The organism is Flavobacterium geliluteum (assembly GCF_017948595.1).
In the GTDB taxonomy this organism is placed as follows: Bacteria; Bacteroidota; Bacteroidia; order Flavobacteriales; family Flavobacteriaceae; genus Flavobacterium; species Flavobacterium flavipigmentatum.
Genome location: NZ_JAGFBV010000005.1, coordinates 1 through 57,671 on the forward strand (window position 1 = coordinate 1; position 57,671 = coordinate 57,671).

54 protein-coding genes (1 of these 54 running past the window's edge) are annotated in these 57,671 nt (G+C 33.0%); 44 read left to right on the forward strand and 10 right to left on the reverse strand.

Going from position 1 to position 57,671, the window contains the following annotated elements; translation table 11 throughout:
• Positions 1 to 179 precede the first annotated feature (179 nt).
• A complete protein-coding gene (locus J3495_RS04090; RefSeq protein ID WP_210665303.1) occupies positions 180 to 1,574 on the reverse strand; it encodes a glycosyl hydrolase family 8 in 1,395 nt (464 codons plus the stop codon).
• Between the two features lie 100 nt (positions 1,575 to 1,674).
• On the reverse strand, positions 1,675 to 1,854 hold the full coding sequence (locus tag J3495_RS04095; RefSeq protein WP_210665304.1) for a Sec-independent protein translocase subunit TatA/TatB: 180 nt from the start codon (positions 1,852 to 1,854) through the stop codon (positions 1,675 to 1,677).
• Between the two features lie 208 nt (positions 1,855 to 2,062).
• Here J3495_RS04095 and J3495_RS04100 point away from each other — a divergent pair, with 208 nt between their 5' ends.
• The 8 genes from J3495_RS04100 (at position 2,063) to J3495_RS04135 (ending at position 11,427) form a co-directional block, all read left to right on the forward strand.
• Complete coding sequence (locus J3495_RS04100) at positions 2,063 to 2,563, forward strand: peptidase (protein ID WP_210665305.1); 501 nt, start codon at positions 2,063 to 2,065, stop codon at positions 2,561 to 2,563.
• Positions 2,564 to 2,574: 11 nt separating this feature from the next.
• Positions 2,575 to 4,059, forward strand: a complete 1,485-nt coding sequence (locus tag J3495_RS04105) for a GH3 family domain-containing protein (protein ID WP_210665306.1) — start codon at positions 2,575 to 2,577, stop codon at positions 4,057 to 4,059.
• 220 nt (positions 4,060 to 4,279) lie between these two features.
• Complete coding sequence (locus tag J3495_RS04110; protein ID WP_210665307.1) at positions 4,280 to 5,959, forward strand: DUF6909 family protein; 1,680 nt, start codon at positions 4,280 to 4,282, stop codon at positions 5,957 to 5,959.
• 8 nt (positions 5,960 to 5,967) lie between these two features.
• Positions 5,968 to 6,957 (forward strand): hypothetical protein, encoded by a 990-nt coding sequence (locus J3495_RS04115; RefSeq protein ID WP_210665308.1) that lies wholly within the window; start codon positions 5,968 to 5,970, stop codon positions 6,955 to 6,957.
• Positions 6,958 to 7,061: 104 nt separating this feature from the next.
• Entirely contained in the window at positions 7,062 to 7,610 is a 549-nt protein-coding gene (locus J3495_RS04120; protein ID WP_210665309.1) for a hypothetical protein, read from the forward strand.
• 160 nt (positions 7,611 to 7,770) lie between these two features.
• Positions 7,771 to 9,039 (forward strand): oligosaccharide flippase family protein, encoded by a 1,269-nt coding sequence (locus tag J3495_RS04125; protein ID WP_210665310.1) that lies wholly within the window; start codon positions 7,771 to 7,773, stop codon positions 9,037 to 9,039.
• A complete protein-coding gene (locus J3495_RS04130) occupies positions 9,039 to 10,304 on the forward strand; it encodes a hypothetical protein (RefSeq protein ID WP_210665311.1) in 1,266 nt (421 codons plus the stop codon). The genes J3495_RS04125 and J3495_RS04130 overlap by 1 nt, the downstream gene beginning before the upstream one ends.
• Positions 10,294 to 11,427 (forward strand): glycosyltransferase family 4 protein, encoded by a 1,134-nt coding sequence (locus J3495_RS04135; RefSeq protein ID WP_210665312.1) that lies wholly within the window; start codon positions 10,294 to 10,296, stop codon positions 11,425 to 11,427. Before J3495_RS04130 ends, J3495_RS04135 begins: the two co-directional genes overlap by 11 nt.
• On the opposite strand, the gene J3495_RS04140 is transcribed toward J3495_RS04135, so the two are convergent.
• Positions 11,421 to 12,197, reverse strand: coding sequence for a 2OG-Fe(II) oxygenase (locus J3495_RS04140; protein WP_210665313.1), 777 nt, complete (start codon positions 12,195 to 12,197; stop codon positions 11,421 to 11,423). The genes J3495_RS04135 and J3495_RS04140 overlap by 7 nt on opposite strands.
• Before the next feature lie 153 nt (positions 12,198 to 12,350).
• Between J3495_RS04140 and J3495_RS04145 the strand changes: the two genes are divergently transcribed.
• From J3495_RS04145 to J3495_RS04160, 4 genes are read left to right on the forward strand one after another with little or no spacing between them, the layout of a single operon-like run.
• Positions 12,351 to 13,439: a DUF1972 domain-containing protein gene (locus J3495_RS04145; RefSeq protein ID WP_210665314.1), complete on the forward strand. Its 1,089-nt coding sequence runs from the start codon at positions 12,351 to 12,353 to the stop codon at positions 13,437 to 13,439.
• A complete protein-coding gene (locus J3495_RS04150; RefSeq protein ID WP_210665315.1) occupies positions 13,399 to 14,721 on the forward strand; it encodes an O-antigen ligase family protein in 1,323 nt (440 codons plus the stop codon). Before J3495_RS04145 ends, J3495_RS04150 begins: the two co-directional genes overlap by 41 nt.
• Positions 14,718 to 15,701 carry a UDP-glucuronic acid decarboxylase family protein gene (locus tag J3495_RS04155; protein WP_210665316.1) on the forward strand — a complete coding sequence of 328 codons (984 nt, stop codon included), beginning with the start codon at positions 14,718 to 14,720 and terminating at the stop codon, positions 15,699 to 15,701. The genes J3495_RS04150 and J3495_RS04155 overlap by 4 nt, the downstream gene beginning before the upstream one ends.
• Positions 15,701 to 17,053: an exopolysaccharide biosynthesis polyprenyl glycosylphosphotransferase gene (locus J3495_RS04160; protein ID WP_210665317.1), complete on the forward strand. Its 1,353-nt coding sequence runs from the start codon at positions 15,701 to 15,703 to the stop codon at positions 17,051 to 17,053. Before J3495_RS04155 ends, J3495_RS04160 begins: the two co-directional genes overlap by 1 nt.
• Here J3495_RS04160 and J3495_RS04165 read toward each other — a convergent pair.
• The 3 genes from J3495_RS04165 to J3495_RS04175 form a co-directional block, all read right to left on the reverse strand.
• Positions 17,050 to 18,237: a glycosyltransferase family 4 protein gene (locus J3495_RS04165; protein ID WP_210665318.1), complete on the reverse strand. Its 1,188-nt coding sequence runs from the start codon at positions 18,235 to 18,237 to the stop codon at positions 17,050 to 17,052. The genes J3495_RS04160 and J3495_RS04165 overlap by 4 nt on opposite strands.
• Entirely contained in the window at positions 18,237 to 19,325 is a 1,089-nt protein-coding gene (gene wecB, locus J3495_RS04170) for a non-hydrolyzing UDP-N-acetylglucosamine 2-epimerase (RefSeq protein ID WP_210665319.1), read from the reverse strand. Before wecB ends, J3495_RS04165 begins: the two co-directional genes overlap by 1 nt.
• Positions 19,326 to 19,483: 158 nt before the next feature.
• Complete coding sequence (locus tag J3495_RS04175) at positions 19,484 to 20,017, reverse strand: ORF6N domain-containing protein (protein WP_210665320.1); 534 nt, start codon at positions 20,015 to 20,017, stop codon at positions 19,484 to 19,486.
• A gap of 155 nt (positions 20,018 to 20,172) precedes the next feature.
• Here J3495_RS04175 and J3495_RS04180 point away from each other — a divergent pair, with 155 nt between their 5' ends.
• The gene (locus tag J3495_RS04180; protein ID WP_210665321.1) at positions 20,173 to 21,438 is read left to right on the forward strand and encodes a C10 family peptidase; all 1,266 of its coding nucleotides are present in this window, start codon (positions 20,173 to 20,175) and stop codon (positions 21,436 to 21,438) included.
• A gap of 52 nt (positions 21,439 to 21,490) precedes the next feature.
• On the opposite strand, the gene J3495_RS04185 is transcribed toward J3495_RS04180, so the two are convergent.
• Complete coding sequence (locus J3495_RS04185; protein ID WP_210665474.1) at positions 21,491 to 22,801, reverse strand: phenylacetate--CoA ligase family protein; 1,311 nt, start codon at positions 22,799 to 22,801, stop codon at positions 21,491 to 21,493.
• Between the two features lie 132 nt (positions 22,802 to 22,933).
• Between J3495_RS04185 and purD the strand changes: the two genes are divergently transcribed.
• Complete coding sequence (gene purD, locus J3495_RS04190) at positions 22,934 to 24,208, forward strand: phosphoribosylamine--glycine ligase (RefSeq protein ID WP_210665322.1); 1,275 nt, start codon at positions 22,934 to 22,936, stop codon at positions 24,206 to 24,208.
• Between the two features lie 29 nt (positions 24,209 to 24,237).
• On the opposite strand, the gene J3495_RS04195 is transcribed toward purD, so the two are convergent.
• Positions 24,238 to 24,468, reverse strand: a complete 231-nt coding sequence (locus tag J3495_RS04195; RefSeq protein ID WP_127338089.1) for a DUF6341 family protein — start codon at positions 24,466 to 24,468, stop codon at positions 24,238 to 24,240.
• 140 nt (positions 24,469 to 24,608) lie between these two features.
• Here J3495_RS04195 and J3495_RS04200 point away from each other — a divergent pair, with 140 nt between their 5' ends.
• Complete coding sequence (locus J3495_RS04200) at positions 24,609 to 25,538, forward strand: DUF6427 family protein (RefSeq protein WP_210665323.1); 930 nt, start codon at positions 24,609 to 24,611, stop codon at positions 25,536 to 25,538.
• Here the strand turns inward: J3495_RS04200 and upp are convergent.
• On the reverse strand, positions 25,533 to 26,186 hold the full coding sequence (gene upp / locus J3495_RS04205) for a uracil phosphoribosyltransferase (protein ID WP_210665324.1): 654 nt from the start codon (positions 26,184 to 26,186) through the stop codon (positions 25,533 to 25,535). The two genes, J3495_RS04200 and upp, sit on opposite strands and share 6 nt — an antisense overlap.
• A gap of 111 nt (positions 26,187 to 26,297) precedes the next feature.
• Between upp and J3495_RS04210 the strand changes: the two genes are divergently transcribed.
• Both J3495_RS04210 and J3495_RS04215 read left to right on the forward strand, forming a co-directional pair.
• Entirely contained in the window at positions 26,298 to 26,903 is a 606-nt protein-coding gene (locus tag J3495_RS04210; RefSeq protein WP_210665325.1) for a DUF4254 domain-containing protein, read from the forward strand.
• A 333-nt stretch (positions 26,904 to 27,236) separates the two neighbouring features.
• A complete protein-coding gene (locus tag J3495_RS04215) occupies positions 27,237 to 28,247 on the forward strand; it encodes a glycosyltransferase family 9 protein (RefSeq protein ID WP_210665475.1) in 1,011 nt (336 codons plus the stop codon).
• Positions 28,248 to 28,322: 75 nt separating this feature from the next.
• Here J3495_RS04215 and J3495_RS04220 read toward each other — a convergent pair whose 3' ends face one another.
• A complete protein-coding gene (locus J3495_RS04220) occupies positions 28,323 to 29,375 on the reverse strand; it encodes a ferredoxin--NADP reductase (RefSeq protein ID WP_210665326.1) in 1,053 nt (350 codons plus the stop codon).
• Positions 29,376 to 29,501: 126 nt separating this feature from the next.
• On the opposite strand from J3495_RS04220, the gene J3495_RS04225 reads away from it, so the two are divergent.
• From J3495_RS04225 to J3495_RS04355, 27 genes are all read left to right on the forward strand, one after another.
• Positions 29,502 to 30,962: a DUF5687 family protein gene (locus tag J3495_RS04225; protein WP_210665327.1), complete on the forward strand. Its 1,461-nt coding sequence runs from the start codon at positions 29,502 to 29,504 to the stop codon at positions 30,960 to 30,962.
• Positions 30,963 to 31,045: 83 nt separating this feature from the next.
• Complete coding sequence (locus J3495_RS04230) at positions 31,046 to 31,741, forward strand: ABC transporter ATP-binding protein (RefSeq protein WP_210665328.1); 696 nt, start codon at positions 31,046 to 31,048, stop codon at positions 31,739 to 31,741.
• An 88-nt stretch (positions 31,742 to 31,829) separates the two neighbouring features.
• A complete protein-coding gene (gene porW / locus J3495_RS04235) occupies positions 31,830 to 34,448 on the forward strand; it encodes a type IX secretion system periplasmic lipoprotein PorW/SprE (protein ID WP_210665329.1) in 2,619 nt (872 codons plus the stop codon).
• Positions 34,449 to 34,450: 2 nt separating this feature from the next.
• Positions 34,451 to 34,864, forward strand: a complete 414-nt coding sequence (locus J3495_RS04240; protein WP_210665330.1) for a bactofilin family protein — start codon at positions 34,451 to 34,453, stop codon at positions 34,862 to 34,864.
• A complete protein-coding gene (locus J3495_RS04245; protein ID WP_210665331.1) occupies positions 34,830 to 35,057 on the forward strand; it encodes an AtpZ/AtpI family protein in 228 nt (75 codons plus the stop codon). The genes J3495_RS04240 and J3495_RS04245 overlap by 35 nt, the downstream gene beginning before the upstream one ends.
• Before the next feature lie 56 nt (positions 35,058 to 35,113).
• Entirely contained in the window at positions 35,114 to 35,506 is a 393-nt protein-coding gene (locus J3495_RS04250) for a hypothetical protein (RefSeq protein ID WP_210665332.1), read from the forward strand.
• Positions 35,507 to 35,625: 119 nt separating this feature from the next.
• Positions 35,626 to 36,801: a F0F1 ATP synthase subunit A gene (gene atpB, locus J3495_RS04255; protein ID WP_210665333.1), complete on the forward strand. Its 1,176-nt coding sequence runs from the start codon at positions 35,626 to 35,628 to the stop codon at positions 36,799 to 36,801.
• 33 nt (positions 36,802 to 36,834) lie between these two features.
• Positions 36,835 to 37,032: an ATP synthase F0 subunit C gene (gene atpE, locus J3495_RS04260; RefSeq protein ID WP_008465835.1), complete on the forward strand. Its 198-nt coding sequence runs from the start codon at positions 36,835 to 36,837 to the stop codon at positions 37,030 to 37,032.
• Between the two features lie 90 nt (positions 37,033 to 37,122).
• On the forward strand, positions 37,123 to 37,623 hold the full coding sequence (locus J3495_RS04265) for a F0F1 ATP synthase subunit B (RefSeq protein ID WP_210665334.1): 501 nt from the start codon (positions 37,123 to 37,125) through the stop codon (positions 37,621 to 37,623).
• 4 nt (positions 37,624 to 37,627) lie between these two features.
• On the forward strand, positions 37,628 to 38,161 hold the full coding sequence (gene atpH, locus J3495_RS04270; protein ID WP_210665335.1) for an ATP synthase F1 subunit delta: 534 nt from the start codon (positions 37,628 to 37,630) through the stop codon (positions 38,159 to 38,161).
• Between the two features lie 38 nt (positions 38,162 to 38,199).
• Positions 38,200 to 39,777 carry a F0F1 ATP synthase subunit alpha gene (atpA, locus tag J3495_RS04275; RefSeq protein WP_053472983.1) on the forward strand — a complete coding sequence of 526 codons (1,578 nt, stop codon included), beginning with the start codon at positions 38,200 to 38,202 and terminating at the stop codon, positions 39,775 to 39,777.
• Positions 39,778 to 39,861: 84 nt separating this feature from the next.
• Positions 39,862 to 40,722 (forward strand): ATP synthase F1 subunit gamma, encoded by an 861-nt coding sequence (atpG, locus tag J3495_RS04280; protein WP_210665336.1) that lies wholly within the window; start codon positions 39,862 to 39,864, stop codon positions 40,720 to 40,722.
• 1,254 nt (positions 40,723 to 41,976) lie between these two features.
• On the forward strand, positions 41,977 to 42,414 hold the full coding sequence (locus J3495_RS04285) for a GNAT family N-acetyltransferase (RefSeq protein ID WP_236025391.1): 438 nt from the start codon (positions 41,977 to 41,979) through the stop codon (positions 42,412 to 42,414).
• Positions 42,415 to 42,546: 132 nt separating this feature from the next.
• A complete protein-coding gene (locus J3495_RS04290) occupies positions 42,547 to 43,218 on the forward strand; it encodes a hypothetical protein (RefSeq protein ID WP_210665337.1) in 672 nt (223 codons plus the stop codon).
• Between the two features lie 2 nt (positions 43,219 to 43,220).
• The gene (locus J3495_RS04295) at positions 43,221 to 44,342 is read left to right on the forward strand and encodes a hypothetical protein (RefSeq protein ID WP_210665338.1); all 1,122 of its coding nucleotides are present in this window, start codon (positions 43,221 to 43,223) and stop codon (positions 44,340 to 44,342) included.
• Between the two features lie 27 nt (positions 44,343 to 44,369).
• Positions 44,370 to 46,184: a phosphate ABC transporter substrate-binding/OmpA family protein gene (locus J3495_RS04300; protein WP_210665339.1), complete on the forward strand. Its 1,815-nt coding sequence runs from the start codon at positions 44,370 to 44,372 to the stop codon at positions 46,182 to 46,184.
• Between the two features lie 50 nt (positions 46,185 to 46,234).
• Positions 46,235 to 47,005 (forward strand): ABC transporter permease, encoded by a 771-nt coding sequence (locus J3495_RS04305; protein ID WP_210665340.1) that lies wholly within the window; start codon positions 46,235 to 46,237, stop codon positions 47,003 to 47,005.
• Between the two features lie 2 nt (positions 47,006 to 47,007).
• Positions 47,008 to 47,838 (forward strand): ATP-binding cassette domain-containing protein, encoded by an 831-nt coding sequence (locus J3495_RS04310; protein WP_210665341.1) that lies wholly within the window; start codon positions 47,008 to 47,010, stop codon positions 47,836 to 47,838.
• Between the two features lie 8 nt (positions 47,839 to 47,846).
• Positions 47,847 to 49,388, forward strand: coding sequence for an AAA family ATPase (locus J3495_RS04315; protein WP_210665342.1), 1,542 nt, complete (start codon positions 47,847 to 47,849; stop codon positions 49,386 to 49,388).
• Positions 49,389 to 49,842: 454 nt separating this feature from the next.
• Positions 49,843 to 51,303 (forward strand): lipopolysaccharide biosynthesis protein, encoded by a 1,461-nt coding sequence (locus J3495_RS04320; protein ID WP_210665343.1) that lies wholly within the window; start codon positions 49,843 to 49,845, stop codon positions 51,301 to 51,303.
• A gap of 52 nt (positions 51,304 to 51,355) precedes the next feature.
• The gene (dut, locus tag J3495_RS04325) at positions 51,356 to 51,790 is read left to right on the forward strand and encodes a dUTP diphosphatase (protein WP_210665344.1); all 435 of its coding nucleotides are present in this window, start codon (positions 51,356 to 51,358) and stop codon (positions 51,788 to 51,790) included.
• A gap of 85 nt (positions 51,791 to 51,875) precedes the next feature.
• Positions 51,876 to 52,892 carry a sugar phosphate nucleotidyltransferase gene (locus J3495_RS04330; protein ID WP_210665345.1) on the forward strand — a complete coding sequence of 339 codons (1,017 nt, stop codon included), beginning with the start codon at positions 51,876 to 51,878 and terminating at the stop codon, positions 52,890 to 52,892.
• A gap of 39 nt (positions 52,893 to 52,931) precedes the next feature.
• On the forward strand, positions 52,932 to 54,284 hold the full coding sequence (locus J3495_RS04335; RefSeq protein ID WP_210665346.1) for a tetratricopeptide repeat protein: 1,353 nt from the start codon (positions 52,932 to 52,934) through the stop codon (positions 54,282 to 54,284).
• 15 nt (positions 54,285 to 54,299) lie between these two features.
• Positions 54,300 to 55,076: a DUF4292 domain-containing protein gene (locus tag J3495_RS04340; RefSeq protein WP_210665347.1), complete on the forward strand. Its 777-nt coding sequence runs from the start codon at positions 54,300 to 54,302 to the stop codon at positions 55,074 to 55,076.
• Positions 55,077 to 55,099: 23 nt separating this feature from the next.
• On the forward strand, positions 55,100 to 56,356 hold the full coding sequence (locus tag J3495_RS04345) for a murein hydrolase activator EnvC family protein (RefSeq protein WP_210665348.1): 1,257 nt from the start codon (positions 55,100 to 55,102) through the stop codon (positions 56,354 to 56,356).
• A 304-nt stretch (positions 56,357 to 56,660) separates the two neighbouring features.
• A complete protein-coding gene (gene rbfA, locus J3495_RS04350; protein ID WP_041519807.1) occupies positions 56,661 to 57,053 on the forward strand; it encodes a 30S ribosome-binding factor RbfA in 393 nt (130 codons plus the stop codon).
• 1 nt (position 57,054) lies between these two features.
• On the forward strand, positions 57,055 to 57,671 hold the 5' portion of the coding sequence (locus J3495_RS04355) for an ABC transporter permease (protein WP_210665349.1). Its footprint extends 583 nt past the window's final position; only the first 617 of its 1,200 coding nucleotides appear in the window; the start codon lies at positions 57,055 to 57,057; its stop codon lies off the right edge, out of view.

Here is a 57,671-nt window from a genome sequence, read left to right on the forward strand (position 1 = left end):
TAAGCCTTACAAGCATCATCATTTGGGAATTCTTTTACCAGATTGAGTATATTTTGACCTTTAAATTCTTCCATAAGTACTGTTTTACAACTACTAAGATACAGAATCTAAATTAATAACTCAATAAAAAAAACTCCCAAGTTCCGATCGTAATTTGGGAGTTTTTAGTTTTTAAAAATTTACTTCAAAATAACCTTTTTGGTAATGCTTTTATTATCATGGGATATTTTTATAAAATACACTCCGGCTGACTGATTGGCCAAATTGATTGTGGTCCTTTCGGAAGTTGCTTTTTGTTGTAAAACAAGGCTTCCCTGAGATGAAATCACCGAAATCATCGATTCTTGCGGAGCAGAAACAGTAAATTCAGTAGTACTCGGATTTGGATATAAAGTTACCGCAGATTTTTCTAATTCGAAATCACCTGTAGATAAAGTGGCATTTTGAGGCAAGTAAAAATTACCCGTTAATAAAAAAAGGTATAATGTTTTTAGCGTTTGATTAAAATAACTGGTCGGTTCTCCTAAACTATTCAAATCATTATATGAAGTAGTAAGGTGTGTTTGGTTTTCGCCACCCATAGCCGCGCAGGCAAAAGCACCAACAAAAGTAGCATTATGATATTGGCCGCTAAGGGATCCGTCTTGATTGTAACCGTCCTTGATATTGGCAGAACCACCCAAATTAACACGTACAAAATCCGATGATTTTTTAGAATAGGTTTTTGCATCGGCATTTCCGTACCAAACATAATCTACTGCGATACGCCACGGAGTTCTGGCCGCATCATAGCTGTAGCTTTTTCCGGCTTTGTTGTACCCACTAGCTTGCGAAGAATAGGCCCCAGACTCCATACACCAGTCAGAAACCAAACCGCCAATAGCACTATTTTGAGCTAAATTATTGTTGATAACGGTATATGATTTGGCAGCAACGGCATTCCAAAAAGTACTATCATTTGTAAAATTTCCAAAAGTTCTGCAATAAGCCGGCGAAAAATAAGAGGGATTGGTAATTTGGCTTCCGCCGAATTGATCTCCGGGCTTTAGTACGTAAGTGTTGGCTTCTACTTCATGGGCTTTTATAGCTGCAATCAACGATTTAGCATCATTTTTATAATTGATGGTACCAGCACTAGCCCATTGAAAATCGGCGACAATAAGTGCAAAAGCAGCATCCAGTTCAGCATCTGTTGCACCATTTTGACCAATAGTTCCAGAGCAGCCATTGATTTTCCAGTTCATCACCGCATTAGAATTGACATTGTCTTTATAATACAACCAAAGACCATCAAAAAGCGTTTTGTCGGCTGCATAAACGCTCAGAAGCATTCCGTAACCAATTCCTTCAGAAACGGTTTGGTTGGGGTCATCAAATTTTATTCTGTATCGGCCATTTGAGCACGATTCTACAAAATTGGTTTTCCAGATCGTATAATTGTTTACGGCATCCTGACTGTTTTTAGACGAAGCCATTATACCATTCTGAAAGGTGATATTTGCAGGAAACGGCTGTGTCTGCGAATAACTTTGGAGACAAAGAAGCATTGTCCCAATGAGTAATAGGTTTTTCATGTTTATATAAATTTAGGGACTCTAAAAGTAAGATTTTTTATATAAACAAAAAAATCCCAAACAAAAAACTTTGTTTGGGATTTTAATAAGTGGTAGTTTCTTATTTAGATTCTTGGTCTTCTTTTTTAGCAACAGGCTGACCATCGTCTTTTGCAGCGTTTTTAAATTCTTTAATACCGCTACCAAGTCCTTTCATTAATTCTGGAATTTTTTTACCTCCAAAAAGTAATAAAACAACACCTACTATTATGAGGATTTCTGTAAGACCTATTCTTCCCATGATTGTATAATTAATGCCGAAGCGATTTTGTATAAATGTAGCGCAAAGGTATATAGAATTAATTAACGAGAAATGATTTTAAGTCAAAATATTTGGTTTTTTCAACGTTAAATATTCTTTAAAATATTAATTTAAGTCTATTCCTGCAAATCTGTTAAGCATCAACAAGGCGATTAATTATTATATTTGCCGTGTATAAACAAGTAAAATGAGAGAAAAGAAATCTAATTTTAAGAAAAAATTATTCACAAAAAAACGATTGGTTATTTTGAATGAAGAGACTTTTGAAGAGACTTTTTCTTTCAAACTTAATTTGATGAATGTTTTTGTGGTTTTCTCTTTAGGAGGAATATTTTTGATTTTAATCACTACTTATATCATCGCTTTTACACCTTTACGTGAATTGATACCGGGTTATTCTTCGACAGAATTGAAGAAAAATGCAACCCAACTGGCCATAAAATCTGACTCGTTGGCCAATGCTCTGAAAAAAAATGAAGCATACATCAAAGGAATTCAGAAAGTTTTGAGAGGCGAGCTGGAATATGCAAAATTTAATAAAGATTCTATTTTATCAGAATCTGATGAACCTTCGGATCTTGACATGAGTGCTTCTGAAGAAGAAATTAAATTGAGAGAAGAAGTCAATGAAATCGATAAAAATTCGAAAGAAAAAGTTAAAAACAAGAAGAAAAGTGACAAAAAATAATTCTACAAAAAATGTCTATTAAAGCAGTAGCGGCAAAATTATTTGCACGTAAAATATATCATCAAACCAAGGCTTGGGCCAATAAGCCTGTTACCACTCAGCTGGCCGTTTTTAAGAGCCTGATCCAAAATGCAAAAGACACAGAATTTGGTGTTGATCATCATTTTGATACCATAAAAACAATCGATGATTTTGTAAAAAATGTTCCTGTTCGTGATTATGAGGGTCTAAAAGTTTATATTGATAAAGTGAGAATGGGGGAGCAGAACATCCTTTGGAAAGGCAAACCGTTGTATTTTGCCAAGACTTCTGGAACGACTTCTGGCGCAAAATATATTCCGCTTACCAAAGAATCGATGCCGTATCATATAGAAGCTTCCCGAAATGCGATTTTGCATTATATTTACGAAACGGGCAACGCTGATTTTGTAGATGGAAAGATGATTTTCTTGCAAGGAAGCCCTATTTTAACAGAGAAATACGGAATTAAATTTGGCAGATTATCCGGCATTGCTGCGCATTTTGTGCCCAAATATTTGCAAAAAAACAGAATGCCGTCTTTAGAAACCAATTGCATAGAAGATTGGGAAACCAAAGTCAATGCAATTGTTGAGGAGACGATTGATCAGGACATGACGATTATTTCCGGAATTCCGAGTTGGGTACAAATGTATTTTGAGCGTTTGCAGGAAAAAAGCGGTGGCAAAAAGATTGGCGAGATTTTCAAAAACTTTAATTTGTTTATTTACGGAGGCGTAAATTATGAGCCTTACAGAGCAAAATTTGAGAATATGATTGGTCGAAAAGTAGATAGCATCGAGTTGTTTCCGGCATCTGAAGGATTTTTTGCTTATCAGGATACACAAAAAGAAAAAGGAATGTTGCTGCTGCTCAATTCAGGTATATTTTATGAATTTATAAAAGCAGACGAATTTTTTAACGAAAAGCCAAGACGTTATACGATTGGTGAGGTAGAAATTGGCGTTAATTATGCCTTAATTATTTCGACCAATGCAGGACTTTGGGGTTATAATATTGGTGATACAGTTCAGTTTACTTCTTTGGTTCCGCACAGGGTGATAGTTTCAGGCCGAATCAAACATTTTATTTCGGCTTTTGGCGAACACGTGATTGCCAACGAAGTCGAAAACGCCATGAAACAAGCTACAGAAGGAACAAAAATTGTGATAAACGAATTTACAGTTGCGCCGCAAATTAATCCGTCAAGCGGATTACCGTATCACGAATGGCTGGTAGAATTTGAAAAAGAACCACAAGATATCGAAGTTTTCGCGGAAGCGATAGACAACGCCATGAGAGAACAAAATATTTATTATGACGATTTGATAACCGGAAATGTGTTGCGAAAAGTGGTTGTGACTAAAGTTGCTAAAAATGGATTTCAGGAATACATGAAATCACAAGGAAAATTGGGCGGACAAAATAAAATTCCGAGATTGTCGAACAATCGGGATATTGCAGATAATTTGAAATAAAAAGGAAAAACATGTAATTCTGCAGCTTAAGCCAATCATAAATTATGTTGAAGTGACGGGCAAAAATGAAGCGCTCAAACGCTTTAAAATTCTAAGAAGGAATTTGAAATAATTACAAGCAGTTAATATGATTTCAGAGGAATTAACATTTTTAATTCCTAATTTCGTTTAAAAAATACTAAAATAATCTTCCGTAACAGAAGATTTTTAAAATAAAAGCATGAAAGAAACCAAAAATATATCAAGATCAAGAGCGCAGGAATCGTCTGCTGCGATAGAAAAAATGTACATTACAATGCGCCATTTGTTCAACCGTGGTTTTTATAAACCAATGGGAGTTTCTGGCGATAGTTTACGCGAATCATTATTGGCGTTGCGACCTGAAATTTACGGAAATATTGCCGATGAAAAAGTAGAACTTAACGGACTTTTGTACGTTATAGAACGTCTTCCGATAGGAATTGAAGAGTGTCGATTTATTAATTTAACTTCTGATGAAGGCTACTCTAAATCGCATTTTCAAGCCATTGTGCCTCCAAAACGAAAAAGAAATTGTTATCGAATTGATGAGGAGCAAATGAATGTTGAAATTACACGTGGTCGTTCAGATATTTACGACATTTTGACCCATTTGACCTTTATTTTTATCGAATCTCATAAAATTAGAAACAGAGTTTTGTTGGATGACGCAGGCGAAGTTTCGCGTGATTGGATGAAACTGGAGCAGGCTGTGATGCAGACTAAAAAGCTGCCTCAGATCGAAAAAGAAAAGGCCATCTCGCACGTAGCCAATATTTTGGGGCGAACTTTTGAAGAGATTTTGGATATTTATGATGCTTTTGGTTCAGAAAATGCACCAGATCGCTTTTTGCACATTATTTATTGGTTAGGAAAATTAGCCATTGAAGAAGTAATCGAAAACAACAAACGCACTATAACTTTTAGTCCAGTTTTAAGGGAACGTCTCGGACATCACATTCACGGAGAAATCTGGGCAACCAACATTAAGGAAGTTTTGAAGGCAAACGATCTTCTAAACCGACCAATTCACGTGATAAGCGCCAACATGCACAGTGTGATGAACTCTATTTTTGCAACACCGTTGTTGAAAACTAAATTTAAAGATAAGTCTGATTTCTTTATTTATGAAGAATTAAGTAAATCTGCGGCTAAAGAAACCCGAAACATCGTAGAAGAATTGGCGTTGAAAAACGGAATGATTTCGCTGCCGGATAGCTCTGGAACCAATATTGATGTTCAGATTTTTGATACGGCCAAAATAGATTGGTCAAAAACCGCTTTCGCGAAAGCAAAACTGGAAGACGAAAAACCAGTCCTTATCGTAATGGATTATGCATTTGGCGAGCAGGCATATGAAACCATAGACGAACTTTTGAAGCCTTATAAAAAAGACACGTTACTCAAAGTAAAATCGGTCTCAATTATGGGTAAAGCCGGAATTCTGGAGGGCGGAAAAGGCGACATCATGATTCCGACAGCACATATCAACGAAGGAACGGCAGATAATTATTTTTTCGAAAATGAATTAACAGGTGATATGTTTAAAGGAAATGATATTGCGGTTTTTGAGGGCGCTATGGTTACCGTTTTGGGAACATCGCTTCAAAATCGTGATTTATTAAAATTCTTTCACGAATCGACTTGGGGTGTAATCGGTCTTGAGATGGAAGGATCTTATTACCAAAAAGCCATTCAATCGGCATCGAAAATCAGAAAAAGTGTGCCAAATGATGTCAAAGTGCGTTATGCGTATTATGCATCAGATAACCCTTTAGAAACAGGAAGTACGCTGGCTTCGGGAGGTTTAGGAACAACAGGTGTAAAACCGACATATTTGATTACTATTAAAATTTTAGAACAAATTTTCAACGTAAAATAAAACAATCAATGAGTACAAAAGTACCTCAAAATAATGAAGATCAGGAGATTGATATTTTTGATATTTCAAAAGGGATTCAAATTTTTTTCGATAAAATTAATACGTTGATTTTTAAATCAATACATTTTTTTGTTCGAAATTGGATCATTGTTTTAACGATTGTTATCCTTGGTTTTGGTTTTGGTTTGTTTTTGGATAACACTCAAAAAAGTTATGATAATCAAATTATTGTTCAGCCCAATTTTGGGAGCGTTGATTATTTGTATTCAAAAGTAGATTTGATTGATGCAAAAATTACTTCTGGAGATACTGTTTTTCTAAAAAATGTTGTTGGAATCTCGCATCCTAAAAAAATAAAAAAGATAGAGATAAAACCGGTTGTAGATGTATATAACTTTATCAAAAACAAACCAGAAAATTTTGAACTGATTAAATTAATGGCAGATAATAGCGATATAAAAAAAATTATCGAGGATAATCTTACAAGCAAAAACTATACCTATCATACGATTTCTTTTGTTACAGATGATGTAGTCAAGGACAAAGGAATGGCAGAAGCTCTTCTGAGTTTTTTTAATAATACAAAATATTATAAAAAAATTCAGGAGGAGAGCCTGAAAAATATTGAGGCGAAAATGATACAAAATGATACGATCATTTCTCAAATTAACAATGTATTAGGTGCATTTTCTGCTAAGGAAGCTCATTCTCAAAAAAGTGACAAGCTGGTTTATTACAATGAAAACACCCAGCTCAATGATGTCATCAAAACGAAAGATGAATTGGTCATAGAACAGGGAATCCATAGAATTGAATTGATAGCCAGTGATAAGATTATAAAAGATGTCAGCACAACAACAAACATTGAAAAAACGGGTTTCTTTTATGGTAAAAAGAAGATAGTATTGCCTTTAATATTTATTTTTATGTACGTTTTGATATCTATTTTTATTGCTTTTTATAGAAAGCAATCTTTAATTTTACAGAAAAATAATTAATTTTTTTATTCAGAAAACAATTAAAACAGAACTTTAAAATTTCTAGTTTGAGAGACGGCAATTTTTAAAGTTTAAAAAACTAAATTAGCCCAAAATTGTAAAAAATGAGAAAAAAAATAATTTTCGCATGCTTGATTTTATTAGTAGGATTTATTTCATGTAAAAAGGAAGACAATAAAAATCTAACTCAACCGGCTGAAGTAGAAACGAATAAAAATAATTTTCAGGTCACTTTGACTGCAACAGTTAAAGCAGATGATAATTTTCAGATGTATTACAGTCAAGACGATTATGAAGTCCCTTATAAGGAGGAAAATTCGGTTTGGGTAGCTGTAAAAGCAAGTGACAAGCCACAGGATATTGTTTTTGATCTGCCACAAGATGTAATTCCTAATTATATTCGAATTGATTTTGGAACCAACCAGCAGCAAAAAGAGATCACGATCAGCAATTTTAAAATGAAATATTACAGTAAAAGCTTTGAAGCAAAAGATTCATTATTTTTCAACTATTTCATTCCAAATGATTGTGTAAAAATTCTTGACAAAAATAATTCTGTTGTACAAAATATTCAACCTCAGGACGGAAGATATGACCCTCTGTTTTATTCAGAGAAAGCACTTTATGATCAAATACAATTATTGGTAAAATAACATAATTTCAAAACATTGCTGAGTCACAATTTGTGGCTCTTTTTTTTGGATGTAGACAAGCCGTGTTCATTATGAAATGACTGAGTGGGTTTTGTATACCAACTTGAATTATTTTAGAACAGACTTGAAAACATTATATTTGTAAACAAATCACATCACCTTGTTTAAATCACATTATCTGAATTTATCACAGCATAATAGAATTAAAAATTTTATTATTTATGGAGTTGGTCAAGTTGTTAATCTGGTTAGTCCGCTTTTGGTGATGCCATATTTGGTAGCTATTTGCGAAAAAGAAGGACTAGGAAAGATTGGCGTTGGTTTTTCTTTTGCTTTAATACTTAATGTTTGGGTTGATTATGGCTCTTATATCAACGGAACCAAAGAAATAGCGATCAATAGAAACAATCCTGAAATCATTAGAAGAAAAATAGTTTCAATATATGTAATGAAATTGTTTTTGCTTGTCATTTTACTTTTTATTTCCTTTTTACTGATTCATTTTGTGCCTTTTTTTAATAAAGAACAAGCAGTTTTCTTCTTTAGTTTATCTTATGTATTGGGTCAATTAATCAATCCGACATGGGTTTTTCAGGGTTTAGAAAACTACAAATGGATTTCTTTTATTAATATTATTTCTAAAATAATCTATGTAATTGGTGTTTTTGTTTTTATCACTAAAAAGGAAGATTATATTTTTGCCAATGCTTTCCTAGGTTTTGGATTGATAATTTCGAGTGTAATAGGGTTAATTTTTTTGATAAAAAAATACGATTTGCGGCTCTATCAGAATGTTTCGCAAGATGCTTTAATTTTATTAAAACAGGATTTTTACTTAACATTTTCTCAATTTTTTCTTTCGTTTTATCAATATCTTCCGATTATGATCATTAGTTATGTAGGAGGAAATAATATGGCCGGACAATACAGAATCATAGATCAGATTGTTATGATTTTTAGAACCTATTTGCAAATGTTTTTTAATTTTATGTACGCAGATGTCTGTTTGCAGATACACAAGAATTTAAAAAATGGAATTTCGCATTGGTTGAGGTATTATGGTCTCAATTACGGAGTGGTTTTATTGTTATTGGTTGTTGCGTTTGTTTTTACCGAGCAGATTTTATTATATTTCAATATTCGTTTAAATGAACTAGATTTGATGACATTGTTTTTTAGAATAGGTTTGATTATCCCAATATTTATGTCCATTTCTATCGCTTTAAAACAATTGCTTTTTGCTTTAGACAGAAATAAAGAATATATAAATATCACCATCGGATCATCTATTTTTAGTTTACTTGTTTTTTTTCTTTTAATAAAAAATATAGGACTTCAAGGTGCTTTTATAGCAACAATTATCATCGAAATTATGGTGATAATTTTATATTGTATCGTATTAAAACCAATAATTAGATTGAAGAAATAATGATGAATTTTGCAATTTATAAAAGTTTCCCGTATCAAATCTTATTTTTACTTTGCATCGGAGTTTCTTTGTTTGCAAATTATGAACTTACTTTTTCCATTTGGTTTTTAACTTTATTGGTAACCATCAAAAGAAAATATTCTGTTACAATACTAAGATACATAGCTGTTTTTCTGGCAATACTTCTGGTTGCTATCTTTTCTACTTTATTCAGTAAAACGACGGCATTTTTATTCATAAGAGATTTTACATATTTAGTAAAACCCATTTTAGGATTATTAGTGGGATATCAACTCTGTCGGTTTAGCAGTAAATTAGCTTTAAAAGTTTTAGTTTATACCGGGCTTGTAATTTCTTTATTGCATTTGGTAATGCTGTTTTTTACCATTATCGAATTTAGAACCATAAGTGTTAATCTGCTGAGGCAACATGGAGGCTATTTTAGCGATTATGAAATTTATGTATTAATTATTCTTATTTTTTATAAAAATTTGAATGTTGAAATTTCACATAAGCAAAGAACTATATTAATACTTGTAATAGGCTTGTCAAGCTTTTTATATTTAGCCCGAACAAACCTGATTCAATTTATCATTTTATATGTTGGCTTAAAAGGATATTTGATTTACAGCCAGAAATCCTTAAAAGTAATTTTATCGGTACTATTTTTTATTATCCTAGGTTATACGGCGATTGTTTATTTAAAACCAAAAAGAGAAGGCAAAGGGATACAGGCTTTTTTGTATAAAATAAAAATTGCTCCAGAAGAAGCTTTTAAAACACGAATAAACAAAGAAGATTGGAAAGATTTTAACGATAATTACAGATCGTTTGAAAATATAATTGCTGTAAAACAAGTTTCAAGCAAAGGCACAAGAGCTGTTCTTTTTGGAGAAGGTTTAGGTTCGACGCTAAACTTGGGCAGAAAAGTTTGGACAAACGACAACGAATACGTGCAATATATTCCCATTGTACACAACGGATATATGACCCTATTTTTAAAATCAGGACTATTAGGCGTTTTATTGCTTCTTGTTTTTCTGGTGATTTTGTACAGACAAAAAAAATCTAATATTGAGGCTGTACAAGCTATTAATTATTTATTAATTGGCTCAAGTGTTTTCTTGATAGTATCCAATTGGGTCTTTTTGGGTCTTTATTTAAAATTAGACAACAAATCAATCATAATAGGATTTCTGATCGCCATTAGAGAAGTCATGATAAGAGAGCACAATAGTCAAAAAAGTATAGCAAATGAGTATTAAAAACAGAACCAGCATTTTTGTTGACTGCCATGTTTTTGATAGCGGTTTTCAAGGTACAAGAACGTATATACAAGGTTTATATACAGAGTTAATTAAGTATCAGGATCTTAATTTTTTTTTAGGTTCAAATGACCCGGATAACTTAGCAGCTATTTTTGGTAAACATTCAAATGTTACGTACCTAAAATATCGGTACCACAACAAATATTTGAGGTTGCTTATTGATATTCCTAAAATTATTAAAAAAAATAAAATTGACTTTGCACATTTTCAATATATAGTTTCACCCCTAAAAAGATGCAAATATATTGTTACAACTCATGACGTGCTGTTTATTGATTTTCGATTATATTTTTCTTTTTTCAGCAAAATTATCAATACCATTCTGTACAAACAAAGTGGCAAACGGGCAGATATAAGACTCACAGTTTCAGAATATTCAAAGCATAAGATTGAGCAGCATTTGGGGTTATCTCATTACGTGATAACGCCAAATGCTGTTGATTTTGCTTTTTTTGAAGAGTACGACAAAGAACAGGTTAAAGCTAAAGTTGCAGAAGAATTCTTTTTGAAAGACTATATTATTTATGTGAGTAGGTGGGAGCCGAGAAAAAATCAGCAAATACTTTTAAAAGCTTTTGTTGATTTAGAATTATATAAAAAACACCAACTGCTCTTTTTAGGAAACGAAAGTATTTTCAATCACGAATATCATAACGCTTTTGAGCAATTGAATCCTGAGATAAAAAAGAAAATAATTACAATCAAAAACACTGATTTTCAGACTATGTTGTTATTGCTCAGAGGAGCAAAAGTATCGGTCTATCCGTCGTTTGCAGAAGGTTTTGGAATTCCGCCATTGGAGTCAGTGGCCGCAAAAATTCCAACCATTTGCTCGAACAAAACGGCTATGTCAGATTTTAGTTTTTTTAATAAATTTTATTTTGATCCGAACAATCAAGCAGAATTTAATCAAAAGTTAAAGCAAATTCTTGAAGAAGATTTAAGTTCAGAATTCGAAAAAATGGCACACACAATTAAAGAAAATTACAACTGGAAAAAATCGGCAGTAATTTTATATCAACTTTTAAAACAGAAAACAAATCAGTCAACTATTTATTGATTTTTTGCGGTGCCGCTTCCAAATAATTTATTTTTTGTTTTTACTAAAAAATTATAATTTTTAGCAAATTGTTTTTTTAAAAATGAGGCATTATCTTTAGGAAACCAATCTGTTGTTCGTGGTTGTTCAATTTGTTTTTTATGAATTTGGTATGCATAGGTTGCAATTGACGTTCTAAAATGTCCCGGAGGAAAATTCGTCAAATCATACCCATGAAGTGTATATGGAGCACATTGTTGAATAATTAAACGATTAAAAGGAACATCCAATTCTGCTTCTTCACCTGTTCTGAGATCGTTTATTTTGAGGCCACCTTTATACTCTTTTTTCCAATCTTTATTGAGATATAAAAGTAAATTTAATTCCCGGTACCAGTTTTTGTTGATAGGATGATAATTAAAGTCTAAATGCATATCTAAAAAACTATTTTTCTTTCCCTGATGCAATCCTCCACCGTGATTTTTTGGATCAACAAAAATTGATTTTGAGGTTATGTAGGATATGATTTTATTGAATCTTTCAGATGAAAAGGCGTCGTATAGTTCGTGTAATTCAGGACCTAATTCTTTATAGTTTGATTTTTCAAATTTGTTATTTGCAAAAGCATAATCACGGCTTTTATTACTGAGTTCTGGAATGCTATTATATGCTTTTATTAATTTTTCTTCATTACAAAAATGATCAATTATTAAATGCGCAAATGGACTAGCAGTTAAATACTGTAGGCGTAAATCGTTCAAATTATTTTCCAGATATTCAAAATTAATCATAAACTGCTGTGGTAAGGTAATTTTAAACAAAAGTAGCGATTAAAGTAAGTATATAATTAAAATAGAATTGAATTTGTTTCACATCAATTAAATCATTTAGGAGATTAAAACTTTTAAAATCATTATTTTTGAGCATTGATTAATAAAATTTAAATGAAAATTGCAATTCTCGGAACAAGAGGTATTCCAAATAATTATGGAGGATTTGAGCAATTTGCTGAGATTTTTGCTGTTTATTTAGCGCAAAAAAAACAGGATATTTACGTATACAGCGCACACGATCATATTTTTCAGGAAAAAACTTTTAAAAGCGTAAATATTATTCATAAATACAATCCCGAGCACAAGATGGGTACAGTGGGGCAATTTTTTTATGATTTGAATTGTATTTTAGATTCCAGAAATAGAAAATTTGATATTATCCTGCAATTAGGATATACCAGTAACTCAATTTGGTCTTTTCTTTTGCCTAAAAAAGCAATTATAATAACCAACATGGATGGGCTGGAGTGGAAGAGGAGTAAATATTCTAAAAAAACTCAAAAATTTCTACAATTTGCAGAGAAGAAAGCCGTCAAAAGCAGCCATTTTTTAATTGCAGATTCTTTAGGAATACAAAAATACCTGAAAGAAAAATACAATAAAGAGGCAGCGTATATTGCGTATGGCGCAGCACCATTTTTAAATCCAAGAGAGGATTTGCTTTTACAATATAATGTTAAAAACAACAATTATAACTTACTGATAGCTCGATTTGAGCCAGAAAACAATATCGAAATAATTTTGGAAGGAGTTGCTGCTGCTCAAGATCATAAACTGATTTTGGTAATAGGAAATAATGATAATGCTTTTGGATATTATCTAAAAAAGAAGTTTGGCGACAATCAAAAAATACGTTTTTTAGGAGGTGTGTATAACAAAGAACATTTAGATAATCTAAGATACTTTTCTAGTATTTATTTTCATGGGCATTCAGTAGGCGGAACCAATCCATCTTTACTTGAAGCAATGGCAGCCAAAGCATTGATCGTGGCACATAATAATGAATTTAATTATGCGATTTTGAAAGATAATGCATTTTATTTTTCGAATGCAACAGAAGTCAAACAGCTTACAGAAACAGTAAACAAGGACAATCACAAGCAAATTGTTCAGAATAACTTGGACACCATAATTCAAGAATTTAATTGGAATAAAATAAATGAATCTTATCTTAGATTATTCGAAAAAAGTCTTCAATAAAATTGAAGAATTGTGGCAAAACCAAACATTGTTGGTTTACCTTTTAACGGCAATGTTGATTACGCTTCCAATGAAACATATAATTGGAAGTATGACTTGCATTCTTTTTTTAATTATTTCTTTTATAAAAGCCAAAAAAGCAGATTTTCTAATTTCAAAAACGCTCTTGTTCCCTATTGTCCTTTATGTTCTGATGGCACTTTCGTTAATTTGGACCATCAACATACAGTTTACAATTTCAGGATTAAAAAAGGAAGTATTGATAGTATTAATTCCATTGGCTTTTTGTGTGTTACCAAAAATAAACCGTGATATAAATGATCGTGTTTTTAACTTTTACAGTTTTTCAATGGTGTTTTTTGCACTGTTTTATCTGGCAAAGGCACTTCTGAAATTTGCTAATTCGGCAAATACCAACGTGTTTTTTTATCATGAATTGGTTACTCTGAAGCTTAATGCAATTTATGTTGCTGTCTTTGCTTCTTTGGGTATGTTCTTTTTTCTAGTAAAGAAAAACAAATCGATTTTAGATCAAATAGGATTTTTCATTCTCATTGTTTTTATTTTTTTATTATCCTCAAAGAATATCATTATTTGTGATTTTGTTTTGATTATGGTATATCTTTTCTTTTTTTCCAGTTTTTCTAGAAAAATCAAAGCAGCGACCATTTTGGTAATAATTTTGATCACAACGTCTTCTGTGTTTTTTATAAAGCCAGTCAGAGAAAGGTTTATGATCGAGTTTCAAACAATATTTGTTGATAGCTCTCTAAAGAAAACGACCGAAGAAAACCAGAAACCAATTTATAATATTAGTTTAAAACAGGCTTGGAGTCAGGATAAATTTCAGCAGAATGATTTTTTTCCTGGAGCTGCTTTTCGAGTTTTTCAAATTAGAATTTTTAAAGAAATGCTTCAGGAAGAAAGTATTTTTTTTACTGGATTTGGTTTAGATGCCGCTCAGATAAAAATCAAAGAAAAAATCAAAGAGCACAATTTACATAGTAGTTATGGAGAGTTTAATTTTCATAATGAATATGTTCAACTTTTTTCAGAACTAGGTTTCTTCGGATTTTTAATATTGGTGAGCATGTTGTTCATTACGATTAGAAACGGAATCAGAAATAAAGATTTTGTGCATATTGCTTTTTCGGTAACAATGATAGTGTTATTTTTGACCGAATCCTTTTTAAGTAGACAAAGAGGAATAATTTTCTTTATCGTTATTTACTGTATGTTTAACAGTGCAGATAATGCTAAAGAACAGAAAATATTAAAATGAAAAGAATACTTATCACCGGAGCTGCAGGATTTTTAGGATCACATTTGTGCGACCGTTTCATTAAAGAAGGGTACTATGTCATCGGAATGGACAATCTAATTACCGGGGATCTCAAAAATATAGAGCATTTATTCAAATTAGAACACTTCGAGTTTTATCATCATGACATCACCAAGTTTGTTCATGTTCCGGGCGATCTAGATTATATTTTGCATTTTGCTTCACCGGCAAGTCCAATAGATTATCTTAAAATCCCGATTCAGACACTTAAAGTAGGATCGCTGGGAACCCACAATTTGTTGGGTTTAGCACGTGTAAAAAATGCCCGAATTCTTATTGCTTCAACATCAGAAGTTTATGGAGATCCTTTGGTGCATCCTCAAACCGAAGAATATTACGGAAATGTAAATACAATAGGACCACGTGGCGTTTATGACGAAGCCAAACGTTTTCAGGAATCCATCACGATGGCGTATCATACTTTTCATGGTGTAGAAACTAGAATTGTTCGTATTTTTAATACTTACGGGCCAAGAATGCGACTCAATGATGGCCGTGTAATTCCTGCTTTTATTGGGCAGGCACTTCGCGGAGAGGACCTGACCATTTTTGGAGACGGTATGCAAACACGTTCTTTTTGTTATGTAGATGATCAGGTAGAAGGCATTTTTAGATTACTTCATTCTGATTATGTATATCCTGTAAACATAGGTAATCCAGACGAAATTACCATTAAAGATTTTGCCGAAGAAATTATAAAACTCACAGGAACGAACCAAAAAGTGGTGTATCATCCGTTGCCTGTAAACGATCCGTTACAGCGCCAGCCGGATACTACAAAGGCCAAAGAATTATTAGGCTGGGAAGCCAAAGTAAGTCGTGCCGAAGGAATGAAAATCACTTACGATTATTTCAGATCACTTTCAAAAGAAGAGCTTTCAAAAGAAGAACACAAAGATTTTTCTAATTATATAAAATAATGCGAACCAAAACAGGAAGATATTCAGGTTATATTCGCCCATTTTCTTATTTGATAGATTTTATAATTATCAATATTTTTGCGGCTTATATTGCTCATTTTCCTGTAGAGCATATCTTGTTTCCAGCGGTTTTAAGCATAGCCTGGTTTTGTATTGCAGCACAGTTGGGTTTTTATGAAGTGTATCGATATACAAAGGTAATAGCGATCTTAAATTGTGCCCTCAGGCAAGGCAGTTTATTTGCGATTGTCTCCTTTGCACTGGCTTTTTTTTATGCTAAAGAAACAAGTTTTCACGCAATTGTTTTGTTTATTTTTACTTCGTTCGGACTTATTTTAATTATTAAATTTTCGATTTATTTTTTTCTGCGAAAGTATCGCGTTTTATTTGGCGGAAATTTTAGAAGAGTGGTTTTATTTGGTAATAGTAAAACCGTGGAGCCATTGCAGCATTTTTTTACCGAAAATCTCGATTACGGTTATAAGCTCATTCATGTGTTTGATTTTGATCATGATAAAAAGACTAAAATCAACGAAATGTTTGCTTTTGTTTTGAATAACAGAATTGATGAAATGTATTGCTCGATGAGTGATTTGTCTCAAAATCAAATGAGTGATATCGTTGACTTTGCTGATAATAATTTAAAAACACTTAAATTTATTCCAGACGAAAAACAATTACTTTTTCGAAATTTTACTTTCGAATATTACGATTATATTCCGGTAATTACCCTTAGAAATATTCGCCTTGACGAAAAATTCAATAAAATAGTCAAACGCATTTTTGATATTGCTTTTTCTATTCTTATTATTATTGGAATCCTTTCCTGGCTCACGCCGATTTTAGCTGTTTTAATAAAATTTGAAACTAGAGGGCCTATTTTTTTTAAACAAAAAAGAAACGGCCTAAACAATCAGGAATTTTATTGTTATAAATTTCGATCGATGGAAATAAACGATGAAGCACATCTGAATCAGGTTTCTAAAAACGATACCCGCGTCACAAAAATCGGAAAAATAATCCGGAAGACAAGCATGGACGAATTGCCGCAATTTTTTAATGTTTTGCAAGGCAATATGTCTGTTGTTGGGCCACGGCCTCACATGGTAAGCCATACCGAAAAATATGCGCTCAAAGTAGATAAATTTATGGTACGCCATTTTATAAAACCCGGTATCACGGGTTTGGCGCAAACAAGAGGATTTCGTGGCGAAGTAGAATCAGACCACGATATTATCAACAGAGTGAAGTACGATATTTTTTATGTAGAAAACTGGTCTATTTTATTGGATATTAAAATCATTTTGACAACGATTTATAACACCTTAAAAGGCGACAAAAAAGCCTATTAAAAAGCATTTTTTTCGATTAATTCTTTTATTTGAATATCGAGATTAAAATGATTTTTTGCGTGAATAAAAATGTTCTTTTTCATGTTCTGAATTTCAATCTTTCCTAGTTTCGAAATTTCGACTAAAGTAGTATTTAAGTAATCAAAATTTTCAACTGGAGCAACCCATCCCAGATTATTTTCTGCTACAATTGTTTCGCCTTCTCCTCCTCCAAAATAAAGAATTGGAAAACCTAAAGCGCTGTATTCAAATATTTTAGAAGGAACAGATCCGTAGATTCTTGTTTTAAGTGGAACAAGCGCTATATCTAGATTTTTTAAAGTTTCATGTAAAACAGTTCGTTCTAGCATGCCGTGAAAAATTATTTTTTTATTCGGATTTTGAGCTAAATAATGCTCGATTTCGTTCTTTTCAGCACCGTCACCAAAAACATGCAATTCGATGTTGAGGTTTTCAAAATTCAATTGCTGAATAAGTTCAAAGACACCTTGTGCAACGCCCAATAATCCTGCATAAAACAATTTGATTGGTTGTTGAGCATTGTCTTGTGTTGTCAAAAAATCTGCTGTAAAATGATCGGGATAATTGCGATATAAAAAACATTTTTTTTCAGGAAAAACGGAATGAATATGTGTAATAATCTCCTCTGACTGCCCAAAAATATGGGTAGCTTTTTTGTAAATAAAACTTTCAATAAAAAGCAAAAATTGATGTGAAACACTCCCTTTTTTCAAGACTCCCAGTTCGATCGCAGCGGTAGGCCAAAGGTCGGAAACATTAAGGATTATTTTTTTTCTTTTTAGCCAAAGCACCAAAATCGAAGTAAAAGACAGCAACAAAGGCGGCGATTGTACAATGACTTTTTTAGGCGTTTTGGCAAACAGTAAGTAGAAGAATAAAGTGGTCGAAAAGGAGAGAGTCGAAATAATGCGCTTTAAAATATTCGAACTATTGCTGGGATAAATCCAAAGACGTTTTAAGGTTATGTTTTGAACTTTCTCGGTAACTGAAAAGCGTCCTTTGTACTCCGGAAACAATTCGCCTTTTGGATAATTTGGTAGTGGCGAAATGACCGAAACTTTATACCCATTTTGATCTAATTTTAAGGCTAATTGCTCGATTCTATTGGCGGCTGCACCTTTTTCGGGCGGATAATAGTTAGATATAATTAAGATGTCATTCATTATTTTTTATCCACTAAAATTGAAATAATTCTCTCAGAAGCTTTTCCGTCCCAAAGTTCTGGAATACCAGCTTTTTTAGGTCCATTTTGCAAAAAGGCAGCAAAACGTTCTCTTAAATTATCTAATGAAGTTCCCACGATAGTATTGGTTCCAATGGTTTCGGTCTCGGGTCTTTCGGTATTGTTTCGCATCGTAAAACAAGGAATTCTAAGCACGGTAGTTTCTTCAGAAATACCGCCGCTGTCTGTGATTACGGCAAAACTATTTTTTATCAAATACATAAAATTGAGATAGCCTTGTGGCAAAACAAAGATGATATTTTTGAAGTTTGTCTGGTTTTCACTCAAAATGGCCTGTGTTCTTGGATGAATCGGAAACAATATTTTTTTATCTCCAACCAAAGTGTCAATTCCTTGAAGAAGCGCCACCAAAGACGAAACTTCGTCAACATTGGCAGGTCGATGCAGTGTCAAAATGATGTAGTTTTTTTCGCTTAACTGATGTTCATTCCAAAAATCAGGAACTGAAATTCGGTTTAAATTTTGGAGTAAAGTATCAATCATTACATTTCCAACAAAATGCACATTTTCAGGATTACAACCCAGTTTTAGTAGATTATCAGAAGCTGACGTTGATGTGGTAAAAAAATAATCGGTAATACTGTCTGTTAGCATACGATTAATTTCTTCGGGCATTGAAAGGTCTCCAGAACGAATACCAGCTTCCACATGCGCTACTTTTGTATGACATTTTTTTGCTACAATGGCGCATGCCATAGTCGAGTTTACATCGCCGACAACGAGAACCAAATCACAAGGATGTATAACTAATTCTCTTTCAAAAGCAATCATTATTGCCGCAGTCTGCTCAGATTGTGTACCGCTTTTTACATCCAGATTGACATCTGGTTGCGGAATATTGAGTTCCTCAAAAAAGGTATCACTCAAGTTTTTATCGTAATGCTGACCCGTATGTACTAATCTAAAAGAAATCTCAAAACCTTCATTTTGTTTCTTTTTTATAGCGTTAATAATGGGTGCAATTTTTATAAAATTAGGTCGGGCTCCTGCAATTATGGTGATTTTCATAGGTTCGTTATAAAAACTTTCTTTTAGCAAAAGTAAAGTTTAAATTGGAATCTGGATAGATTGAGATGTTTTCTTCAAACTTTAAATCCATTTTTAAGAACTTAAGTTATTTTGTCTAAATTTTTAAGGAAAAATTTAGGACCTTAAAAACTTTAAATTTATTTTTTATAACCAATTTTCACTCTGGCAACTTCTTCGCTTTCTTTCTTGTCCGTTAGTTCATCTAAGTAAGAAAAAACCAATTCTATATTTTTATCATGATTCTCCAGTTTCTTTTGTATGTGAAGAATATCAACTTTAATTTCAGTTGTGTCGAGAAGCATCTGTCTTACTTTAGTGAAAATTCGCATAATCTGGATATTGGTTTGAATGGCTTTGTCGCTTTTTAGAACGCTTGACAACATTAAAATGCCGTGTTCAGTAAAAACAAATGGTAAATATTTTTGATGAGTTCCCCTTCCTTTCTTTAAGGTCGCAATTTGCGACCTTAAAGAATTGTATTCATTTTCAGTTAGTTGGAACATAAAATCTTCAGGAAATCGGGATAAATTTCTTTTTACTTGTTCATTCAATCTTTTTGTTTCGACTTCATAGAGCGCAGCCAAATCAGTATCCATCATCACTTTTTGATTACGGATAAAGTATATTTTATTAGAAATTGTTTCTTCTGAGAGTTGAGATTGATCTTCCATAAGTTTTTAATTAAAAACATAAAGAATTATAGAACTGTATTTATAGGCAATTTTATGGTCAAAAAACCATGTTAAATTTACATTATTAAATTAAAAAAACAGTAAAATTCATATTAATAAAACTAATTTTAATAAAATTTTAAAAACTTTTTAATATGAAAAAATATGTTAAATATTTTTGGTTGGGTATTATTTTTTGCTTTTATTCGTGTCAAAATTCGGAAGAATTGGCAGTTCAAAATGTGGATGCAAATTATATTTCAATTCAGGAAGCTACTCAGATCGCAGAAGCTCAATCTCCTCCGGTCAGTAATGTGAACGGAAAAATTTTAGGGAAAAGAAAAGTTAAAAAAACATTTTCCATAAAAACAGGACAGGAAAATCCATCAATGTACATTATTAATTACGAAAATAATGGATTTGTAATTATTTCTGGAGACAATAGGATTTCGCCAATATTAGCTTATTCAGATAATAATTCTTTTCCAACGGAAAGTTCTGATATGCCGGAGGGAATAATAACATGGATGAAAACGATTGATCAAACCGTTAAAAAAATTAGGAAAGATAAAAAAGAACAAAGCAAAGATCTGAAAAAATTATGGCTAAGTTCTAATCACGTAAATGTTCTATATAGAAGTAACACTTCAGTAGTAACGAAAACAAGTAAAGGAAGAGCTCCCTCTTCTGCCGATTACATTACTGAGGGCGATTGTAACAATGGAGATAATATGACGACTTTGCAGTTAAGCATAGGCCAGTTACTTCAAACTGAATGGGGTCAAGGAGTTGGGTACAACGATTTGCTCGATACTAAGGGATGTGCTGCTGCTCTAAATGGACGGCCTTATACTGGATGCGTTGCAACAGCTGTTGCACAAGTAATGAGATACCATGAATATCCAGCAAACTATAATTGGAACCTAATGAATAATGGAGGCAGTTATGAAACGTCAAGATTAATGCGTGATTTAGGATATCAAGCTAATTTAAATATGAATTATGGATGTAGCAGTTCTGGTGCGGATCGTAAAGACATTGTAAGAACTTTAAGTAATTTTGGTTATCCAGCGGCTAATTATCGTAATTATGATTATGGAACGGTCAAATTTGAAATTGTTTATGGAAGACCAGTCATTTTATGCGGTTCAGAAAAAGCTGATTTTTTAATTTTTGGATCTAAAGGAGGGCATTGCTGGGTTGTTGATGGAATTAGTGAAATGCAATATTACAATTGTGTGCCAGATCCTAATACACCAGGTGAAGTAATGTCACAATTAATTAGTACTGGTGCATATTTACGAATGAACTGGGGATGGAATGGCATTTACAACGGATATTATTCTAATGGAAACTTTAATCCTCCTGGAAGTAGTTATAATTGGAGACCAGATATGATAACTAATATAAGAAATCCATAAAAAAACATTTTCTGTAAATTTTCAAGGACACAAATTGCGTCCTTGAAAATTTTTATAAATATGATTTAAACTGCTTTAGTTTACCGCGATTTGTTCTTTCTAAAACATCTTTTCGAACAAAACTAAACTTTAAATTGGGTTCTAAATAGGTAGCAATGGCGCTTTCTATTTTTAGAATTTGATTAGAATTTAATGCGGTATCACTCACATACTCGATTTCAAAAGTATCTAATTTGGTTTGTTTGATGATAAATTCTTTTACATTTCCGTCGTCTTCGATGATGCTTTTGGTCACGTAATAAAATGTTAAACCCGGTGATTTTTTTCCGCTAGGCAAAAGGGCAATATCATTAGTTCTGCCCATTAATTTTTTGAGAATAGGTTTTTGCAAAGTACTTTTTTCATCCAAAATCCCGATGTCGCCAATATCGTATCGTATAAAAGGATGCGCTTTATTGAAGAGAGAAGTGATCACTATTCTGCCTTCTTTTCCGTGAGGCAGAACCTGATCGTTTTCGTTCAGAATTTCTACAAAAAGTGTTTCGGCGTTGATCTGCCATTCACCTTGAGTGTTTTCAAAAGCAATCAAATCTAGTTCTGAAGCGCCGTATTCGTTGATGATCGGAATTTTAAATTGCTTTTCCAACAATTTTTTATCCGATTCAAAAAGCATTTCAGAGGTGACAAAACAACCTTTTAAAGTGGGACAAATTTCCTTTAAAACTATATTTTTATTTTCTAAAAACTTAGCAAATAAAACGATAGAACTAGTATAACCATTAATGTAATCAAATTTTTTGTTTTGAAATTTTTTCAGCACTTTTTCTAAAAAAGCATCAGATAAATCAAAAACAGGGAAACGGAATCTTCGGCTTAAAAAATCTTTAAAACGCTCTTTTTGATATCCCAAAAAATGTAGCGGAATACCATAAAATCGTGCTTGATACGAATGATTAAAATTTATATTGTACCATCCGAAACGCATAAAAATCGAAGTCCACGTAAGTGCGTGACAATATTTATCTTTGGCAAAAACAAAAGGCGTTCCGCTCGAACCAGAGGTTTTATTAAGGTAAATATTTTTTAATGTATATCCTTTTGAAAGTCTTTCCTTGAGTGGTTTTTGTAAATTTTGTTTGTTCAAAATCGGTAAATCTTCCCATTTGTAAATAGTTTGATTTCCTGCTAATTCTTGATAAAACTTATTATTTTGCAGATGAAAATCAACGATTTCATCTTTTTTCTTTTGGAGAAAATCAGTATATTCTGCTTCAGATAAATTCACAATTCTATCCAATTCGGCTTTAGCTTTCTTTATAGGAAAACCATTTATTTTAAGAGAAATATCAAAAAGTGATACCATTGTCAGGATAAATTTCATCAAAAATAATATTTACCAATTACTAACAGCGAAGAATCAACAACTTTTTAAGATTTAATTATTTTTTACGTATAAAAGCAATTATTTTTGCACCACAACTAAATACGACAACACATGACAATTTTACTATTGGGATCAGGCGGAAGAGAGCATGCTTTTGCATGGAAAATGATTCAAAGTCCGCTTTGCGAAAAACTTTTTGTTGCACCAGGAAATGCGGGAACAGCTGCAATTGCTACAAATGTTGCAATGTCTCCAACTGATTTTGATGCTGTAAAAGCATTTGTACTTCAGGAAAATGTAAAAATGGTTGTGGTAGGCCCAGAAGATCCTTTGGTAAAAGGGATTTATGATTATTTTAAAAACGACCAAAGTTTACAGCATATTCCAGTAATTGGGCCATCAAAATTAGGGGCACAATTAGAAGGAAGTAAAGAATTTGCCAAAGAATTCCTGATCAAACATAATATTCCAACGGCAGCTTATGACAGTTTTACAGCCGAAACGGTTGAAAAAGGATGCGAATTTCTAGAAACGCTGCAGCCTCCTTATGTTTTAAAAGCTGATGGTTTGGCCGCAGGAAAAGGCGTTTTGATTATTCAGGATTTGGAAGAAGCCAAAACTGAGTTGAGAAACATGCTGGTTCATGAAAAATTTGGTGCTGCGAGTTCTAAAGTAGTGATCGAAGAGTTTCTAGACGGAATAGAATTGAGCTGTTTTGTTCTGACAGATGGAAAAAGCTATAAAATTTTACCAACGGCAAAAGATTATAAAAGAATTGGCGAAGGAGATACAGGTTTGAATACAGGCGGAATGGGAGCTGTTTCTCCGGTACCTTATGTTGACGCAGTTTTGATGGAAAAAATAGAAAGCCGCATCGTAAAACCAACCATAGAAGGTTTTCAAAAAGACGGAATCGAATATAAAGGATTTGTATTTATTGGTTTGATTAATGTAAAAGGAGAACCGATCGTGATCGAATACAATGTGAGAATGGGTGATCCTGAGACCGAAGTAGTGATACCTAGATTAGAATCTGATTTGGTAGCATTGTTTTTGTCTGTTGCCGATGAAAAATTAGATACTTTCGAACTAAAAATAGATCCAAGAAGCGCCACAACTATTATGGTAGTTTCTGGTGGATATCCTGAAGATTTTGAAAAAGGAAAAGTAATTACAGGTTTAGAAACTATTACAGATTCGATTGTTTTTCACGCCGGTACAAAATTAGACAACGGAAATATTGTAAGTAACGGTGGTCGCGTACTAACGGTAACTTCGTACGGTGATGACTTTCAACAGGCCATAAAAAAATCTTACCAAAACATAGATAAACTAAGCTTTGATAAGATGTATTTTAGAAAAGATATCGGCAATGATTTAAATTAAAACCTTTTCCCCTTTTGGGATTGTAGAGGTTACTTTAAAAAAGAGTGAGCCGTTGTATCTTGATTTTCAGTTCCTGCAGCATCAAAAATACGTAATTGTTTAATCCAATACACGATTGCTGCAGAACAGATAATCATAAAAATCCAGTTGATTGTATTTGCACCAAACCATGTAACAAGTTCTAAATGACGTAAAAAGTCAAGCGGAGCAAATAAAATGTTAACAAATAAGTATTGTATTCCTTCAAAAAAAGCTGTCATAATTTATAAAATTATATGTTATTTATTGTTTTGTAACGCATTGAAGTTAAAATCCAATTAATAGAATCTTTTTTCAACTTGTTGGTTTTCCTTTTTAAACAAGTATTATATTTACAATCACAAAAGTATAAAATATCCTTATGATTACAAGCGTTTTTAGAAAATCTACACCATTAAATTATTCTTTGGTCGTAATTTTAATATTGCTTTTCTTTTTTTTGTTTCAAATTCAGGATCCATCCTGGACGAGCTCTTCTTTTTTGGTGTTCCAAAAGATAATTTTGTTGTGTTTTATTTTGGCGTCTTTTTTTCTGGTAAATTTTATCGTAAAGAAAAACGGACTCAGCAAAGACAATGGTTATTCGATATTTTTCTATTTATTATTTTTGTTGTTTTTCCCTACAATCTTTAGTAATTCGAATATAATTTATGCTAACTTTTTTGTTTTGTTGGCAGTTCGAAGATTGATTTCTTTACAGTCGTTAAAATCTTCAAAAGAGAAAATATTTGATGCTTCTTTCTGGATTTTGGTGGCTTCATTATTTCAGTTTTGGAGTATTCTTTTCTTAATTTTAGTTTTTATTTCGATAATTTTTCACGTTTCTCGCGATTATAGACACTGGATTTTGCCCTTTATAGCGCTTTTATCGGTAGGAGTTTTATTTTTATTGACGTCTTTAATCTTTAATTTTGATGCTGTTTCCTTCATTCGCGAAAGAGCGGTTGTAGATTTTAGAATTGATTATTTTAAAAATAATTACGAAAACGGAGCACTTTCTATTTATGCTTCTGTTGTATTATTTTTTCTATTTTCTATGATTACAACGCTTTCCAACAGGCCACAAATATTACATTCTTCATTCAAAAAAATAGTGGCTTATTTTGTTCTTGCAGTTGCAGTATATGTTCTTTCGCCCAATAAAAGCAACGATATATTGCTCTTAACAATTCCACCATTGGCAATGATGGCGGCCAGTCACGTAGAATATGTACAGCAAAAACTAAGTAACGAAATTGTTTTTTACTTACTTATTTTGTGCAGTGCCTTTACTTTTTTCTCACAGTTATAATTTACTGCCGTAAGCCAGATCACCGGCATCACCAAGCCCTGGAACGATATAGTTTTTTTCGTTTAGTTTTTCGTCTAAAGCCGCTACCCATAAATGACAATTTTCTGGAAGATTTTCTTCTAGATATGCAATACCTTCTGGTGCGGCAATAACAACAGCAATATGCATTTCTTTTGGAGTGGCGTTCTGAACCAATTTTTTATAAACCGCTACAATAGATTGACCCGTTGCCAACATGGGATCAAGCAATAAAACAGTCTTGTTATTTATGTTTGAAACCGCTTGATATTCTACAAGAATTTCAAACTCATCATCATTATTAGGATGGTGTCTGCAAGCAGAAACAAAGCTATTTTCGGCATGGTCAAAATAATTAAGAAAACCGTTATGAAGCGGTAGTCCAGCTCTTAAAATCGAACATAAAACCAAATCATCATTGATTTGCGTCGTTTTTTTAATACCGAGCGGAGTTTGAATTTCGACATTTTTATACGCTAAGTCTTTGCTTAGTTCATAGGCTATAATTTCCCCGATTCGTTCGATATTTCTTCGAAAACGCATACTGTCGTTTTGAACATTTATGTTTCGAATTTCACCCAAAAAATGATTTAAAACGCTATTATTTTCAGAAATATAATGAATTTTCATATTTAATTTTTAAAATGTTGAAAGGGCAAATATACCAAAACGAAAAATTATTGGTTTTTTTCGTACTATAAAAGTATAAAAAGTATCTTTGTATCTCTAAAAAATAAAGACATGTTTTCAAAATTAGCATATTCTGTTTTCGAACAAAGCATCAAAGATTATCATCAATTTGATAGTGTTGATCAACCGATAAATAATCCTTTTCCAAAAGATAAATTTGAACATTTATTATATTTAAAAAATTGGATTGACACCGTTCAGTGGCATTACGAAGATATTATTCGCGATCCGCAAATAGATCCCGTTGCGGCGCTAACTCTTAAAAGAAAAATCGATGCTTCTAATCAGGAACGTACCGATATGGTAGAATATATCGATAGTTATTTTTTGCAAAAATACAGTGGTGTACAAGTAAAAGATGGGGCAAAAATTAACTCAGAAAGTCCTGCCTGGGCTTTTGACAGATTGTCTATTTTGGCTCTAAAAATTTATCACATGCAGGAAGAAGCCAATCGTGCTGAGGCTTCGCAGGAACACAGAGATAAATGTCAGGAGAAATTAAACATTCTTTTGGAGCAAAGAAGCGATTTATCGACAGCGATTGATGATTTACTGACAGATATCGAAAACGGCGATAAATTTATGAAAGTGTACAAACAAATGAAAATGTACAACGATGACGATTTGAACCCAGTTTTGTATCAAAATAAGAAATAATATTTAGAGCTATTTCCAGCTTTCCATTTCAATTCCTCGCAAAAAAATAGAGTTTCTATTGTTTAAAAAAGAGCTTCCGTTGGTCGCTTTTTTTAAACGAGAAACTTTATTTTTTTTGCTCCGGGATTTTCATTTCAATCTGGGCTAAAAAAGCAAAGAATCAGAGTTTCTTTAAAAAAATATTTTTTAGTCAGTTGAAATAACAAAAGAAATTTATTTACAGTAAATTAGTAAAAATGAAATAGCCAGCAACTTACAGCATTTTAAAATATTTCATCCGTACATAATTTAAAAAATTAAAAATTGCCTAATAAAATACAACATATAGCTGTCATGAGACTTTCTGCAATGGGAGATGTCGCCATGACAGTTCCTGTTTTGCGCGCTTTTGTGCAACAAAATCCAGCGGTAAAAATCACGGTAATTTCGCGTCCGTTTTTTAAGCCTTTTTTTGATGGAATTCCAAATTTAGACTTTTTTGCTTTTGATGAAAAGCAGCGTCACAAAGGCTTTCTCGGACTTTTGCGTTTGTATCAGGATGTAAAAAAACTCAAAATTGATGCTTTTGCAGATTTCCACAACGTTTTGCGTTCTAAAACAGTGAGTTTACTTTTCGCTTTAAGCGGAAAAAAACGCGCTACAGTTGATAAAGGTCGTGAAGGTAAAAAAGAATTAACTCGTGCCGAAAATAAAATTTTTAAGCCCTTGCCAACCATGTTTGAAAGACACGTAAAAGTGTTTGAAAAACTGGGTTTTTCATTAGATTTATCGAATCCGCAATTTCCTGAAAAAGCGAGTTTAAGTGCTGATGTCTTAGAAATTATTAAAAATAAAAATCAGAAGCTAATTGGTATTGCACCTTTTGCCCAATATGACTCAAAAGTCTATCCTTTAGATTTAATGAAAGCCGTTATTACCGATCTGGCTCAAAATCAAACCAATAAAATACTACTTTTTGGCGGCGGAAAGAAAGAAATCGAAATTTTGGACACGCTTGCACAACCATTTCATAATGTGATCAACATGGCTGGAAAAATTAAATTTCAGCAGGAATTACAGCTTATCAGCAATCTGGATGTAATGCTTTCTATGGATTCCGGAAACGCACATATTGCGGCCATGCTGGGCGTAAAAGTGATCACACTTTGGGGTGCGACACATCCTTATGCAGGATTTTTACCCTTCCATCAAAGTTTAGAAAATGCTTTAATGGCAGATCGAAATCAATATCCAAAACTGCCAACATCGGTATACGGAAATAAAACGGTAGAAGGTTATGAAGATGCGATGAGAACAATTCTTCCAAAAGAAATAGTTGAAAAAATTGAGGGCAGCTTAAAATAAAAATTATAATAAAAAAAGTCCAAATCCCAAGTGTAAGTTTAGAATTTGGACTTTATATTTTTTTAAATTTAACCACTAAACATCATCAAAATCGATATAAATCGACTCAGATGTTGGATGGGCTTGACAAGTTAAAATGAGACCCGAAGCAATTTCTTTATCTGTTAAAATAGAGTTTTTTGTCATCTCGGCACTTCCAGAAGTTACGCGTGCAAGACAGCTGCTGCAAATTCCGCCTTGACAAGAGTAGGGCGCATCAATTCCTTGTTTTAGTGCGGCATCCAAAATGGTTTGTTTTTGAGACATTTCAAAAGTTACTTCGTCATCATCTACCAAAACAGTGATTTTAGTATGTCCTTCTAATGAAGTTTTTATTTCGTTTTCTTGCGATGAAGAAGTAAAAAGCTCAAACTTAATGGCCGATTCTTTTACGTTTTTTTCTCTTAAAACGTCAGAAACGGTGTTGATCATTTCTTCTGGGCCACACAAGTAAAACTTATCAAATTGCAATTCTTTGTGTTTGTTATTCAACACAAAATTTACCGCCGATTTTTCTATTCTACCAAACAATGCATTTTCTGCTTTAGCCTGACTATAAACGTAATGCACAAAAAAACGACCCACATATTGCAATTGCAAATCGTGTAATTCCTGATAAAAAATGGTTTCTTCGGGATTTCGGTTTCCGTAAACCAGTACAAAAGAACTTTTTGGCTCACTTTTCAAAACCGATTTCAAAATAGAAAGCACGGGTGTGATTCCGCTTCCGGCAACAAAAGCCGCATAATTTCTTTGTCTTTCCGCATCTGCTTCAAAAGTAAATTTTCCTTCAGGATGTCCTACTTCAAGAACATCACCTGCTTTTAGTTTTGTATTGGCAAATTGTGAGAACAAACCATTTTTTACAGCTTTTACGGCAATTCGTAGTTCGCCGCTTTCCGGTGCAGAACATATAGAATAAGCACGTCTGATTTCTTGATTATCAAGAGTTAATTTTAAATTTATGTATTGTCCGGCCATAAATTTATAATCGGCTTTTAGTTCTTCGGGAACATTAAAAAGAACAGAAACGGCATCAACAGTTTCGCGTTTTACCTCTTTAATTATGAGTTTTAAAAATGAAGGCATGATAGTATATTTTGTGCAAAAATAACAAACCGCCACTAAATGTCGGGTACTAAATTATTTTTTTTATTTTTTTTTGTAACGTTTTCTTACATTTGATTACATACTACCAAACTTAAACCAAAAACCATGATTAAAAAGTTTATTTACCTCGAATGGAAAGCCTTTACCAGATCGGCTTCCTTTGGTACCAATCTCGCCATGAAAATCTTGATCGGATTTCTGATGGCTTATTTTTCGCTTGTTTTTATTGCGATAGGCGTTGGTGCATTTTATGTGCTCAAAAAAATGAAGTTAGAACCATTAGTAACGGTCAACCAATTTTTGATTTATTATTTCTTGCTCGATTTGCTCATTCGATTAATGATGCAAGGTATTCCCGTTCTTAACATCAGGCCTTTATTGGTGTTGCCTTTTAAGAAACCCACAATTGTGCATTTTTCTTTAGGAAAAACGGCATTGTCTTTTTTTAACTGGGTTCATGCTCTTTTTTTTGTGCCTTTTTCAATAGTATTAATATTGGAAGGATACGATGTGACCAGTATTTTGCTCTGGAATTTAGGTGTTTTTGCACTCATTTACATCAATAATTTTCTAAATATTATTCTTAGTAATATCGACAAATTATTTGTTGTTTTTGTTGGATTGCTTTTAGGATTAGGAGCGGCTCAGTATTATAAATTGTTTGACATTACCCTTTTTACAACACCTTTTTTTCATGGACTTTACGCATCAAAAATACTGTTTTTGATACCTGTTATTGTTTTGATTGGTTTGTATGTTTTTACGTTTAAATATTTTAAAAATAATTTATTTTTAGACGCAGGACTTTCAAAAAAAGAAGATATTGCAACCACCGAAAATTTGTCGTGGCTGAATCAGTTTGGAACTTTGGGGACGTTTCTTAAAAATGATATCAAATTAATTAAAAGAAATAAAAGATCAAAAACGACCATTTTGATGAGCTTTATATTTTTGTTTTATGGATTGATCTTTTTTGGCAATTCGCACCAACCTCCCGTGATGCATATTTTTGCTGGAATTTTTGTTTCGGGTGGCTTTTTATTTGTTTTTGGACAGTTTGTGCCAAGTTGGGATAGTTCGTATTATCAATTGATGATGACGCAAAATATTCCGTATCGCGGATACATAACATCAAAATGGTGGCTGGTCGTTATCGCTACTTTTGTATCGACAATTTTGGCTTCGTTCTATCTTTTTTACGGATTAGAAACCTATTTGACCATTGTTGTAGGAGCCATTTATAACATTGGTGTCAACTCGCACTTGGTACTTTTGGGCGGTGCTTTTACCAAAACACCAATTGATTTAAGTTCTTCGAGCGGGGCTTTTGGAGACAAAAAAGCATTCAATGTAAATGCGATGTTGTTAACGTTGCCAAAATTATTATTGCCTTTGTTATTGTATTGGACAGGACTTCACTTTGGTGATAAAACACTCGGTTTGGCATTAGTTGCCGGAGCTGGGGTTTTGGGTTTTATCTTTAGAAATAAAGTTTTTTCTATTATCGAAAAAAGATACAAAGTCGAGAAATACAGTACGATACTCGCCTACAAACAAAAGAATTAGAAAATTAGTCAATATTGATAATTAGATAATTTTATAAAAAAATAAATTAACGATTAATCAAACCAACAATTAAACGAATACAAATGATACAAGTAAATCAACTTTCGAAGACATATAACGAAACAACAGTTTTAAATATTAATAACCTTGAGATTCCAAAAGGACAAAGTTTTGGATTAGTCGGGAATAACGGAGCGGGAAAAACCACTTTTTTTAGTTTGTTGTTAGACTTAATTCAGCCATCAACCGGAAATATTATAAATAATGATATTCAGGTAAATAGTAGTGAAAACTGGAAATCATTTACCGCTTCTTTTCTTGACGAAAGCTTTTTGATAGGCTATCTGACGCCCGAAGAATACTTTTATTTTATTGGAGATTTGCGCCATCAGAACAAAGCCGATGTAGATGCTTTATTGGCCCAACACGAAGAATTCTTTAACGGAGAAATTTTAAAAAATAAAAAATACTTGCGTGATTTATCCAAAGGAAATCAGAAGAAAGTAGGGATCATCGCAACACTCATTGGTAATCCGGAAGTCATTATTTTGGATGAACCTTTTGCAAATTTAGACCCGACAACGGTAAGCAGATTAAAAAAAATAATCAAAGAATTGGCTGATAACCCAAATGTTACTGTTTTGGTTTCGAGTCATGATTTGCAACATACAGTAGAGGTTTGCGATAGAATTGTAGCGTTGAATAAAGGCGAAGTGGTAAAGGACATTCAAACATCAAAAGAGACATTGCAAGAGTTGGAAGCGTTTTTTGCGGTTTAAGGTTTCATATTTCAAAAAGAAGCGTATTTTTACAAGTCATTATACTAAAAATCGTTTTTATAAGTTAAATGATTTAAATCTATTTCAATTGAAAAAGAGTACTCTTAAATATAGTTTTCCGTTCGTTGTTTTATTCTTTTTGATAGCATGTTCTACCAAGAAAAACACTTTTGTTTCCAGAAATTCGCATGCATTAAGTACAAAATACAATATTTTGTACAACGGAGGAGTTGGCTTGGAGAAAGGGTTAAAATCTATTGAAGGCAATAATCAGGATAATTTCTGGAAAATGTTGCCTATAGAAAAAATGCAAGTCAATGAAAATGCTTCGGAAGAAGGAAAAGCTAAAAATGCTGATTTTGAACTGGCGGAAACCAAAGCGACAAAAGCCATTCAGAAGCACTCGATGAATATTGGAGGAAGAGAGAAAAATTCGCAAATAGACGAAGCTTATCTGATGCTGGGAAAAGCCAGATATTATGACCAGCGTTTTATTCCGGCATTAGAAGCATTCAATTATATTTTGTATAAATATCCAAATAGTAGCAATATTTATACAGCCAAAATTTGGCGTGAGAAAACAAATATGCGCTTGGGTAATGATGCGATTGTGATAAAAAACATCAATCGATTGTTAAAAAAAACAGATTTAAATAAACAAACTTTTGCCGATGCCAATGCTTTGTTGGCAGAGGCTTTTTTAAATCTGGAGAAAAGAGACAGTGCTGTTGCCAAACTTAGAATTGCTGAAGAATTTACCCGCAACAATGAAGAAAGGGCAAGGTATCGTTTTATCCTGGGGCAGATGTATCAAGAGGTTGGACAAAAAGACAGCGCCACTTATTTTTATGATGGCGTTATTGATTTGAACAGAAAAGCCGACAGAAAATACATGATGCATGCGTATGCCAAAAAAGCGCAGATGTTTGATTACGAAAACGGTAATGATACACTTTTTCTTAAAACATATAATAAATTGGTTAAGGACAGAGAAAATCGTCCGTATTATGATGTACTTTTTTACGAAATGGGTGTCTACTTTGATAAAAAGAAAGACCGAGAATCGGCATTGGCGTCTTATAATAAATCTTTAAAAAGAAAATCGACGGACTCTTATTTGGTAGCATCGACCTACCGAAATATTGGTAATATGTATTTTAAAGATACAGATTATACAATGGCGGCCAAATATTATGACAGTACCTTGGTAAAATTAGATCCAAAATCGAGAGAGTTTGCGTTTATCGAAAAAAACCGAAAAAATCTGGACGACGTTATCAAATACGAAGGAATAGCAAAACGCAATGACAGTATTATTAGTGTTTATGGCCTTCCTGCAGCCGATCGAAAAATATATTTTGAAAATTACATCGTAGAACTTAAAAAGAAAGACGAAGCAAAGCGTCTTTTAGAAGAAAAAGAAAAGGAAAAACTGGCGAATATCGAGCGCAACAGCCAGTCTCAAATTCCGGGTAATGCGGCTGTCAATCCGCAGTCATTGGGTACTTCGGGAGAACCGGAGTCTATAGTTCCGCCATCAGGAACCGATACGGGAAGCACATTTTATTTTTACAATCCTACCACGGTTGCTTACGGAAAATTACAATTTAAAAAACTTTGGGGTAATAGGACTTTAGGAGGAAACTGGCGATTGTCGGGCACAAAAGCAATAGCAGACAAAGAAGTAAATGATTCGATAAATAGCAAAAACGATTCGATTGCCGCTTTACAAATTGCTGTTGTTGAAGAAAAATATACAACAGAGTTTTACGAAAAGCAGCTTCCAACAACACAGGTTGCAATTGATAGTATTGGCCAAGAACGTAATTTTGCGTATTACCAATTAGGCCTTATTTACAAAGAAAAATTCAAAGAATACAATTTGGCAAGCAATAAGCTGGAGCAGTTATTACGCAACAATCCAGAAGAGAAACTGATTTTGCCTTCGATGTATAATTTGTACAAAATATATCAAATTACCGATCCTAAAAAAGCAGAAATTGTAAAAGCAGAGATCGTAGCCAAATATCCAAATTCAAGATATGCACAAATTATCAACAATAATGGTTCCGGCAATAATACTTATTTATCTCCCGATCAGGAGTATCAAAAGTGGTATAAGTTGTACGAAGAAGAACAATTTGATGTCGTACTTGAAAATATTGATAACTTGATCAATCTGTATGCCGGCGAAGATATTGTTTCTAAATATGAATTATTGAAAGCCAGTACGCTTGGAAAAGTAAACGGTTTGGATGCTTACAAAAAAGCACTCGAAAATGTTGCCGATAATTATCCGAATAGTGAAGAAGGTAAAAAGGCACGAGAAATAATCGAAAAGCAAATTCCGGGTTTAGAAAAACTTGATTTTGTAACCGTTGATACTCAAAACTGGAAAATCTTATATACGATTCCTTTTAATGACATACAAGCCAGAAAACAAATTGACGATGCTATAAAGAAATTTTTATCATTAGAAAATTTCCAAAGGCTAACGACTTCTTATGACAAGTACAATAAAACCGAAAGTTTTGTGGTTATTCACGGTATAAAATCGGAGGCTTATGCCAATGATGTAGCGGGAGTTTTGCGAGATGAAAAAGCATATAAAATTTCGCATCCTTTTATTATAATTTCTGATGAAAATTATAAAATAGTACAAATTAAGAAAAACTTAGCAGTTTATTTAGCACCCAAAATACCATAAATATGTTTGAAAAAACCAAAAAAACAGGATCCGAGCTTTTAGGAAAAACCAATAGAATTGTCGAAGGAACTACTCTTATCGGAGACATAGTTTCTAAGGCCGATTTTAGATTAGATGGCGAGTTGATAGGTAATTTTACATCACAGGGAAAATTAGTGATTGGCCAGACAGGATCGATTAAAGGCGAAATTATTTGCAATAATGCAGATATAGAAGGAGAGTTTCATGGTAAAATAAAGGTTATAGAAGTACTTAATATAAAAGCAACTGCAAAAATACACGGCGAAGTTTTGGTTGGAAAATTATCGATAGAACCAGGCGCCGATTTTACCGCTACGTGTACTATGATCGTAGCAGAATTAAATCACGAAAAACCAAAAGATGCAAAAGGAGCCGAACAAAAACCAAAGGAATAAGTGGATTGCCCTTATTAATATTCCCGTTCAGATGGGGGTCATTATTTTTTTGTTTGGATATTTGGGCAATTGGTTAGATAAGAATCACCCAAGCAGCAAAATTAACTACAGTGCTATTCTAGTAATGGTGGGTGTTGGACTCGCTTTATACAATGTGATTCGTCAGGTAAACGAAATCAATAAAACAAAGTAATTTATCTTTAAATAGCTGTCAATAAATGTTGCATCTTTGCAAGAAAAATTACTAAAATGTTTTTTAAAAATTACAGACCATTTTTACAATTATTCTTTTTGGCAGCAACAGCTTATATTTTGCATAGAGCTGTTTTTTTTGGATTACACATCAACACTAAAAATTTCTTTTATAGTATCGAATTGCTGTATTTGATTTTTTTCGGAACAACGGCATTATTATACATTATAGTATTAGTAGTAAAAAAGAAGAATTTCGAGATTGTCGGAATGTCATTTTTATTTGGAACTTTTGCACAAATGTTATTGGGTTATTTAATTTTGAGACCAGTTTTAGAAAACAAATCGGAAGAGGTGACTATTGAAAAAATTAACTTTTTTGCAATATTTATTTTGTTTTTGTTATTTGAAACGCTTTTAACTGTCCGATTATTAAATGAAAAGCGTTAAATTAGCAATTCTGTAAAAGAAGGTTCAAAAATAATTTTTCATATCCTTTTGAATATTAATAAAAAATGTACCTTTGCACCAAATTTTAGAAACGTAAAAAAATAAGATTTTCAACAGCTATGGTGATTTCAAACAAACCACTCCATTTTATTCTTGCAGCTTTCGTAGCTTGTCTTCCTGTAATGAGTTTTGCAAATTCAGAGAATGACTCAACGCATGTAAAAACTGAAGCAGTTCACGAAGAGAAAGTAATTTCACATAACGCTCCTATGGAAGGAGAGCATGTAGCTCTTGATCCAAAAGCAAAAGTGGATGCTTTTATAGATCATCACTTACAAGATTCTCATGATTTTGTTTTCTTTTCAGATGAAAAGGAAAACAAGCATTATGGTTTTCCATTACCTGTAATTCTTATTGACGGAGGTTTGAAAGTTTTCTTATCTTCAAAATTTCACCACGGTGAAGAAGTTGCAGAAGTTGATGGAAGTTTCTACAAATTAGTTCATGGTAAAATTTATAAAACAGATGCCGCAGGATCAATCAAATTGAATGAGCACGGACATCCAGAAAATGAAAAACCATTAGATTTTTCTATCACAAAAAACGTAGTTTCTATGCTATTCGTTTCAGTATTATTATTCTTAATGTTTACTGGCTTAGCAAAATCATATAAAAAAGGACCAATCCCAACTGGATTTGGAAGAGTATTAGAGCCACTAATTATTTTTATCAGAGACGAAATCGCTGTTCCGAATATTGGTGAGAAAAAATACAGAAAATACATGGGTTACCTTTTGACCGTATTTTTCTTTGTTTGGTTGTTAAACCTTTTAGGTATGACGCCACTTGGAATTAATGTTACCGGAAATATCGCAATTACTATTTGTTTGGCAGCATTTACTTTTATCATTACTCAGTTTAGTGCAAACAAAGAATATTGGGGACACATTTTTTGGATGCCTGGAGTTCCAGTTCCAATGAAAATTATCTTAGCTCCAATTGAGGTGTTAGGAATGTTCACAAAACCATTTGCATTATTAATTCGTTTGTATGCCAATATTACTGCAGGTCACGTTGTAATTATGAGTTTGATCGGAATGATTTTCGTAGGTAAAAATTTGGCAGCAGATTTACCAATTTCTATGGGATTAACATTGTTTATTTCTGTTATTGAAGTTTTAGTAGCATTTTTACAGGCGTTTATTTTTACAATGTTGTCGTCATTATTTATTGGTATGGCAGTTCAGGAACATGATCATGAGCATCACCACGAAGACGAAACAGCAATTATTTAATTTAGAAGTTTAATTTTATATATATAAATACTTATGGGAACAATTCCAACTTTAGTAGGTGCAGGTTTAGTAGTAATCGGTGCAGGTTTAGGTTTAGGTAAAATCGGTGGATCTGCTATGGACGCGATTGCTCGTCAGCCAGAAGCTGCAGGTAAAATTCAAACTGCGATGATTATTATCGCGGCTTTATTAGAAGGTTTAGCATTTGCTGCTTTGATCTTAGGAAAATAATAAAGAGAAAATTAACAACATCTTTAACGGTTGGTTAAAGGTGTTGTTACCTTTTAAAAAAAGAAATTAAATATATAATATAGTTATAAAATGGATAAGTTAATTAACGATTTTTCATTCGGTTTATTCTTTTGGCAAGCAATTATCTTGTTGGTTTTAATTTTACTTTTAGTAAAATTTGCTTGGAAACCTATTATGGAGTCTATTACCGCAAGAGAAGAAGGTATAAAAGATGCATTGCTTTCTGCTGAGAATGCAAAAAAAGAAATGCAAAATTTACAAGCTGACAATCAAAGAATTTTGAATGAAGCTCGTGCTGAACGTGATGCGATGCTAAAAGAAGCTCGTGAGATGAAAGAGAAAATGATAGCTGATTCTAAAAACGAAGCACAAGAGCAAGGTCTGAAAATGATCGAGCAAGCTAAAGTAGCTATCGAAAATGAAAAAAATGCTGCTATGGCTGAGTTGAAATTACAAGTTTCGACTTTATCATTGAGTATCGCTGAAAAATTGTTGAAAGAAGAATTATCTAACAAAGAATCTCAAACCAAATTGGTAGAGAAAATGTTGGGTGACGTAAAGTTAAACTAATATTATGGCAAGTACAAGAGCAGCAATTCGTTATGCAAAAGCAATTCTAGACTTAGCAAACTCTAAAGGTGTTGCAGAAGCTGTAAACAACGATATGAAAGCGATTGCTTCAACTATTGAAAGCAATTTAGAATTGAGTACCTTTATTCAGAACCCAACGACAAAAGTTGAGGTTAAAGAAAGTGCTCTTTTAGAAGTTTTCGCAGATGTAAATGGCGTAACCAAAGGTTTATTTCATTTATTATTCGAAAACAAAAGATTTGAAATTCTTGAAGCAATTGCTTTAGAATACAAAAAATTATTTGATGAAAGTAATGGTGTTGAAGTAGCCAAAGTTACAACAGCTATTCCTATGGATGCAGCTTTAAAAGCCAAAGTTTTGGCAAAAGTAGCTACCTTATCAGATAAAAAAATAACAATAGAAAATATAGTAGATCCAGCAATTATTGGGGGATTTATTTTAAGAATAGGTGATCAGCAATACAATGCTTCAGTTGCAAACAGATTACAGGTATTAAAAAGAGAGTTAAGTAATTAGTTTTATTACACATAAAAGTGTCTAAATTATAAAGTAAGATGGCGGAAATCAAACCTGCTGAAATTTCAGCAATATTAAGAAAGCAAGTAGAAGGTTTTGAATCTGGTGCTACGCTAGAAGAAGTAGGAACAGTACTTCAAGTTGGAGATGGTATTGCTCGTATTTACGGGCTATCTAATGTGCAATACGGTGAGTTAGTTGAATTTGACAACGGACTTGAAGCTATTGTATTGAACCTTGAAGAAGACAATGTTGGTGTGGTACTTTTAGGACCATCAACAGGTATCAAAGAAGGATCAACAGCAAAAAGAACGCAACGTATCGCTTCTCTTAAAGTAGGTGAGCAAATGGTAGGACGTGTAGTAAACACTCTTGGTTTTCCAATTGATGGAAAAGGGCCAATTGGTGGAGACTTATACGAAATGCCATTAGAAAGAAAAGCTCCTGGAGTTATCTTCCGTCAGCCAGTTACTGAGCCATTACAAACAGGAGTAAAAGCTGTAGATGCTATGATCCCAGTTGGTCGTGGACAACGTGAGCTTGTAATTGGTGACCGTCAAACAGGTAAATCAACTGTTTGTATCGATACAATCTTGAACCAAAAAGAATTTTACGATGCAGGAAAACCTGTATTCTGTATATATGTTGCAATTGGGCAAAAAGCGTCAACTGTAGCAGGAATTGCAAAAATGTTAGAAGAAAAAGGAGCAATGGCGTATACCGTTATTGTTGCTGCTAATGCTTCTGATCCGGCTCCAATGCAAGTTTACGCTCCTTTCGCAGGTGCTGCAATTGGAGAATATTTTAGAGATTCTGGTCGTCCTGCACTTATTGTGTACGATGATTTATCTAAACAAGCTGTTGCTTACCGTGAGGTTTCTCTTTTATTGAGAAGACCACCGGGACGTGAGGCATATCCTGGAGACGTTTTTTACTTACACTCTCGTTTATTAGAGCGTGCTTGTAAAGTAATTGCAGATGACGGAATTGCTAAAAACATGAATGATTTGCCAGATTCTATCAAGTCTATCGTAAAAGGTGGTGGTTCTTTGACTGCCTTACCAATTATCGAAACTCAGGCGGGTGACGTTTCTGCTTATATCCCAACAAACGTAATCTCGATTACAGATGGTCAGATTTTCCTTGATGGAGATTTGTTCAACTCTGGAGTTCGTCCTGCTATCAACGTAGGTATTTCTGTATCTCGTGTTGGAGGTAATGCTCAGATTAAATCAATGAAGAAAGTTTCAGGAACTTTAAAATTAGATCAGGCCCAATTCCGTGAATTGGAAGCTTTTGCTAAATTTGGTTCTGATTTGGATTCAGTTACTTTAAACGTAATTGAAAAAGGAAAAAGAAACGTTGAAATCTTAAAACAAGGTTTGAATGATCCTTACACAGTAGAAAATCAAGTAGCTATTATTTACGCTGGTTCTAAAAACTTATTAAGAAACGTTCCTGTAAATAAAGTAAAAGAATTTGAAGCTGATTTCTTGGCCTACTTAAACAGCAAGCATAAAGATACTCTTAATGCATTGAAAGCTGGTAAGTTAGATGACAATATTACTGATGTTATCGAAAAAGCAGCAAAAGAAATTTCAGCAAAATATAATTAATTTTAGTTGATTGTTGTTGGTTGATTGTTGTTGGAATATCCAGAAACTATCAACCAATAACTAACAACCAACAACTATAATAGAATGGCAAATTTAAAGGAAATCCGTAATAGAATTACTTCCGTTTCATCTACTATGCAGATCACATCGGCAATGAAAATGGTTTCTGCTGCAAAGCTCAAGAAAGCACAAGATGCAATCACTGCGATGCGCCCTTATGCCGAGAAATTAACGGAATTGTTACAAAATCTTTCTGCTACACTTGGTGGTGAAGTTGGAGGAGATTATACAACACAACGTGAAGTAAAAAAAGTGTTACTTGTTGCTATAACTTCAAATAGAGGTTTATGTGGTGCATTTAATACCAATATTATTAAAGAAGCTAAAAACCGTAGTCAGTTTTATGCAGGAAAGCAAGTTGATATTTTTCCTATTGGGAAAAAAGGAAACGATGTTCTGGCCAAAACACATACAGTTCATGGTCATCATAATGCAATTTTTGACCAATTAACTTTTGATAATGTGGCGGTAATTGCAGATAGTTTAACTGAAAAATTCTTGTCTGGAGAGTACGATAGAATAGAATTGATTTACAATCAATTTAAAAATGCTGCTACTCAAATTGTTCAGGTTGAGCAATTTTTACCATTAGCTCCAATTAAAACTGAAGTTGCAGTTGCAGCTTCTGATTATATTTTTGAGCCTTCTAAAGAAGAAATTGTATTGACTTTGATTCCTAAATCATTAAAAACGCAATTGTACAAAGGTATTCGTGATTCATTTGCTTCAGAACATGGAGCGCGTATGACAGCTATGCACAAAGCAACTGATAACGCTACTGAATTAAGAAACCAATTAAAATTAACGTATAATAAAGCACGTCAGGCTGCTATTACTAACGAAATCCTTGAGATCGTTGGTGGAGCTGAAGCCTTGAACGGATAAAAGTTTTTTAGATAAAAATCAAAAAGAGCCTACAATTTTGTAGGCTCTTTTTTTTGTTAAAATTAGTCAGCAATAGAGAGTTATAAATCTTCTAAAAAAAGTCTTGGCTCTATTAAAATCTGGTAAAGCTGTAAAGTCAAATCATAAAAAAATAAGTTAGAAAAAGAACCGGTAAAAGCTTTTTTTAGCATCATACAACTTAACTTTAATACTTTTTTTTAATTCTCAAAGAATTTATTTTTGGCAGATTTTACAAAATAATGACTTTGTTTGTCTGTTTAAATTATTGTAAAATCCATAATATTTTAAAAATAAACATACGAATTATACATTTAAAAAAAAACCGTTCATGATTGAACGGTTTTTAAAACCTAAATAACATTTATATTTGTATTAAGAATTTCTACAAGGTTATTTTAAAACTAATTCAAATGGTTTTCTAAATTTTAAAATGGGTATTCTCGAGAATGCCATTCCCGAGAATTTGCACCATTTTATACATTTTTTTAGACGGCATGTGTTTTTCCGTATCTGCTTTGTTTTTTATGGGTACAAACTAGCTTTATTATTCCCATTGCTTTGTTTTTTTTCGGGTTACATATCAGCTGTATCATTCCCAGATGCTTTTATATTTTTTTAAAGGGTTGTATTGTAGCTATAACTATCCCTGTTGCTTTGTTTTTTTACGGGTTACACATCAGCTATATTATTCCCACTGCTTTTACATTTTTTTAAAGGGTTGTATTGTAGCTATAATTATCCCTATTGCTTTGTTTTTTTGTGGGTTACATATCAGCTATATCATTCCCGTGCTTTTATATTTTTTTGAAGGGTTATATTCTAGCTATAATTATCCCTTTTGCTCTGTTTTTTTACGGGTTACATATCAGCTGTATTATTCCCAATGCTTTTTATTTTTTGAAGGGTCATCTTTAAGCTATCACTATCCCTTATGCTCTGTTTTTTTATGGGTTACATATCAGCTGTATTATTCCCAATTTTTTTATATAACTACTTTTCGTAGCTTATAATTTTATGATTGTTTTCTTGTGTTTTAAACTGTCAATTATCATATGTCAAAATTGCGCAATTAACATGGTTCCCACAATACCTGCTTTTGGTGATTTTTATGTAGAATAAATTCTATTTTTCATGTATTTTTGCTAAAAATCAACGAAATAACCTACATATTCGATAATTTGGCTAAAAACCTGTTTTTTTGATTATTTTTGTTTCTATTATATTTAGATAAAAATGACAATTACAGAATTAACCACAATTGAAGAAATGATGGCTCAAATGGAGACCATAAAATTTCTATATCCAAACATTTCAAAAGAAAAATATCGTGCCTTTCTTTTAGATATGATTCCTCATAATTATACTCAGATTGGAGTTTTTGAAAATAATATTTGTTTGGGCATCACAGGATGTTGGTCAGCGACTAAATTATGGACAGGTAAATATCTCGAAATAGATAATTTTGTGGTTCATCCGGAATATCGTTCGAAAGGTATCGGAAAGCTAATGACCGATTATATAGAACAGAAAGCATTAGAAATTGGTTGTAGCAGTATTGTTTTGGATGCTTTTACAGGAAATTTTGGAGCACACAGGTTTTATTATAATCAAGGTTATGTACCAAGAGGGTTTCATTTTATAAAAACGCTCGATGAAAGTAAATTTACTTGATAATTAAATAGTTATCATTTTAAGTGTAAAAAGGATATATTTATCTTTTCAAAGTTGGTAACTTTTTAACACTTCCTACGTATAACATTTAACAACCAAAAAGTTATTAAAAAAATTCACTAACCAGATACAATGACAAAAGAAAGTTTTAATTGGAAGAGCCTCTTTATTAATGAAGAAGCCGTTAAGTCGCAAGAATCAACTACAGTTCAGTCGTCCAGTCCAGCCGCGACAGCTCCTAGCAACAAATTTCCGGCGCATACAGAATCGTTTCCGACAAATTCCTTGACAAATCCTTTTTTGAATGAGATTTTTGAAGTGTATGATAAAGGCTTCGAATCATTGAATGAAGCAGGTTTTGATTTTTTTGAAATGTACAAATCTGTAATGGCTGTTGGACCTACAAATCCGCAAAGTTATCAGATGGCGTTTACAATGGGAAAAACAATAAAACCTGATTTGACAAAGGAGTTTCTTTTACAAAAGGGAAGTTTTTACATTGCTGAAATTGAAAAAGTGTATGCCAAATATGATACTATAGGTAAAAGCAAAAAGACAGAATTAGACAATAATATTACAAAAGAAAAATATAATTTATCTAAAAGTATTGCAGAATTGGAAGCCAGAATTTTAGAGCTTCAGAAAGAATTGGAGGCTAAAAAAGTAGAGCTTCAAAAAATTGATCCTATTAATATGGAGCAGCTTTCTGAAATTCAATTAAAAATGGATGCAAACAATTTAGCAAAAGAAAGAATCTTAACATCAATCAATACTGTAATCACAGGAATTAATCAATATTTGTAATAATGGATAAATACGAACAAGAAAAGAGTACACTTTTAGCACTTCCAATTTTAAAACATTTTGATGAGTCTAAAGGAGAAATTGCTTTAAAATCAGGCGCGCTTAAAAAAGGAGAAAAATCATTATTTTTAGCTTTAGCTTTAGGTTTATTAGGTGTTGGAGGTTATTTGATTTGGACCTATATTATTCCGCCATTATTTACGATGCTGGGTCAGGCAATCGCTTTATCTGCAACGGGTGTATTTTTGGTTTTTCTGGTTATGATGGCTCCGGTAATTATGAAGGCACTTCGTTTTACTACAAAAAACCTTCATAAAGCATTAATTCAGAGCAATCCTTTTAATGAGTTGGAAGAGCAAAAACAAAAAATGATCAAAAACCGTGAAGTTTTTAAAAATACTAAAGCCAAGCTGAAAGGTCTTAAAAACGAAATGGAAATTGAAGCCAGTAAATCTGAAAAAGAGGCCAAATCATTTCAGGAAGATGTTCTGAGTTTGCAACGTCAGTCTGAAAAACTGAAATCGGCCATGGATGAAATGGTTAAGATTAATGGTATCGCTGCAAAAGATACCGATGAGTATGTAGCTTTACAAAGTGAATTAGCAAAAAAATTAAGTGATTCTCAACGTGTTTCTACTCAATACGAACAAAGTAAAAGTTTCATCCAAAAATATGGAGTTCGTGCCAATGTTTTGGGTAAGATGGACAGAAAGTTAACTTTGGCAGGAACTGCTATCGATATCAAGATCGCTGATTTTGATGTAACAGTTAAGATGCTTCAGAAGGAATATGAGTTTGCCAAAAATGCTAAGGAAGCTACCGAAAGTGCCAAAAGCGCTATGTTGTTTACTAAGGATTGGGAATTAGAATACGCTCTGGAAGTAGTAACGTCTACGATCGCACAGGATATTGCCAAAACATCTGAAAATTTGATTGATATTGATGCCTTGACTTCTAAATATTCTGTAGATAATGATGAGCTGTATTCAAGATTAGATTCTTTGGCAGATGAAATAAAAACGGGGGACAATACCATTCCCGACTCAACAAAATATACAAGTCCAAATTATAAAATGACCAAAGATGATAAATTGTCTGGTGGTGGTTTTGGAGATATTTTTTAATACAATAAATTTAATTTTATACATAAAATGGGAAAAATTTTAAGAACAGAAAAGTTAACAACATTTTCTGAATTAATTATCGTTATTGCAGGGATTGGTGCAATTTTAGGAGGGGTGTATTATTTGTCTCCTGGGATTAAAACGGCTGTTTCTAAACAATTAAACGGTATCGAACTAAATCAGACAGATGTTAATAATGTTACTAATGCGGAGAAAATCGCACTGCCAAGTACAGAAATATCTTCTGAAGTTTCAAGTAAACCGTTAGTAAGAATTGCGGGTTATGCCTGGAATGCTCAATCGGGAATTATTGTTTCTAATGGTGGTCCAAAAACAACCAAAGGTTCTTTGATGGAAAAAAACGGAGTTAATCTTGAGATTATTCGTCAAGACTGGCTTTCGGAATTGCGTAATATGCAAATGAAATTTATCGAAGAGTTTGACAAAGGAGAAGCTTTTCCTACCTCAGACAAAAGTGCTTTTGCGGTTATGATCATGGGAGATGGTGCGCCATTCTATATTAGTTCTGTTCAAAAATCATTAGACGAAAAATACGGAAAAGACAAATACCATTTGCAAGTTATGGGTGTTGTTGGGATGAGTTATGGTGAAGATAAATTAATAGGCCCACCAAACTGGAAATCAGATCCAAAATCGATGAAAGGTGCTGTAATTTCTGCAGTTCTTGGAGATGGTGACTGGGTTACGACTGTAAACTATTGTTTTGCAAACGGATTGAAAGTAAACCCAGATCCGGCAACTTATGATACGGATGCAGTAAATATTTATCCATCTGAAAATGATGATTATATCAAATCGGCAGAAGAATTGATAAAATCGCAAACCACAGGATGGACCGTTACTTTGAAAGAAGTGGTAAACGGAAAATTGACCGGGAAATCTGTAAACAGAAAAATTGATGGTTGCGCTACATGGACACCTGGTGATAAAACAGTTTTTGATAAATTGACTGGTTTTGTAGATATTGTTTCTACAAAAGAATTCAATAACCAGATGCCAACAGCACTTATTGGTGTAAAAGAATGGGCTGTAAAAAACCCGGAAATTGTTTCGAATATCTTAAAATCGGCATTGACGGCTTCTAATCAAATGAAAAATTACGAAGACTGGAAAGTGAGAGCTTCGCAGGCAATTTCGGATACTTACAAAATGGAAACTCCGGATTACTGGTATAAAATGTTTAAAGGACAACAAGGTACAAAAGGCGGTTTAACTTATAACATGGGTGGTTCAAAAGTATTCAACTATGCAGATGCAATGCAATATTTTGGATTGTCAGATGGTGTAAACAGATACAAATCGGTTTATAACCAAGTATCGGGATATTTAACAGAGTTGAATCCGTTTGGATTTAATGAAAATGTAGGTGCGGTAGTTCCTTACGATCAGGCAGTGAATTTATTTTTCTTAAAAAACATCAACGACATCGAATCGACTTCTGCAGATAAAGCAGATTACAGTAATCAAGCTACAGAGGTTGTGGCTTCTGGAGAATGGAAAATTAATTTTAATACCGGAAGCGCAGAAATTTCTAATTCGTCTAGTAAAGAGGTAGAAAAAATTTACAATCTTTTGGTACAGGCCGAAAACACAAAATTGACTGTGGTAGGACATACCGATAATGTTGGAAATCCAGATTCGAATTTAGCGTTATCAAAAAGCAGAGCCGAAGCCGTTGTAAATTACTTGAAACAAAAAGGAATTCCAGCCAACCGTTTCCAAATGATAGATGGAAAAGGCCAAAGCGATCCAATTGCAGACAACAATTCTGCTTCTGGAAAAGCGTTAAACAGACGAGTGGTTATTACATTCTTAAAATAATAATTTAAATATTGAAGGCTATCTTTTGGGTAGCCTTCTTCTATATAAATATGATAAAATATTTTACTCCCTTTGAAAAAATTTCAAAATTCCAGAAAACAATCATCTTAATAAGTTGGCTGGTACTTTTGATTGTTATTTGGTTTGCCACCACAGCTGGCGAAAAACATTTATTTCCTTCTCCGGGTCAGGTTCTCAAAGGCTTTACAGAATTGTACAAGGAAGGGTTGGTGGTTCATATTTTCAATTCGTTGCAATTGTGTTTTATTTCGATTTTTTTAGCAACGATAATCTCTTTATTATTTGCTTACACATGGCCCATTCCGGTATTAAAATCTATCGCGGAGTTTATCACCAAATTTAGGTTTTTGCCTTTTACAGGACTTTCATTTTATATTACGATGGTCATTCACGAAGCGCGAACCATGCAGGTTTGGATTTTGGTAATTTTCTTGACTACATTCCTCACCACCTCTTTAATTGCGGTAATTAAGGATATTCCACAAGAGGAATTTGATCATGCAAAAATGCTAAAATGCAACCGTTGGGAAGTACTTTGGCAGGTTATTATTCTGGGAAGATTAGATTATGTTATAGACGTGATCAGACAAAATCTTGCCATCACTTGGATGATGCTGGTTACCGTAGAATCTATTGTAGTAGCTTCAGGAGGATTAGGTTTTTTAATAAAAAACTCTGATAAATTCATGAATACCGGAAGAATTATAGCACTTCAAATCATTATTTTGTTAATAGGACTTGGCTTAGATGCGGGAATAAATTTCTTGAGAAAAGCAATATTTAGATATTCAAAAATATAACGATGAAACACGAATATAAAGAGACGCTTTTGTATGTAGAAAATCTTAGCGTTGCATACGACAATACGGTAATTATAAAAGACATCACGCTTATTGAGAAAGATGTGGTTCGCGAAGGCGTACATTGTACAGGACAAGTGATTGCTTTTGTGGGAAGATCCGGTAGAGGAAAATCGACTTTTTTTAAAGCTTTGACAGGACTTGTTCCTACTAATTCTGGGAAAATATTAATTCGTGATTTCGAAAACAAAGAACCCAATGCCGCCAAATCGGTCAAAGAGGGAGATATTGGTTTTGTAGATCAGAAGTATACGTTGTTCCGACATAAAACGGTTACAGAAGCTTTAAAATTTTCGCTTAGAAAAACCGATTTATCGGCTACAGAAAAAGACGAAAAAATAAAACGATACCTGAAAGAATGGGGCCTAGAAAATTGTGCAGACAAATATCCTAACGAACTTTCCGGCGGTCAAAGACAAAGAACGGCTATTATCGAGCAATTATTTTCTTCCGATCAATTTATTGTTTTGGATGAGCCTTTCTCAGGATTGGATGTTGGGAATATCGAAGAAGTCAAAAAATCTTTCGAATTGTTGAGTAATTCTTCTGATTTTAATACCGTAATTTTTTCTACTCATGATATTGAATTAGCGATTGAGTTAGCACAAACAATTTATGTGATAGGATATCCGACCATTAATGGTAAAAAAGAACATTACGGAACAATTGTAGCCAAATATGATCTTCGAGACATGGGAATGGCGTGGAAAGAATATTGTGACGATCATCAAAAATTAGCAAAGGAAATTATTCATCAAATGATGATTTCTTAAATTAGAATATGTCGAAAAAGAACAATCCAATATCGATTATAATAGAAGAATCTTTCCTGTCTTTAAAAAAATATTTAGAGACCAATATAAGTTCTAATGAAGCCGTTTTTACGGCTTCATTTGTTACCAATTTGCATAAAGAAACTTTAAGCATTCTTGAAATTTGTACTGTTTTAAATCAGGATGCAACATTTATTCAAAAAATAAATCAAGAGGTAAATCCACTTACATCCAGAGGATTATTGTTCAAAGTAGAGCACTTTTTCCTTTCGGATATGATTGCGCTTTATGATCAAGAGTCTATTAAAAAAAGTGAAAAATCTCAGTTTGTTTTGGCGTATTATTATGATGCTTTGCGCAACAATCATTTTGCCGATGAAAATTCTATCAACGAGTTGAATCAGTTGGTTTTTACTGAAGACTTTAAGAAACATCTTCTAAAAATAAAAAAGGAAAATACAATCATTACTTCAAATTCAAATCAACAAAAAAGCAAGTATTTATTACCTGAAGCATTGGCAGAACAAAACCACGATAAGTTGAAAGAAGTGCTGATAAAGTATCAAAATTTCCTTCATTTTGCTTTTGATAAAAAGTTCGAAAGCACAACTGATTTTAATTTTTTTTTAGGTTTAAATTTAAATAAACCAAAAAGCAAGAACAAAGAAGTCGGCAATTTTCCGGAAGAAGACACACTCGAAAAAGTACTTGAAGAATTGAATCAATTAGTAGGTTTAGCAGCAGTAAAAAAAGATGTTGGCGAGCTTATTAATTTATTAGAAATACAAAAAAAGCGTTCAAAACAAGGGTTAAAAAATGTAGAAATTACGTTGCATACCGTTTTTTTAGGCCCTCCCGGAACAGGGAAAACCTCTGTAGCGAGACTTTTAAGCAGAATTTTTAAGCATTTAGATTTTTTATCAAAAGGCCAAATGTACGAGACAGATCGTGAAGGTTTGGTTGCGGGTTATGTCGGGCAAACAGCTACAAAGGTCGATGCTGCTGTAGAATCAAGTTTAGGAGGAGTTTTATTTATTGATGAAGCGTATGCGCTGACTCAAAATGCATTTGGGAATGACTATGGTGCCGAAGCCGTAAATACTTTGCTGAAAAGAATGGAAGATCATCGGGACGATTTGGCGGTTGTTGTGGCAGGTTACACAGAACCCATGAAAATCTTTGTAGGATCTAATCCGGGATTGCGCTCTCGTTTTAATAGATTTTTTTATTTTGATCATTTTTCGCCAGACGAATTATTTCAAATTTTTGAATCATTTTGTATCAAATCAGATTTTATAGTTTCTGAAGATGCAAAAGAGAAACTTAAAGACACTTTTGAATTACTCTATGCAAAAAAAGATGAAAGTTTTGGAAACGCCAGAGTGGTGCGAAATCTATTTGAAAAATGCATTCAAAATCAAGCAAATAGAATTGTAAAACTTAAAAAAATCAGTAACAAGACTTTAAAAACCTTAACAGAAGAAGATATTCCAGAACCAAAAGAAACAGAAAAAAGTATTGGATTTGCTACTAAAGAAGAAAATTTATAAAATGGTGATTCTCGAAATATTCACAATCGAGAATCACAACCATTTTATAAATAGTCTGTAGCATTTTATTGCTACTTTGCTTTGTCTTTTATGGGAACAAACTAGCTTTATTAGTCCCAAGGCTCTGTTTTTGTGAAGGGTTACACATCAGCTGGCATCAATCCCTATTTCGCAAATTTAAGGGCAAACAGCTGTACATCAGTTATACAATTGATAGGGTTTGTTATAGATTTCACATTTGAGTCCAAAAAGGTCATTCAAATGTAATTTTTAAATTTTTATTTAAATTATTTTTAAGATTAGGAATCAAAAGAGGCTTTTTTATCTAAATTTCAAATAAAAAATACTTGACGTAATAAAATTTTCATAACTCTTTGTTTATTGGATCAACAAATACGGTAATAAACCAAAGAATTGGTTATTTTTGTTTTTGCAAATTTTATTACAATTTATTTTGGGATTATATAAAAATCTATTCAAACAAACAGCCATTTACGGATTAGCAACGGTTTTACCAAGAATGCTAAGTTTTTTATTGGTGCGATTATATACAGGAATTTTACCTACTGCAGAATATGGCGAAGTTTCGATTGTTTTGTCCTGGATGGTTTTTTTCAACGTAATACTTTCCTACGGAATGGAAACGGCATTTTTTCGTTTTTACAGTGCCGAAGACGATAAGAAAAACGTAATTGCAACGTCTACCATTTCTATATTTTGGTCGTCAATTATCTTTTTGTTTGTTGCCTTAATTTTTAGAAATACTCTGGCGAGCTGGGCAGAAGTCGATGTACAGTTTGTTACTTATTCAATCTGGATATTGGTTTTGGATGCGTTGGTTTTAGTGCCTTTTTCAAAATTAAGAGCCAACCAGAGACCGATGATGTATGCCGCCATTAAAATTGGTAATGTCATAGTCAATCTTTTGCTGAATATATTCTTTTTAATGTATTTGCCTAAAATCGCAGCAGAAAATCCAAATTCTGTTTGGGATAATTTATACGTCGAAAATTTTCAAATAGCGTATATTTTCATTGCAAATTTATTGGCAAGTTTAGCCACTTTTGTGGTGCTTTCGCCAAATTATCTTTATTTGGGAAGAAAATTTGACCCTGTACTTTGGAAGAAAATGATGAAATATGGTTTACCTATTTTGGTTGCCGGAATTGCCTTTGCTGTAAACGAACATTTTGATAAAATTCTTTTAGGGTATTTATTGCCCGAAAATTTGGCAAAATCAGAGGTCGGAGCTTATTCTGCCTGTTATAAACTGGGGCTTTTTATGGTTTTGTTTGCAACGGCTTTCAGATTAGGGATCGAACCTTTCTTTTTTAGTCATTCAAAAAACGAAAATGCGCCTCAGACTTATGCTGTCATTACAAAATATTTTGTGATTTTGGGCTCTTTGATTTTATTGGGCGTGATCGTTTTTGCCGATATTTTAAAATATCTTTTACTTGATAATAAATCGTATTGGGAAGCCATGAAAGTAGTGCCGCTCATTATTTTGGCCAATTTCTTTTTAGGAATTTACAACAACTTATCGGTTTGGTATAAACTTACAGATAAAACCAAAATTGGTGCTTACATATCTATTGTGGGAGCAATCGTTACCTTATTATTAAATTACATTTTAATTCCAAAATACAGTTATTATGGCTCGGCTATTGCTACCATTTCTGCTTACGGAAGCATGATGTTAATTTCGTATGTCTTAGGAAATAAATATTATCCCATACCCTATGATATGAATAAAATTGGGGCTTACTTGGGGATTTCAATTGTTTTTTCTGCTATTTCTTTTTATGGATTTAGAGAGAATTATTTCGTTGGAATTCCGTTATTATTAGGCTTCATGTATTTTGTGTATCATAACGAAAAAGAAACCATCAAAGGAATTATGAATAGAAAGTAATCTTGATTTTTTAGAAATTAAATTTTGCTTTTTTATCTTTTTAAAATAAATAATGAAAATACAAATTATCAATAAATCGCAGCATCCATTGCCTAATTACGAAACTATTGCTTCGGCCGGAATGGATTTGCGTGCCAATTTATCAGCATCAATTACTTTAAAACCACTAGAAAGAGCCATTGTAAAAACAGGACTTTTTATAGAATTGCCAATTGGTTATGAGGCGCAAGTACGACCAAGAAGCGGATTGGCGGCAAAAAAAGGTGTTACGGTTTTAAATTCTCCAGGAACTGTTGATGCAGATTATAGAGGCGAAATAGGTGTAATTTTGGTAAATTTATCCAATGAAGATTTTGTTATCGAAAATGGAGAACGAATCGCACAGTTGATTATTGCCAGACACGAAAGAGCAGAATGGTTGGAAGTTGCCGAACTTTCTGAGACCTCAAGAGGCGAAGGCGGATTTGGAAGTACGGGAGTAAAATAGAAATTAATAATGAAGACAATCGATGATTGAATGATTTTTTTAAATCTTTTAATCATTCTATTTTTTTAATCTTATAGAAAAAAACATGAAAATAATTGTTCCAATGGCAGGCCGCGGATCAAGGCTTAGACCACATACTTTAACCATTCCGAAACCATTAATTCCGGTGGCTGGAAAATCTATTGTACATCGTTTAGTCGAAGATATTGCTAAAATATTAAAAGAACCAATAGAAGAAGTTGCCTTTATATTGGGCGATGAGGCTTTTTTTGGAGATGATCTTGTGGCAAGTTTAGAAGAGTTGGCAGGAAGTTTGGGTGCAAAAGCCTCTATTTATCGTCAGGATTTACCTTTGGGTACAGGTCACGCCATTATGTGTGCGAAAGAATCTCTTTCTGGACCAGCAGTTATCGCTTACGCGGATACATTAATTAGAGCAGATTTCGAATTAGATCCGGAAGCAGATGCTGTAATTTGGGTAAAACAAGTCAATCAGCCGGAAGCTTTTGGTGTGGTAAAACTGAATTCGAATAACGAAATTATTGAATTGGTCGAAAAACCAAAAGAATTTGTAAGTGATTTAGCGGTAATCGGAATTTATTATTTTAAAGAAGTAGAAGTTTTGAAAGCAGAACTTCAGAAAGTTTTGGATAATAACATTCAAAACGGAGGAGAATATCAGATTAATGACGGAATTAAAGCCATGATGGCCAACGGAAAAGTGTTTAAAACCGGCAGCGTCGACGAGTGGATGGATTGCGGAAACAAAGATGTAACTGTTGAAACCAATTCGAGAATGTTAGGTTTTCTGCACAACGATGGAGAACATTTGGTTGATTACGATGTAACATTAGAGAATGCTACCATTATTCCACCATGTTATATTGGAGAAAATGTTGTGTTGAAAAATACCACAGTCGGACCCAACGTCTCTATAGGAAAAGGTTGCCACGTTACAGACAGCACCATCAAAAATAGTTTGATACAAACGTATGCTAAAATAAAAAATGCTAACTTAGACAATGCCATGATTGGAAATCACGTAAGTTATGATGGCAAATTTACAAGTATTAGCATCGGAGATTACTCGGTTTTAGAATAAAATAAAATTAATTTTTTGTTTAATGAAGAAAGTTTAAAAATGATAAAAAAGAGCGTTTTTGCACTATTATCTTTCGTTTTGCTTGGCAATACGGCATCGGTTTTGGCACAGACAGAACCCGAAGATATTGCGATGCTTTCTGATGAATATCAAGACTCTTTTTATGAATCATTAAAACAAAAAGGAATTGAAAATTATGATAAAGCAATTCTTTCGTTAGAAAAATGCATCCAATTAAAACCCAATGACGCCGTTGCTTATTTTGAATTAGGAAAAAATTATTTGTGGTTAAAAGAGTATCGAAATGCACAAATTTCGTTTGAAAAAGCCACGCAATTAAATCCGAAAAATAAATGGTATTGGTTAGGAATTTATGATGTAAGTTTTGAAACTAAAAATTATCTTTTGGCGATAGAAACGATTCAAAAAATCATTCCTTTTGACGAAGAATACAAAGATGATTTGATTTCGTTGTATATGATTACGAATCAGTTTGATAAAGCACTTTTTACGATTAACGAAATGAACGATAAGTTCGGAAAATCGGAAGATCGCGAAAGGTACAAAATGCAAATTTTGTCGCAAGGACCTTATCAGAATGCCGAGATTGATAATTTGATTGTTCAGATAAAACAAAATCCGAAAGAAGAATCCAATTATGTTAACTTGATTTTTTTGTATTCGAAAAATAATGAAACAGACAAAGCTGTAGAGGTAACGAAACAATTGGCCAAAGAAATTCCGGATTCTGAGTGGGCACAGGTGAGTTTGTTCAAAGTATATTTAGATCAAAATCAAGCAGACAAAGCGATCAAATCGATGAATACTATTTTGTCAAGTTCAAAAATTGATTCAAAAATAAAACATAGAACGCTGAACGAGTTTTTGATTTATGTGAATAAAAATCCGCAGTACGCAGCAGATTTAGAAAAAGCGATTGGTTATTTTGATAACGATAAAGAAGTAGATGTTGCCAAAGAAGTGGGTAAATTTTATCATAGCAAAAATCAGTTAGAGAATGCGATTAAGTATTATGAGAAAGATTTAAAAACAAATTCAGATACCGATCGCGAAACCAATTTGTTGCTGCTTGAGGTGTATGCAAAAGCAAAGCAATTTGAGCCGATGACCAAAAGAGCGATGACGATGATAGAAGTATACCCGAGCCAGCCACAATTTTATTATTATGCAGGTTTAGGGAGCAATCAGTTACAACAATTTAAAAATGCAAAAACCGTTCTAGAAATGGGATTGGATTATGTTGTAGAGGATATCATACTAGAAGCCAACTTCAATATTCAGTTGGGAGAAGCTTATAATGGGTTGGGGGATGTCAAGAAAAAAGAGTTTTATTTTTCTAAAGGCAATGAATTATTAAAACAAAAAAAGTAAAAGAATAGATTTTAAATGAAAAAAAATATAGCAATATTATTGGTTACTCTTTTTATGATTTCTTGCAAATTAAAAGCAGTTGCGGTGCAAAATAACACCAATGCAGAGCCGACCAAAATAGACAATAAAGTAGTAGAAAAGCATTATGAAAACAAGCTGAATTTCAATACTTTATATATTAAGGCGAGCGCTAAATATGAAGATGAAAAACAAAGCCAGAATGTAACAGCCGAAATAAGAATCAAAAAAGGAGAACAGATTTTGGTGAGCGTGCGTTTCTTAGGCATTACGATGGCAAAAGCTTTGATCACACAATCGACGGTAAGTTATTACGAAAAAATTAAAGGCACTTATTATGAAGGCGATTTTAGTAGTTTGAGCAAATGGCTGGGTACCGATTTAGATTATGTAAAAGTAGAAAATCTTTTGCTGGGTGAAGCTTTGGATGATCTGAGAAAAACAAAATATACACAAACCATTGTAGAAAATCTTTTTCGATTAGAAGATGATAAAAACGCCGATTTGAAAAAAGTGTTTTTTATCGATGCCGATAAATATCTGATTCAGAAAGAGCAAATTTCAAAGCCATCAGAAAATATGATGTTGCAAATTGCGTATGCAGGCAGTAAAGTTTTTGAACAAGGGACGTTGCCAACAAATATCGAAATCAATGCTATTCAGCCCAAAGGGAAAACAGATATAAGTTTAAATTATAACACTATTTCGTTTAATGAAGAGCTTACTTTTCCGTACAGCATACCAAGTGGTTACAAGAAAGTAATAATTAAGTAAATTTGCAAAAAGATAATAAAGACATGCCGAAATTTCTCCTAAGCCTAATTTTTATATGCGCGACAACATTTATGTGGGCGCAAGATGATTCGCAACAAGAAAAACTAGAACAGCGAAAAGCGCAAATTATACAGGAAATACGAGACAACGAAAAAATGTTGCAATCGGTAAAGAAAAAAGAAAAATCTGCTGTAAACGTTTTCCTTATTCAGGCTAACAAAATCAAGTTGAAAGAAAAACTGATTAACACAACGGCTAAACAGGAAAGGCTTTTGAGCAATGATATGTACATCAATCAGCTTAAAGTGAACAAACTCAAAAGAGAGTTAACTGTTTTGAAGGAAGATTATTCTAAAATGATTTTGAAGTCTTATAAAAGTCGTTCAGAACAAAGTAGAGCGATGTTTATTTTGTCTTCGGAGAGTTTTTTGCAAGCCTACAAAAGAGCACAATATCTGAAACAATATACAGCTTTTAGAAAAAACCAAGGTTTAGAAATTCAGTCAAAAACAGCGCAATTGGTAGATTTTAATGCAAAACTGGATGGACAAAGAAAAGTTAAGAAAAAAATTATTGCAGAAAATCAAAAAGAGCGTCTTGCACTCGAAATAGAAAAGAAAGAACAACAGAAGCTCGTAAACGCCATTAAAAAAGACAAAAATAAAATTGCGGCCGATATTAGAGCCAAACAAAAGGAATCTAAAAATATTGACAGGCAAATTGACCGTTTGATTCGTGAGGCGATTGCTGAAGCAAATAGAAAAGCGGCTCTGGAAAAAGCAAAAGCAAATCCTGGAACGGCTCCATCAAAAGCTGCAGTTTCCTCTTCTAGAATTGCTTTGACTCCCGAGGATAAAGTGCTTGCTGCCGATTTTAAAGCCAATAGAGGAAGATTGCCTTGGCCGGTAGAAAAAGGATTTGTTTCTTTAGGTTATGGTGATCAGCCGCATCCATTGTATCCTTCGGTAACGGTGCATAATTCCGGTGTCGAAATCACTACAGAGCAAGGAGCGAGCGCTCGAGCAGTATTTGAAGGTGTTGTAGCAAAGGTGATGATTTTATCGCCTGTTAATAAAGCAGTGATGATTCAGCATGGAGATTATTTTACAGTGTATCAAAATTTAAGCTCAGTTTCGGTAAGTCAGGGCGATAAAGTAAACATCAAACAAAGCATCGGAAAAGTGAGAACCAGTGGAGACACCGGAAAAACAGTTATAAAGTTTTTGATTCTTCAAAACACATCCAACAACAATCCGGAAGGATGGTTACAAAACAGATAAGCAAAAAGGGAGCGTAAATTTTATGGCTCCCTTTTTTATTGTTGGTTTAAGGATTAATATTTTCAAATAGATACAACTAAAGATTTTTAATAAAAAATTCTTTTTTTTAAGGTTTTGATTCTGAAAATTCCTATTTTTAAGACATTTTTTTTATGATTCTGTATTGAAGAAAAATGATTCTGATGCAGTTTATTTCTCTTTGAATGAGTTTCTCGAAGTCAAAAGGCTTTTTTTCGTATAAAAATCCTTAGATTGTTGATTATGAAATTGTGCCGATTGAATTTAAAAGTAGTATTTTTGCACTATGGAAACAAATAGACAGAAAAAAATAGGCGGTGTCATCCAAAAAGATTTGGTTGATATTTTGCAAGGTGAAGTGAGAAAAAACGGAATTACAAATTTGGTAATTTCGGTATCCAAAGTCAGTGTTACTTCAGATTTGTCAGTGGCAACAGTGTATTTAAGCATTTTTCCTCAGGACAAAGCCAAAGAAACTTTAGAAGGAATAAAATCAAATTCTACCTTGATCAAACACGATTTGTCTCAACGTGTGCGTTTGCAATTGCGTCGAGTACCTAACTTGGTGTTTTTTATCGATGACTCTTTAGATTATATCGAAAAAATAGACAACGCTTTGTCAAACAGAGAAAATCCGATTGAAAACCGCGATCTTTTAGAAAAAAGAAGAAAATCATAAATTGAATTTCCCCCTTTACATAGCCAAACGATATATTTTTAGCCGTAGTAAAAATAGTGCTATCAATATCATCAACTACATTGCCAGCATGGGAATCATTGTGGGCACAATGGCTTTGTTTGTGGTTTTGTCTGTTTTTAGCGGCCTAAAAGTTTTTAGTCTTTCGTTTACAAACGAAATTGATCCCGACCTGAAAGCGACAAGTACGTATGGTAAATCTTTTTTGATTACTCCGAGTCAGGAAGCTCAGATAAAAAACATAGACGGCGTTGTTTCGTATACTAAAATTATCGAAGAACGTGTTTTATTTTTATTCAAAAACAAACAGCAGGTTACCTATATAAAAGGAGTCGATCGAAATTATGCTGTCGTAAACGATATTAAGAAAAAGCTTTTTAATGGCGAATGGCTCAAACCGGATACGTATCAGGTTGTAATTGGGTACGGAATTGCGAGAGATTTTTCGATGGGCATCTTGGATTTCGAAAATCCTTTGCAAATTTTTGCGCCCAAACCAGGAAAAGGCAATTTGGAGAATCCTCAGGAAGCGTTTAATAAAACAGAAGTTTTGCCTGTCGGAATTTATTCTGTCAGCGAAGAATTAGATTCAAAATACGT

Coding starts and splice junctions, on each gene's coding strand:
- J3495_RS04090 (WP_210665303.1), bottom strand. CDS start 1,574: ATGAAAAACCTATTACTCATTGGGACAATGCTTCTTTGTCTCCAAAGT.
- J3495_RS04095 (WP_210665304.1), bottom strand. CDS start 1,854: ATGGGAAGAATAGGTCTTACAGAAATCCTCATAATAGTAGGTGTTGTT.
- J3495_RS04100 (WP_210665305.1), top strand. CDS start 2,063: ATGAGAGAAAAGAAATCTAATTTTAAGAAAAAATTATTCACAAAAAAA.
- J3495_RS04105 (WP_210665306.1), top strand. CDS start 2,575: ATGTCTATTAAAGCAGTAGCGGCAAAATTATTTGCACGTAAAATATAT.
- J3495_RS04110 (WP_210665307.1), top strand. CDS start 4,280: ATGAAAGAAACCAAAAATATATCAAGATCAAGAGCGCAGGAATCGTCT.
- J3495_RS04115 (WP_210665308.1), top strand. CDS start 5,968: ATGAGTACAAAAGTACCTCAAAATAATGAAGATCAGGAGATTGATATT.
- J3495_RS04120 (WP_210665309.1), top strand. CDS start 7,062: ATGAGAAAAAAAATAATTTTCGCATGCTTGATTTTATTAGTAGGATTT.
- J3495_RS04130 (WP_210665311.1), top strand. CDS start 9,039: ATGATGAATTTTGCAATTTATAAAAGTTTCCCGTATCAAATCTTATTT.
- J3495_RS04135 (WP_210665312.1), top strand. CDS start 10,294: ATGAGTATTAAAAACAGAACCAGCATTTTTGTTGACTGCCATGTTTTT.
- J3495_RS04140 (WP_210665313.1), bottom strand. CDS start 12,197: ATGATTAATTTTGAATATCTGGAAAATAATTTGAACGATTTACGCCTA.
- J3495_RS04145 (WP_210665314.1), top strand. CDS start 12,351: ATGAAAATTGCAATTCTCGGAACAAGAGGTATTCCAAATAATTATGGA.
- J3495_RS04150 (WP_210665315.1), top strand. CDS start 13,399: ATGAATCTTATCTTAGATTATTCGAAAAAAGTCTTCAATAAAATTGAA.
- J3495_RS04155 (WP_210665316.1), top strand. CDS start 14,718: ATGAAAAGAATACTTATCACCGGAGCTGCAGGATTTTTAGGATCACAT.
- J3495_RS04160 (WP_210665317.1), top strand. CDS start 15,701: ATGCGAACCAAAACAGGAAGATATTCAGGTTATATTCGCCCATTTTCT.
- J3495_RS04165 (WP_210665318.1), bottom strand. CDS start 18,237: ATGAATGACATCTTAATTATATCTAACTATTATCCGCCCGAAAAAGGT.
- wecB (WP_210665319.1), bottom strand. CDS start 19,325: ATGAAAATCACCATAATTGCAGGAGCCCGACCTAATTTTATAAAAATT.
- J3495_RS04175 (WP_210665320.1), bottom strand. CDS start 20,017: ATGGAAGATCAATCTCAACTCTCAGAAGAAACAATTTCTAATAAAATA.
- J3495_RS04180 (WP_210665321.1), top strand. CDS start 20,173: ATGAAAAAATATGTTAAATATTTTTGGTTGGGTATTATTTTTTGCTTT.
- J3495_RS04185 (WP_210665474.1), bottom strand. CDS start 22,801: ATGGTATCACTTTTTGATATTTCTCTTAAAATAAATGGTTTTCCTATA.
- purD (WP_210665322.1), top strand. CDS start 22,934: ATGACAATTTTACTATTGGGATCAGGCGGAAGAGAGCATGCTTTTGCA.
- J3495_RS04195 (WP_127338089.1), bottom strand. CDS start 24,468: ATGACAGCTTTTTTTGAAGGAATACAATACTTATTTGTTAACATTTTA.
- J3495_RS04200 (WP_210665323.1), top strand. CDS start 24,609: ATGATTACAAGCGTTTTTAGAAAATCTACACCATTAAATTATTCTTTG.
- upp (WP_210665324.1), bottom strand. CDS start 26,186: ATGAAAATTCATTATATTTCTGAAAATAATAGCGTTTTAAATCATTTT.
- J3495_RS04210 (WP_210665325.1), top strand. CDS start 26,298: ATGTTTTCAAAATTAGCATATTCTGTTTTCGAACAAAGCATCAAAGAT.
- J3495_RS04215 (WP_210665475.1), top strand. CDS start 27,237: ATGAGACTTTCTGCAATGGGAGATGTCGCCATGACAGTTCCTGTTTTG.
- J3495_RS04220 (WP_210665326.1), bottom strand. CDS start 29,375: ATGCCTTCATTTTTAAAACTCATAATTAAAGAGGTAAAACGCGAAACT.
- J3495_RS04225 (WP_210665327.1), top strand. CDS start 29,502: ATGATTAAAAAGTTTATTTACCTCGAATGGAAAGCCTTTACCAGATCG.
- J3495_RS04230 (WP_210665328.1), top strand. CDS start 31,046: ATGATACAAGTAAATCAACTTTCGAAGACATATAACGAAACAACAGTT.
- J3495_RS04240 (WP_210665330.1), top strand. CDS start 34,451: ATGTTTGAAAAAACCAAAAAAACAGGATCCGAGCTTTTAGGAAAAACC.
- J3495_RS04245 (WP_210665331.1), top strand. CDS start 34,830: ATGCAAAAGGAGCCGAACAAAAACCAAAGGAATAAGTGGATTGCCCTT.
- J3495_RS04250 (WP_210665332.1), top strand. CDS start 35,114: ATGTTTTTTAAAAATTACAGACCATTTTTACAATTATTCTTTTTGGCA.
- atpB (WP_210665333.1), top strand. CDS start 35,626: ATGGTGATTTCAAACAAACCACTCCATTTTATTCTTGCAGCTTTCGTA.
- atpE (WP_008465835.1), top strand. CDS start 36,835: ATGGGAACAATTCCAACTTTAGTAGGTGCAGGTTTAGTAGTAATCGGT.
- J3495_RS04265 (WP_210665334.1), top strand. CDS start 37,123: ATGGATAAGTTAATTAACGATTTTTCATTCGGTTTATTCTTTTGGCAA.
- atpH (WP_210665335.1), top strand. CDS start 37,628: ATGGCAAGTACAAGAGCAGCAATTCGTTATGCAAAAGCAATTCTAGAC.
- atpA (WP_053472983.1), top strand. CDS start 38,200: ATGGCGGAAATCAAACCTGCTGAAATTTCAGCAATATTAAGAAAGCAA.
- atpG (WP_210665336.1), top strand. CDS start 39,862: ATGGCAAATTTAAAGGAAATCCGTAATAGAATTACTTCCGTTTCATCT.
- J3495_RS04285 (WP_236025391.1), top strand. CDS start 41,977: ATGACAATTACAGAATTAACCACAATTGAAGAAATGATGGCTCAAATG.
- J3495_RS04290 (WP_210665337.1), top strand. CDS start 42,547: ATGACAAAAGAAAGTTTTAATTGGAAGAGCCTCTTTATTAATGAAGAA.
- J3495_RS04295 (WP_210665338.1), top strand. CDS start 43,221: ATGGATAAATACGAACAAGAAAAGAGTACACTTTTAGCACTTCCAATT.
- J3495_RS04300 (WP_210665339.1), top strand. CDS start 44,370: ATGGGAAAAATTTTAAGAACAGAAAAGTTAACAACATTTTCTGAATTA.
- J3495_RS04305 (WP_210665340.1), top strand. CDS start 46,235: ATGATAAAATATTTTACTCCCTTTGAAAAAATTTCAAAATTCCAGAAA.
- J3495_RS04310 (WP_210665341.1), top strand. CDS start 47,008: ATGAAACACGAATATAAAGAGACGCTTTTGTATGTAGAAAATCTTAGC.
- J3495_RS04315 (WP_210665342.1), top strand. CDS start 47,847: ATGTCGAAAAAGAACAATCCAATATCGATTATAATAGAAGAATCTTTC.
- dut (WP_210665344.1), top strand. CDS start 51,356: ATGAAAATACAAATTATCAATAAATCGCAGCATCCATTGCCTAATTAC.
- J3495_RS04330 (WP_210665345.1), top strand. CDS start 51,876: ATGAAAATAATTGTTCCAATGGCAGGCCGCGGATCAAGGCTTAGACCA.
- J3495_RS04335 (WP_210665346.1), top strand. CDS start 52,932: ATGATAAAAAAGAGCGTTTTTGCACTATTATCTTTCGTTTTGCTTGGC.
- J3495_RS04340 (WP_210665347.1), top strand. CDS start 54,300: ATGAAAAAAAATATAGCAATATTATTGGTTACTCTTTTTATGATTTCT.
- J3495_RS04345 (WP_210665348.1), top strand. CDS start 55,100: ATGCCGAAATTTCTCCTAAGCCTAATTTTTATATGCGCGACAACATTT.
- rbfA (WP_041519807.1), top strand. CDS start 56,661: ATGGAAACAAATAGACAGAAAAAAATAGGCGGTGTCATCCAAAAAGAT.